Source organism: Kribbella sp. NPDC058693 (assembly GCF_042715335.1).
GTDB lineage: Bacteria > Actinomycetota > Actinomycetes > Propionibacteriales > Kribbellaceae > Kribbella > Kribbella jiaozuonensis.
Genome location: NZ_JBHXSQ010000006.1, coordinates 147,156 through 203,970, shown reverse-complemented (window position 1 = coordinate 203,970; position 56,815 = coordinate 147,156). Strand labels below are relative to the sequence as shown.

Below are 56,815 nucleotides of genomic sequence, written 5' to 3'. Positions count from 1 at the left end.
CACCAGCTCGCTCGAACCGACGGCGACGAGCGATCTGCACCGATCGATGCCAAGTCCTTTAGGACCGAGCGTTGAGTGCCGTCGGTTTGCATTGCAGCTTCCGCGATCCGACTGCGGGTATCGGAGATTGGCAACAGCTCCGGGATACAGAGAAGTCGTCGGCAATCGAACCTGTCTACAACCTTGCCGCCGGCGCCTTCCACCGCCACCCTCGAAGTAGGGGATGCTGCCGGACGTGGAACTTGCGTGGCGAGGGGGCTCGACAACGCGACCGAAGTTAAGATTGCGGGACAGTCGATCCAGATTGCGCGGGAAAGACTGGACGTACTGGACAAACTGATCGGGCAGATGGAGCGGGCACAGGCCTCACTCAGCGTGCGGAATTTCGCGAAGGCAACCTCTTCCGCGCAATGCGCGTTGGACTGCGAGTTCATGCTTATGTGCTGTCGATCCCTCAGAGGGTAAGCACCGTCCTTGCGTCTCGTCTCGAGGTGTACGCCGATCGGGAGCGCACTCAGCCGCGGCATGACATTCATGCGGTTCTGATCAGAACACAGCGAAAGCCGACCGAGGACCCCGAGGACAGGGTTTGGCCCAGTAACCGGCAGTACGAACCCGACACGCGTGTCACTTGGATTTTCGACGATACGCAGTGGTGGGAGAAATGCTGGTGGTACAACCCTGAGACTGACGAGTCCGTCCCGGTGTGGAAGACCGGACGCTACTCCTTCATCGGTGAGCCGCTGACCGCATCCGCGGCAATCACGTCAGGCGCCTGATGTATCACCGTACGCGGGGTCGTCGGTCGTCGAAGCCGCCCAATGACTCCATCGGCACCGCTATGGGTCGATTCTTGTCTCGCTGCCCCAGCGGAGTGCCAACGCGTCTTCTGGTCGGAGCGCTCAAGAGTGCAACCAGGAGGGCTCGATGCACACGTAGCCTTGCTATCACGGCGATACGGTGTCGCCGGCCTAGATCCCCGGGCATCAGCGGGATGAGGTTGCGCCTACTCGGTGTTCGATCCGCTCTGGTTTCCCTCCGCCGAATGCAAGAGCCGAAGGCCGTGGTCGCGATCTCAACAGCCTCCAAGGCGGTATCCACCTCGACGGGCTGGCCGTGATTGCGTTGTTTGCGACGCTGCCCTGCGGTCACCTTGGCCGATTCGAGTTCAGGTACAGCGTGCCGGAGCCTGATCTCAAGATGACCTCGCATCAACGCAAGCCCGTTCCAGACTTCGCCGGCTAGAACCTGTTGGCGTACTGGGCTGAGTTCATCGGTCGATAGTGCCCCTGCGTCATCGATGCGGAGAAGACAGTACCTCGCTCCCGGAGCTGAATACCCGCTTACCGATGAGCAGCTCGATGAGTTGCCCGCGCCGCGGTGTGGGCTGTACTGCGGCAGAGGGCGACGACTCCGGCCCGGCTGGTGGACACCATTCATCGAGGCTGTCAGTCGTCTCCCGACGGTTGACACCCAGGGAGGGTGGACAGGGGCGCTGACAACCCCGCGGCCAACGACTTGTCCTGTAACCCGCGCTTTATGGCCGATCGTGGTCTGAGCTGTATGTAACGAGTTCAGGAGGTGTGGCGATATGTGGATGAAGGGCTCGCGCGTTGCGGCGCTGCGCAGTTGCCGACTGGCGCGGGCTCCGATGTGCGGTTGGGGCTGCTGTACTCCTCGAGGGGCGGCAACATGGTGTGGGCTTCATGTGTGCTGTGGCTGGCTGGAGTTGGCCCGGCCTCGCCATCACCGTCGCCAGGGCCGTTGCCATCGAGCTCGGGCTTCGATGCAAGTTCCTTCTTTACCGGCGCGGCTGTTGCCGCAGTGCTTGCCAGCGTGATTACGGCCTTCACGACGACGAGGCTGGCGAAGAGGAAGCGAACGAACGAGCTGGAGGATCAGCGGACGACCGCGAGAGAAGGCGCGGTGCGTCGGCTGTTCGATAGCGCGCAGGAGCTGCAAGCAGCGGCAGCCACTCTCAACGAGGCAGCAGTTCTGGGCTATCCGGGCAAGAAGTCGACCGAGATCGCTGCTATTACTACCGCTACGAGAACTGCGTGGGAGAGTCTCAGGAGCTCCTCGCGTGATGCATGGACGATCCTCGGTGCCAAGGAGGAGGAACGCGTCGAACTCGTGGGGGAGGTCAATGGAGCTGTTGCAGAGCTGTTCGAGGCGACGAAGGTAGGGCACGTCGACAGGCAGCGGGCCGGCCAGAGCATTGAGACTCTCGACAAGACGCTGACAGGCTTGCGGACGGCGGCGCAGCGGATCCAGCTCGAAAAGGGAGGGTCGGAATGAGGAAGCTCCTCCGGTTGTGCGGGGCAGTCGCGATAACGGCCGCGTGCTTCCTGCCTGGGGTAGCCCAAGCGCACGCCGGCACCATGCCATTGTCGGAGCCTGTTGGTGTCTCCTATCGCACGTTGCGAGTGATGCCGAAGGCTGTTCCGCTTGCAGCGGTTGATGATTCGGTGGTGTACGGCGCATATGGCATCTCGCTGCTTGCTGCTGCCGGCGCTGGGACCGCGGTAGTGGTCAGCTCGAGATCAGCTCGCAAACGTCAGCAGGAAGCGGACGAGTTGCGACAGATCACCGAACAACGTCGCGCGGATGAGCTTCAGAGACTTGATCAAGCAAGGAAGCAGTTGGCCACCTGCATGGGCGCCGTTCAAACCCTCGTGAGTGCTCGCCGACAGAATGCTGAAGCAGATGTCATGGCCAAGGTCGGCGAAGCTCATCAGGCCATCGCGGAACTACGAGTCGGCAACGTACTCGACTCGCTGCCGAGTTGGAGGCGGCATCTGTCCGAACTGGAACGTGCCATGGACGAGGTGGTGAAGGCGCCGGTCACCAGATCACGGCAAGCACTCGTCGATTTCAATCTGGCAGCGTCCGTCCTGATCGATCAACTGGACACCTGGCAAGCCGGCCGAACCGCCGCCTGATGTCGCAGGACACACGGCGCGTTGTGGTCGACGACAAACAGATGTGGACAGGTCGCTACACACTGAAGGCCAGGACGCACGACGGATCGACGACCTGGATGGTCGGTAGTCACCGAATCGAATGCAAACCAGCGAGCCCTTAGCCACTTTCACATCTTCGAGACGTATAGATCAGGGAGATTCGAGGCGCCGGCGATCAGCTCACCAGTTGATGGGTCGTAGTTCTGGGCCGACGATGTGGCCTTGGTGGGGGGTGGGGTGGGTCTCGTCGTGGCGGAAGTGGCCGGCGTACCAGATGACTGCGTCGGTGGAGTTGATTGATTCGGCGGTCAGGTACTGGTCGAGTCGGCATTGGGTGTCGGCTGGTGTTCCGCCGACGACGCTGACGCCGTCGTCGAGTTCGGTGAATCGGTAGCGCAGGAACCAGAGGTCGGCGACGCCGTAGGAGTCGGCGGTGCCGTCTGTTGTTCCTGGGTTGATGGCGTAGCCGCGACCGCTCACGGAGTCGAGTACACGCCAGCGGCGGGCGAACAGGGAGCGGGTGCGCTTGGTTTCCCGGACGAGCCGCCACCACAGTGGAAGGTGGGGGAATATCAGGCCGCGTTGCTCTATGACGTCGTTGCCGGCGCCTTCGATGTCGAAGTCCAGGCGCCAGTAGACGTGGTGCTGGTGTGGCATGCAGGTGCGTGGATTGCGGGTGCCGGCGAATCCGAAGCGCGGTGCGATGGTGCCGTCGTCGCGCAGCCGCCAGTCCGACATGTAGCGGTACCAGCCGGCCTGGACCTCGCTGACGATCCGCAGTTCGCCGTCCTCGTACCAGAAGGCGACGCCTTGGAAGTTTCCGGCGTCCGTACCGGACTCGAGGATCGTTGCCGGTGGCGACGTACATACTCGCCAGCCCGGTCCGACCGGGTCGACGCCGTTGGCGATGAACGGTGTTTCCTGGTTCTGCCAATCGCGGTACGTGACGCCGTCGTCGTAGAGCACGTTGAGAATCGGCACATGCGCCTGCCAGAGCACCAGCCGGCCGCGGTAGGTGACGTACTTGAGTTCGACGCCGGATCCTTTGCCGAAATGGGATGGCTCGGACGCGCGCGGCCGGACGACCACGAGGTTCCACAGCTCCAGTCCGCCACGCAGTACCCGGACGCGAACCCAGTCGCGGCCGCCGCCGTCGGGCATGCTGTTCACACCGACCGGCAGGTGTTCCTCGCAATCCCCGTCCAGCGGATGTGAGAGCTCGGGGTCCCACTCCACGACTCGATCGCTGACACCGACGGCGGCGAACCGATGCCGCCGATCGGACCGCGGGTCGAACACGCCGAGTGCGACCCTGCGTACGACGGATCCGTCCTCCTGTTCGACGTCGGCCAGCGGCGGCATCGGCTGGTAGACGACGACGTCGTCCCGGTCCCGCAGTACGGCGAACTCCGGATCCTCACGCAGCGCCTCGAGCGCGGTGCCGAGTTCCTGGCCGCTCGGATTCGGCCGGAACGAACTCGTCGTCACCTCGACGTCATCGCCATCGAGTCGGCCCCGCACCTCGACCGACCGGTTCTCCCGCGGGTCGAAGATCGTTGCGACGAAGGGCGAGCTCTCGTCCCGCTTTCGTCCCGGCAAGGTCGGGCCGAGAACCCTCAGCGCGGCCGGGTCGACGTCGCCCAGCTCCGCCCGGACGCGGTCATGCCGCACCAGCGTTTCCCGCCAGTGCAGCACCCGCTCGGTCAATTCGTCTTGATACTCCTCGACGATGATCTCAAGTTCCTCAGCCATGACGTCCCCCCTTGAATCTTTCAATACCTCGGAGGAAAGCGGCCGCGCGTCTGATACCTCACCGGAGTGGCTTCGGGTGAGTGATCAGTTGGAGTGATCAGTTCGTTGGAGGTCCTTGCTGTCGATCGTAGCTTCGTCTCGCTGGTTTCTGATCCGAACTGCGAATCGAGGGACGATGGCCGAAGGACTCGGTGATATCCGGCTGCGGGACTTTGCTCCGGTGTCGATGATGAGTGCCGCGGTGACGTCGGTGACGGCTCCGGCGGCGCCGATCGTGGATGTTCACAACCATCTCGGGCGACGTAACACCGGAGTCTGGCGGGTGCCTGATCCGGATGCGCTGATCGCGACGATGGACGAGTCGGGTGTGGCGACCATCGTGAATCTCGACGGTGAGTGGGCCGGCGAGCTCGAGGCGAACCTCGACCGCTACGACCGTCGCTATCCCGGGCGCTTCGTGACATTCGCCCGAGTCGACTGGACCGACACCTCGACGCCGGGCTGGGGCGACCGGATGGCTGCCTCGCTGAGGGATTCGGTACGTCGTGGCGCGGCGGGGCTCAAGCTGTGGAAGGACATCGGGCTGCGGGTCCGCGACGAGCGGTCGGAGTTGATCTTCCTCGATGATCCGCGCCTGGAGCCGTTGTGGGAGGCGCTGGCCGAGTCCGGCGTTCCGGCGCTCATCCATACCGCCGACCCGGTGGCCTTCTTCCAGCCGCTCGACCGTCACAACGAGAGGCTGGAGGAGCTGCTGCGGCATCCTGACTGGCACTTTCACGGACCCGAGTTCCCGCCGCTGCAGCGATTGCTCGACGCGTTCGAGTCCGTCGTCGCCGGCCATCCGCAGGTTCGCTTCATCGGCGCCCACGTCGGTTGCCTCGCCGAGAACCTCGATTGGGTCGAGGAGATGCTCGACCGCTGCCCGAACTATCGCGTCGACCTGGCCGCGCGGATCGCCGAGCTCGGCCGCCAGCCGAGACGCACCCGGGCGCTGATCGAACGTCATCCGGACCGGGTCCTACTCGGTACGGACTGCGCGCCGCCGGATGTCGAGGACTACCGGATGTACTTGCGTTTCCTGGCCAGCAGCGACGAGGCCTTCGCCTACTCGTCGAGCGAGATACCGCCGACCGGGCGCTGGACGATTTCGGGACTCGGACTACCGGACGATCTGGCGGCGCTCGTCGAAGGGGACAACGCACGCGCTTTCATCCCGGCGCTCGCGACCGCTTCGCCAGGGAGCTAGCGATGGCGGAGTTTGACCTGATCATCATCGGCGGTGGCATCGTCGGGGCGAGCGCCGCATTGGCCGGCGTCCGCCAGGGTGCGCGGGTAGCGCTCGTCGACGCCGGCCTGGCCGGCCGGGCGACGGATGCCGGCGCGGGAATCGTCTCGCCCGTCGCGCTCGACCGTGGTGAACAACGTCCGGACTGGACGTCGATGATCACCGAGTGCGTCGGCTACTACCACAGTCTCCTGGCCGAGCTGGATGCTGTTGACCCGGCCGGAGCGGGCTCGGCGACCTTCGAGCAGGTCGGCGAGCTGGTCGTGGCCGGCGACGATCCGGACGAGCAGGCCGCGCTCGACGCGGTGGCCGAGCGGCTGTCCAGCCCGGAGGGACGCCGCGCGCACGGCGTCACCAAGCCGGTCGAGACCGTCGACGGCGCAGATCTCCGTGCCTACTGGCCGGAGTTGCGCGGTGATCTGCGCGGAATATTCATTGCCGAGGTCGGCCGCGTCGTCGGTTCCCGCCTCCACGACCGGTTGATGACCGCGGCGCGCCGGCGGGCTCGGACCCGATCCGACGGTGCCCACCTCGAGGTGATCCCCGGCGCCGGAAGCCTGGATCCGCAGCACCCGTCCCCTCGGGTCCGCGTCGGGCATCGGGTGCTCGACGGGGGAGCGGTTCTCTTCGCCACCGGCGCCTGGGCAGCATCGGACCTGGCTGCCTACGGCGTCGAGATTGACGTCCGTCCGATCCGTGGGCAGCTCGTGCATCTGCGTCTCGACGGCCAGCAGACGGGCATGCGGCCGGTGGTGAACACTCCCGGCGCCGGCTACCTGCTCGGCTTCGACGACCGCATCGTCGCAGGGGCGACGCACGAGGACGTCGGATTCGACGCTCGAGTCACGGCCGGCGGCCAGCACGCCGTACTGAGTGCGGCTCTCGCCTTAGCGCCCGGCCTGTCTGCTGCCACCATCCTCGAGACCAGGGTGGGACTGCGACCCGCGACCAGCGACGGGTTGCCACTGGTCGGTGCGGTTGCGCCGTCGGTCCACGTCGCCACCGGCCTGGGGGCGTGGGGCCTGACGCTCGGCCCACTGCTCGGCGAACTTTCGGCGCGGCACGCATTGGGGGAAGCACTGCCCGCGCGACTCGACTTCCTTGACCCTGCCCGCCCCGCAACGAAGGAGTCCCCATGAAGACGGTACGACGAATCCGCCGACGGCTGCTGAGTCTGTTGCTCGTGGCACCTTTCATCGCCGTCGCTGCCTGCTCGGGATCTTCCGGGGCGGGTGGCGACGACAAACAGGTCACGCTCACCTACGCGATCTGGGACCAGGCCCAGGCGGCCGCGATGAAGCAGATCATCACCGAGTTCCACGCCAAGCACCCGAACATCGACGTCCAGGTCCAGGTCACTCCCTGGGAGAGCTACTGGACGAAGTTGCAGACCAGCGTCACCGCGAACACCGGACCCGATGTCTTCTGGATGACCATGGTGTACGCCAAGTACTACGCCACCGGCGGCGGGACGGCTCCACTCGACGACCAGATCAAGAAGTCGAAGCTGGACATGAGCGCGTACGTGCCCGCCGTCACCAAGGCCTACACCGTCAACGGCAAGGTGTACGGCGTACCGAAGGACGTCAACGGGTTCGGGCTCTGCTACAACAAGAAGCTCTTCGACGCCGCCAAGGTGAAGTACCCGGACGAGTCGTGGACCTGGAGCGACGTGGTCGCCGCGGCCCAGAAGCTGACGAACCCGAAGCAGGGTGTGTACGGCTTCGTCGCGCCCGAGGCCGACGAGCTGAGCTGGTACCTGACCGTGCCGCAGGTCGGCGGTCAGGTCATCTCGCCCGACGGCAAGAGTTCCGGGTACGACCAATCGGCGACGATCCAGGGCATCCAGTTCTGGACCGACATGATCACCAAGTACCACGTCTCGCCGACGCTGCAGCAGACCACCGACACCGACCCGCTGGCGATGCTCACCTCGGGGAAGGTCGCGATGCGGTACTGCGGATCCTGGGAACCCGAGGAGATCGCCGCCGTCCCGTACGGCAAGGCCAACATCGGCATCGCGCCGTTGCCGGCCGGACCCGGGGGAAACCGGAACTATTACAGCAACGGGCTCGCGAACAGCATGTCTGCCAAGACGAAGCATCCGGATCAGGCGTGGGAGTTCCTGCAGTTCCTCGGATCTGATCGGGCCGCCGAGATCCAGGCCAAGACGGGCACCGTGATCCCGGCGTACCAGGGGCACGCCGACGCGTACGCCAAGGCGATGCCGGAGTTCGACCTGCAGGTCTTCGTCGACCATCTGAAGTACGCGCAGCCGTTCCCGGCGTCCACCGATACCGCCGCCTGGCGGGACGCCGCGACCAAGCAGTTCGCCGACGCGTGGACCGGTAAGTCCTCGGTCGCCGACGTGTCCCGGCACGTCGCGGAGACGATGAACGGCGCGTTGGCGAAGGAACAACGGTGAGCGGCCCGAGTACTGCGACGGCGCCGGCCGAAGCACGCCCGATCAGTGCCCGTACGACGACTGGCGGCCGGCCGCGACCGCCGACCCGGGACAGTGGCTGGTGGGCGTTGCTGTTCCTGCTGCCGGCCGCTGCCGGGCTCGTGATCTTCGAGATCTGGCCGACGTTCCAGACGATCTACTTCTCCTTCACGAGTTGGGGAGCCTTCGGCGGGCATGTGTGGTCCGGGCTGGAGAATTACCGGACGCTGATCGCCGACTCCGACATCGTCCACGCGATCGTCAACACGGCGATCATCAGCGTGATCTCGTTGCTCGCGGTGCCGCTGTCGGCGATCGTGGCCGCGTTACTCAGCCTGCCGGGGATGCGCGGAGTGACCGTCTACCGCACGCTGTATTTCCTGCCCGTGGTCACCCTGCCGGCAGCGGTCGCGCTGACCTGGAAGTACCTCTTCAACGGCGACTACGGCCTGATCAACTGGCTGTTGTCGAAGATCGGCGTCAACGGTCCGCACTGGCTCTCCGATCCCGCCACGGCGATCTTTGCCATCAGCATCGTCGGCGTCTGGGGGTCGATCGGCTACAACATGGTGATCTTCCTGTCCGGCATCCGCGGCATCCCTACCGACTACTACGAGGCGGCGGAGCTGGACGGCGCCGGGCGGCTGGCGCAGTTCTTCCACATCACGGTTCCGCTGCTGACGCCGTCGATCTTCTTCGTCACCGTGATCACGGTGATCAACTCGTTGCAGGCCTTCGATCTGATCTATCTGATGGTCGGTCAGCAGAGTCCGGCGATCGAGCGGACCGAGACGCTGGTCTACCTGTTCTATCAACGGGGGTTCGCCGAGCACGACGGCGGCTACGCGGCCGCGATCGGCGTACTGCTCCTGCTCGCGACCTTGATCCTGACCGCGGCGCAGTTCCGGTTGCAGCGGAGGTGGGTGCACTATGGCTGAGTCGATCCAGGCGTCGGTACGGCACCGGCGGCGTTTCCGGCCGAAGCATCCGATCGCGCACCTGGTTCTGTGTGTGGGCGCGGTCTTCATGGTCGGGCCGTTTCTCTGGCAGCTGTCGACGTCGCTGCAGAGCTTCGGTGAATCGGTGAGCGTGCCACCGACGTTCCTGCCGCACTCGCCGCAGTGGTCGAACGTGACGACCGTGTTCGGTGCCTTGCCGTTCGGCCGGGAGCTGCTGAACACGACCGTGATGACCATCGCCCGGACCGTCGGTCAGGTGCTGTTCAGTGCGTTGGCGGGCTTTGCCTTCGCGCGGATGCAGTTCCGGGGCCGTGGAGTCCTGTTCGCGGTCTTTCTCTCGGTGACGATGGTGCCCTACCAGGTGTTCCTGCTGCCGCAGTACCAGATCATGCAGAAGCTGGGGCTGCTGAACACTCTGGCGGCGTTGTTCCTGCCCGGCATGTTCAGTGCCTTCGGCACCTTTCTGATGCGCCAGTTCTTCCGGCAGCTGCCGATCGAGATCGAGGAGGCCGCCCGCATCGACGGTGCGAACGTCCTGCAGATCTTCTGGCGGATCATGCTGCCGATGGCCGCGCCGGGGATGATCGCGCTCGGCGTGCTGGTGATCATCTGGTCGTGGAACGACCTGCTCTGGCCACTGGTCGTGAACTCGGATCCACGGCAGATGCCGGTCTCTGCCGGCCTGGCCAGCCTGCAAGGTCAGTACACGACGAACTTCCCGGTACTGATGGCCGGCTCGTTGCTGGCGAGCCTGCCGGTGATCATCGTGTTCGTCGTCTTCCAGCGGCACTTGATGAGCGGTATTGCGTTCTCCGGCGTGAAGGGGTGACATGCACCGTCACGCCCAACTCGGCCAGCGCGGCGAGTTCGTGCGGATCCGCCGAAGCGTCGGTGACCAGAACATCGATCGCCGACGCGTCGGCGACCTTGGCCACGGTCGTCCGGCCGATCTTCGAGCTGTCGGCGACCACCATCAGGCGGTGCGCATGGGTCACCATGGCGTGATTGGTCCGGGCCTCGGTGTGGTCGTGGGTGGTGACGCCGTGGGTCGCGCTGACACCGTCTGCGCCGAGGATGGCCAGGTTGACGCTGATCCCGTTGAACGTGGTCTCGGCCAGACTGCCGACCAGCTCGAGTGAGCTCGCGCGGATCACGCCACCGGTCATGATCACCTGCAGATTCGGTCGTGCGGCGACTGCGACAGCGGTGGTGAGTGCGTTGGTCACGATGGTCAGCCGTCGGCGCCTGCCGAGTTCCCTGGCGACCTCGGCGGCCGTCGAGCCACCACCGATCGCCACCGCCAGCGGCCTGTTCACCGGTACCAGGGCAGCGGCGGTGATCGCGATCGCGCGCTTGGCCTGTGGCTCTTTCGTGTCCCGGAGCCGGACCGGCAGCTCTCGTCCGGTGTTGGCCCGGGCGCCGCCGCGGGTACGGACGACAAGGCTCTGATCCTCCAGGTGGGTCATGTCCCGGCGCAGCGTTGCCGGCGAGACCCGCAGTTCATTGCACAGGGCATCGACCGACATCGGTCCGCGCGTGGTCAGCAGGTCGAGGATCTCGACCAGCCGCTGGGCCCGGCGGGGGGACGGCACCGATGGCTGACAGGAGCGCATCGACGAGAGAGCCGCCGTACTCATCCTGGTCGCCTCCTTCGTCGCACCGACGGGCTCGCTGGAGCAGGCGATCGCGAGTGCGCAGTTGCGCACAGTGGCGCGCGAATCTGATTCGAAGGTAGTCATCATGAAAACTACTGGTCAAGGGATACGAATACATGCGCAAGATCTTGAGCGAGTGCGCAAAACCTGCGCACCTTATACAGTGCCGATCGTGAGGAAGTCGGAGCGGTTGAGCGCGATCCTCGACCAGGTCGGACTGGAGGGCAGCGTCGACGTCGCCGCCCTGGCCGTCGCACTCGGCGTCTCGGGTGCGACCATCCGCCGTGACCTGCAGACGCTGAGCCGCAACCAGCTGCTGGTCCGCACCCACGGCGGGGCCCTGTCCAACCAAGCCGGCGACGAGAAGCCGACCAGGGTCAAGGCGATCCTCCGACAGGCTGAGAAGCGCACCATCGGTCGCGCCGCCGCAGCCTTTGTCGAGGAGGGCGCAGTGGTAGGTATGACCGGCGGGACCACCGCGCTGGAGCTGTCCCGCGCCCTGGCCCAGCGCCGCGGGATCACAGTGGTCACCAACGCGATCAACATCGCAGCTGAACTGGTCGGCCACGCGGGTGTCCGCCTGGTGCTCATCGGCGGCCTCGCGCGGTCGTCGTACGAGCTGGTGGGGCCCGCCGCGGAAGCGATGCTGGCCAACTATCACCTGGACATCGCATTCATCGGCGTGGACGGCCTGACGCCGGAGGAGGGCTGCACGACGTACGACGAGATGGAGGCGCAGACCGACCTGGCATTCCTGCGCCGGGCACGTCGCAGCGTCGTCATCGCAGACAGCTCGAAGATCGGCCGGGTCACCTTCGCACGGATCAGTCGGCTCTCCGACATCACCGACATCGTCACCGACCGGAACGCCCACCCGGACCAACTCGAGTCTCTCGAGCGCGCCGGCGTGCGGGTAACCATCGTCTGAGCAAGGCCCACCAGCAGCCCCAGCGAATGCGCAACTTTTGCGCACTTGCTCATCAAGTTGCGCATGTATTCGTATCCCTTGACCACAACTGGTCGTTCCATCTACTTTCAGATCAACTTCGCGCGCCACAGTGCGCAGGTCTGCGCAGTGTCTTCGCGTGATCGGCCCGCGGTCCCTTCGGCCGTGCGACACCGCCCTTTCACATTCACAAAGGAGTCGTATCGATGGGCTTCAACTCGTCACAGACGCGTCGCCGGCGGCGTCGGATCGCCGGCCTCCTCACGACCGGGGCCGTGGCGGTGTCACTCGCCGCCTGCTCAGGTGGGGGATCCGCTGACACAGCCGGCGGCAAGGTCACCATCACCTTCATGAACGACCAGGTCGTCGAAGGTATGCCGCTGGGACAGGCGATCCAGAAGTTCGAGCAGGAGAACCCCGACATCAAGGTCGACGTGCTCCCGGTTCCCTCGGAATCCGACTACGAGGCCAAGATGCGTACCTCGTTGGCCAGTAGCAAGCCGCCGGACATCTTCCGGATCAACGACGACTACGTGCAGCAGTTCACGGACAACGGCGCGCTCTTCGACCTCGCGCCGGCCGTGAAGGCCGCCGGGCTCAAGGACTCCGACTACGCCCCTCAGGTGTTCAACTTCGGGAAGCAGTCCGACGGCCGGATGACTTCGTGGCAGCTCGGCTACCAGTCCACGATCGTCTTCTACAACATCGATGCCTTCAAGAAGGCCGGCCTGCCGCTTCCGCCGGGTACGTGGAGCAGCGACAAGTGGACGACCGCGGACTTCCTGGCAGACGCGCAGAAGTTGACCGACGGCACCAAGATGTACGGCGCGACGGTGAGCGCGGCAACGAACTACGAGCAGACGTTCACCCACAACAACGGCAGCCAGACAGGCGTCTACAGCGCCGACGGCAAGAAGTTCACGCTGGCCGATCCGATCGGGGTCCAGACCGTCCAGTGGGTCGCGGACCTGACGTGTAAGTATCACGTCCAGCCGGCGTGGGCCGATCTGCTGCAGGACAACGCAGACATCCAGCTGTTCGCGCAGGGCAAGACCGCGATGTTGTTCGAACAGTCCGGGTCGGTGCCCTATCTGCGGCAGACCATCAAGGGCTTCGACTGGGACATCGCGCCACCACCCGCCGGGACAGCGGACCAGGCCAACGAGGCCAGCGTGGTGAGCTACGGCGTACCGGCCAAGGCGAAGCACCACGACGAGGCCTTCAAACTGCTCAACTATCTCGCCGGTCCGGAGGCAGGCCAGATCTTGGGCAAGGGCGGCTCGTTCACCCCGGTGAACAACGCAGCGGCCGAGGCGATCTCCAAGGCGAGTACCGGTGCGCCGAAGCACGCCGAACTGCTGGCCGAGGCGGCCCACCATCTCACCGCTGGGAACAAGACCAGCAACACGCTCGGCGCCCGTGCCATCTACCGTCCGGCGCTCGACCAGGTCTACAACTGCAAGAGCAGCGCTCAGGACGTGCTGTCGGGAGCCAGGCCACAGGTCGAGCAGGCTCTCGGTCAGGGCTGAGGCCGGACCGATGGCGATTCACACCGCAGTGCGGCGTGCCGATGTTCCGCCGGAGGTACGGCGGAACCGGCGCCGCCGTACCCTCGAAGGCTGGCTGTTCGCACTGCCGCTCGTGTTCGGCATCGTGGCCTTCCAGGCCGCGCCGATCGTCGTGTCGATGTACACCTCGTTCACGAGCTGGGACGGGTTCAACTCGCCCCGGCTCGTCGGCGGCCGCAACTACGTCGATCTGATCGCGAACGACCCGATCTTCCTTCAGGTGGTCCGCAACACCATCGTCTTCACGGTCCTGGGTGTGCCGGTGACGGTCGTTCTGGCGCTCGTTCTCGCGCTGCTGGGGAACCTGAAGGTCCCGGGTACGGCGTTCCTGCGGATGGCGTTCTTCACCCCGTACGTGATGAACGTCGTGGCGATCGGGTTCGTCTGGTACTACATCTTTGGCCCGACCAACGGGTTGATCAATCAGTTCCTGCGGACCTTGCACATCACCGGTCCGGCCTGGCTCGCCGACTCCGCCTGGGTGATCCCGGCGGTGGTGGTGGTCAGCGCCTGGCAGGGCGTCGGATATCCGATGATGATCCTGCTCGCCGGCCTGCAGGGAATCCCGGAGGAGATGTACGAGGCCGCGCGGATCGACGGAGCCTCCGCCTGGTCACGGCTGTGGCGGATCACCCTGCCGTTGCTGACACCGCAGATCTTCTTCGTCACCATCTCTCAGTTCATCGCATCGTTCCAGGTGTTCGGGTTGATCTACGTCCTGACCAAAGGCGGCCCCGGCTATTCGAGCAGCGTCTACATCTTCTATCTGTGGCAGGTCGCCTTCCAGCAGGGCAAGTTCGGCTACGCAGCGGCCATGGCCTGGCTGATCGTCGCGCTCATCGCCGTACTGACGTGGATCCAGTGGAAGCTGCAGAAGAAGTGGGTGTTCTATGACTGACCTGGCCGTCGACGACAGACCAGTTCTGGCGGATGGAGGAGACCGCAAGCGTCCCCCGCAGGCCAAGCGCAGGTTCCGCGGGCGGCGGATCATCTTGATGATCTTCCTGATATTGCTCGCGTTGTCGTTCCTCACTCCGGCGTTGTGGATGCTCAACACGTCCCTGCGCCCGGAAGAGCACGTGATGGACTTCCCGCCGGGATTCGCGCTGTCCCATCCGCAGTGGGGCAACTACACGACCGTGCTCCGCAACATGCCGGTCTACTTCCTCAACAGTGTGAAGCTGGCTGTCCTGAATGTTGTCGGCGGCCTGATCGTCTCGTCCCTGGCCGGCTACGCGTTTGCCCGGCTGACCTGGAAGGGCCGCGACGCCCTGTTCGGGATCGTCCTGGTGACAGCGATCGTGCCGAACATCATCTATCTGCTGCCGCAATACATCCTGTTCCAGAAGATCGGCTGGATCGACACGTTGTTCCCGCTGTGGGTGCCGAGGGTGCTGACCCCGGTCTTCGGGACCTTCCTGATGCGCCAGGCGTTCAAGACGCTGCCGGCCGGCCTGGAGGAGGCCGCGCAGGTAGACGGTGCGTCGACCTTCCGGACCTTTCTGACGATCATGGTGCCGCAGACCAAGCCGGCGTTGGCCGCGGTCGCGATGTTCACGTTCCTCGACTCGTGGAACGACCTCTTCGGGCCACTGATCTTCCTCACCTCGCCGGAGAAGCAGACCCTGCCGATCGGACTGGCCCAGTTCCAGAACGAGTTCTACACCCAGGTCGGACCGCTGATGGCGGGCGCGACGGTGACCGTCGTACCGGTCTTCATCATCTTCCTTCTGGCCCAGCGGTACTTCATCCAAGGAGTTACCGGCAGCGGCTTCAAGGGCTGACCGACCATTCACTCGCTACACGACAAGGAGCACGCATCCAGATGTCAGACAAGTTCGTGGCCATCCAGATCGGTGCCGCGTCATTCATCGACGAAGGAACCGACAAGGTGCTGGACATCCTCGCCGAACGGGGCGGGGTGAACCAGCTCTTCCTGGCCACACCGACCTGGACCAGAGGCACCGGGGGACGTCAGTTGCCCGGGCACCCGATTCCTGATCACGGCGTGCAGGAGTACGACCTCGACTGGGTCGGTGGAAACTACGCCACGGTGCACCCCGAGTTCTACGGAAACACCGTCCTCGGATCGATCGGCCGGGCGCCGGAGCATCCGGGGTACGACATGCTCGAGGACGTGATCCCGAAGGCGAAGGCGCTGGGTATGGGCTCGTACGCCTGGATCGAGGAGTCGAACTACGCCCAGGCGCTGCGCGACTACCCGAACTTCCCGAAGCTGCTCGAGGTCGATCTGTGGGGCAGGCCGACCCTGCACACCTGTTTCAACAACCCCGACTACCGGAACTGGCATCTGAGCATCGTCGAGGACTACGCGAAGTCCTACGACCTCGACGGCATCGCCTGGTGCTCCGAGCGGCCCGGTCCGCTCAACCTTGCTATCCAGAAGCCGGTCGAAGCCGGCGAGCTCGGCTGCTTCTGCACTCATTGCCAGCAGATCGGCCGGAATCTGGGGATCAACGTCGAGCGGGCCCGGGAAGGCATGGGGGCGGTGCTGGCCTGGAACCAGAAAACGTCATCGGGGGAGAAGGATCCTGACGGTGCGTTCACCTCGTTCTGGCGGATCCTGCTGCGCTACCCCGAGGTGCTGGCCTGGCAGAACCTCTGGACGCAGAGCCAGCGCCAGATGTACGCCGACATCTACGGTGTCGCCAAGGCCTGCAAACAGGACCTCCAGGTGGGCTGGCACGTCTATCACAACATTTCCTTCAGCCCGTTCTACCGAGCTGATCAGGACTATGCAGAGCTCGCCAAGGTCTCCGATTTCCTCAAGATCGTGATCTACAACAACTGCGCCGGACCGAGATTCTTCACCTGGGTCACCTCGATCTGCCGCACGTTGTTCGCCGACGCCACCCCGGCCGAGGTCTACCCGCTGATGCTGAAACTTCTGAACCTGGACGAAGGCGAGTTCGACGACCTGTCCCAGATCGGCTTCAGCGCCGACTACGTCAAGCGGGAAACGGCCCGCGCGAAGGCCGGCGTCGAGGGGACCGGGACGAAGATCTACTCGGGTATCGACATCGACATCCCGGTCGGTATGAAGGAGGAGTACGACCTGACGTCCGGCGACAACCTGACCCGGTGTACTCGCGACAGCGTCCGCGACGCCACCGCGGCCGCCTTCAGCGGCGGCGCCGACGGGGTCGTGCTGAGCCGCAAGTACTCGGAAATGCGCCTGGACAACCTGTCCGGAGCCGGCGACGCGGTCCGGAACGCCTGATCAAGGAGAGCGGTAGAACGCCGGCGTCGGCGTTCTACCGCTCCGAGTTCGACGTTAAGGGGAATCCGTGAGTGAGAATTCCATCGACCTGAACGGCGAAGCCGCCGAGACGATGGCCCTGCTCGACAGCTTCGTAGCCTCGGAGGTGGCTGGGTGACCGGAGTACCGACCACCGCGGACGGCGTGAGCTCGTTGGCCACCTACCAGGAGGTTCTGCAGCAGCCGGCCGTATGGCGTCAGGCGGCCGCGAGCCTGGCTGCCAGGTCGAGCGAGCTCGCCGCGTTCCTCGAGCCGCTGCTGGCGCAGCCCGACCTGAGGATCGTACTGACGGGTGCCGGTACGTCGGCGTTCGTCGGCGAGGTTCTCGCGCCACCGCTGTCGCGAAGGCTTCGGCGGCGGATCGATGCGATCGCCACCACCGACATCGTCTCGAACCCTCGGGAGATGTTCGCAGATGATGTGCCCACGCTGCTGATCTCGTTCGCCAGGTCCGGCGACAGCCCGGAAAGTGTCGCGGCCACCCAGCTGGCAACGAGCTGCCTGCGATCGGTCCATCACCTGGTCATCACCTGCAACGCGACCGGCAGGCTGGCGCGCGAGCACCAAGAGTCCGTCTCGTCGCTCGTCCTGTTGATGCCGGCGGCAACCAACGATCGCGGCTTCGCGATGACGTCCAGCTTCACCTCGATGCTGTTGACCGCCTGGCTCGCCCTGGCCCCCGACCAGGATCCTGGTCTCACCGACCGGCTCGCCGATGCGGCCGAACAAGTCCTTGCCCGCGCGGACGACCTGTCCGCATACACCGATCGCCGCTACGACCGAGTCGTCTACCTGGGCAGTGGTGCGCTGGGTGGCCTGGCAAGGGAGTCGGCACTGAAACTCCTGGAGCTCACCGCGGGGAAGATGATCAGCTTCTTCGACACCCCACTCGGCTTTCGCCACGGGCCGAAGTCCGTCCTGGACGAGCGGAGTCTGGCGGTCGTCTACCTGTCCAACGACCTGTACACCCGCCGCTACGACCAGGACATCGCGATGGAACTCCGCGCGGCACTAGGACCCGAGAACGTGCTGATCGTCGACGGGCGATCCGACGACGATCCCGACGTTGCGCCCGAGGCCTGGCGGATCGCCGGCGTGGCCGAGGTGAACGACGCACCGCTCGCGCTGCCGTTCGTCGTGATCGCCCAACTGCTCGCCTTGCAGTTCTCCGTGGCGCTTGGCCGTACGCCGGACAACCCGTTCCCCGCCGGCGAGGTCAACCGCGTCGTACAGGGTGTAACCATCCATCCCCTGCAGCCCTGAGAACACACGCAGATCAGGCGCCGAGCTCGCCTCGTTCGGGAGAGCACGGCGGCGCCGCGAGCGTCATGAGCGGGTGAGGCGTAGTACTCGCGCCGAGAGCTCCTGGGTGTCGGCGGTGATGGTGAGGGTGTTGTCGTCGGTCCAGCTGTAGGTCCAGCCGGTGTTCTCCGTGGGGAAGTGGGGCTCGATCGTCGAGCGGGGGAGGGGGAGCGTGACGGTGGACGGGCCGGGAGTGCGGTGCCAGAGGGTCAGGTAGGAGACGTCCGGGCCGTTGAGGGACAGGGCGATCCAGTCGTCGGTCCAGGTCGGGAGGCCGAGCGGCCAGGTGGGCACGAGCGTGTCGAGGTCTTCGAGGATCGTGCGATGGGCGGCCAGGGCGCCGCGGACCAGGTCGAGTTCGGTCGGCGTCATCTGGTTGAGGTGGCCGGACAGGTAGAGGCGGCCGGGGATGCCGTTGACGAGGGCGAAGGTGAACGCTTCGCGGGTGGTGCCGGTGATCGGGTACGCCCAGTGGCCGGCCTGTTCCGGCAGTACGGCGGCCGGCGCGGCTGCGGTGATAGGTGCGTAGAGCAACGGATCTTCCTGGTCCGAGGTCGACTGCAGGTGCAGCCGGGACAGCATCGCGTAGTCCATCCGCATGGCGCCCGACGCGCAGTTCTCGATCAGCAGGTCGGGGTGGCGGGTCTGGAGATCGTCGAGCCAATCGAGTAGTGCTCGTTGGTGTTCGAGCAGTCCGTGGCCGAGCGACGTACCGCCCTTGTCGGTGCCCGGTCCGGTCATCGTGTTGTTGTCGAACTTGAAGAAGCCGATGCCGAAGTCGCTCACGAGCCGGTCGACAGTCGCGTCGAGATGTTGGCGGGCTGCCGTGCTGCGCAGGTCGAGCAGGTAGCGGCCGGACTCGGCGACGCGGCGGCCGCGACGGGTGATGAAGGCGTCGTCGGGGAGTTCGTCGGCGATCGGGGAGCGGACGCCGATCACCTCGGGTTCGAGCCAGAGGCCGGGTGTCATGCCGTGGGAGTGGATCCGGTCGATCACCTCGGCGAGCCCGTTCGGGAAGCGGGTGGTCGACGGTTGCCAGGCGCCGACGGTGTTCCACCAGTCGCCTTCGGCGTACCAGCCGGCGTCGATGCAGAAGTAGTCGGCTCCGACGCTCGCGGCGGCATCGATCAGCGGGAGGAGCTTCTCGGTCGTCGGATCGCCAAGCAGGGTATTCATGTAGTCGTTGAAGATGACGGGCATCCGATCGTCGGCTGTACGCCGGCGACGGATCGACCGGCGTTGCCGGGTCAGGGCGGCGAACACGCTGTCGCGATCAGTCCCGGCGACAAGCGAGACCGGCACGGTCGTGAACGGCCGGTCGGGAGTTAGCTCGACACTCCATTGGTGCTCCTGGTCGGTCGGCCCGCTCAGCAGCAGGTAGCCGCCGTGCCGACTTTCGCCGAGTTCGTAGTGCCAGGGTCCGTTGTGCTCGATCTGCCAACCGAGCGCGTACGACTCGCCCAGGAGGACGCCGATGGGCAGCTGTTCGCCGGTCGACCACGAGCCGCTGTTGGTCACGGCGTACCGGCTTCTTGCGACATGGCGATGCGCGTCGCTGACGATGTCGGCCAGGGCCTCCGAGCGCAATGCGTGGGTCGACCAACGATTCTCCGCCATCCAGCTGTTGGCAGCGGTGAGCAGCTCCGCATCGATGGACGGAAGGCCGACGACCAGGGAAGAGAGGAAGGTCAGCTCGAGTGTGCCCGGGCCTGTCATCGAGGCCTCGGACCAGGCGCGTACGCCGGCTCCCGCCTCGAACACGCTGACGATCCGCAGACCGGTGCTCGGCTCCTCCTGGACGATGCGCAACGTCGCGTCGTCCTCTTCGTGCCGGACGTAGCGCAACTGTTGCCCGAGGCTGGTGTCGACGTGCCGATAGGTGCTCGGCGAGAGGCCGTGTCCCACAGCGGCAACCTCGACCAACGGCTGGCTGGGAAGCAGGTCCGGCTCGGAGCCGACGCCGATCAGGCGCACCGGACCGTCGTCGAGGGTAAAGGTCAGACTCAGGTCAGGGCTGCTCCAGTGCAGGAGATTCATCCAGAGGTCTCGTTTCGTCGTCGGTTCGGCGGCGGGTTTCGAGCAGGTAGTCCTCGACCGTGAACAGATGGGTGGCCATCCGGATCCGGGCGCGGTCGGGGTCGTGCGCGGTCAGGGCGGCGAGGATCGAGAGGTGTTCGCTGTGGGCGGTGTCGTCGGCGCCCGGCTGCGTGATCGATCGGCGCAGCCGGTCGCGCATGGTTCGTCCGCCCAGCGCGTTGATCAGCGCCGCCAGCACGGGGTTGTCGGCCGCGTCCGCGATGATGCGGTGGAAGGCGATGTCGTTCTCGATCACGGTCTCGTGATTGGGTTCGTCGAGCTGCAGCTCGGCCTCGTTGTGGCGCAGCAGTTCGGCCGCGGCTTCGAGCTCTTCCGGCGCGATCTGTCGCGCTGCAAGGGCAGCGGCCTCGGTCTCGAGAACCCGTCGTACGGCGTGCAGGTGGTGCGTTCCGCTGCCGTCCTGCAGGTCGACGACGAATCCGATCGGTGCCAGCAGCATCGAAGGGTCGAGCTTGGTGACGTAGGTGCCGTCGCCCTGCCGGGTCTCGAGAACGCCCATCATCGACAGCGCTCGGACGCCCTCGCGCAACGGGTTTCTGGAGACGCCGAGGGCCGTGGCGAGGTCCTTCTCGACCGGGAGCCGGTCACCGGACCGGAGCCGGCCGTCGATGATCATCTGCCGGATGCCCTCGATGACCACATCGGTCTGGGAGGTCCCGGGCGTACGCGCTTTCTCGACCACCTTGCTGGGGGTCATGGCAGCGGGTCTGGTTCGGTGACGGTCGACCAGTAGGCGCCGTCCGGAAAGCGATAGGTCTGAAGTGACTCCCTGTGCATCTCGGCACTGTAACCGGGCGCGTCCGGAAGCACGTACGCACCGGCCCGGACCACGCAGGGGTCGACGAAATGCTCGTGCAGGTGGTCGACGTACTCGGTGACCCGACGGTCGAGGCTGCCCGAGACCGCGACGTAGTCGAAGATCGCGAGGTGCTGGACCAGCTCGCACAGGCCGACACCGCCCGCATGCGGGCAGACCGGTACGTCGAACGACGCTGCGAGCAGGTAGACCGCGAGTACTTCGTTGACGCTGCCGAGGCGGGCCGCGTCGAGCTGGCAGTAGTCGATGGCGCCCGCCTGGAACATCTGCTTGAACAGCACCCGGTTCATGCCGTGCTCGCCGGTGGCGACGCCGATCGGCGCGACCGCCTTGCGGATCGCGGCATGGCCGAGGATGTCGTCGGGGCTGGTCGGCTCCTCGATCCAGAGCGGGTCGAACTCGGCCAGCGCCTTGACCCATTCGATCGCCTGCGGGACTTCCCAGACCTGGTTGGCGTCGATCATCAGGTTGCCGTCCGGGCCGAGTACGTCACGGGCGATGCCGCAGCGCCGGATGTCGTCGTCAAGGTCGGCGCCGACCTTGAGCTTGACATGTTTGTAGCCGGAGGCAACGGCCTCCTCACAGAGCCTGCGCAGCTTGGCATCGGAGTACCCGAGCCAGCCGGCCGAGGTCGTGTAGCACGGGTAACCGGAGGCCTCGAGCTCTTCGATCCGTTGCTTGCGGCCCCCTTCTTGCCGGGCCAGCAGGTCGACCGCCTGATCGGCTGTCAGTACGTCGCTCAGGTAGCGCAGGTCGGCGGCCTCGACGAGCTCCTCGGGTGACATCTCGGCCAGCAGGCGCCACAGCGGTACGCCGGCCCTCCGCGCGGCGAGATCCCAGACCGCGTTCATCACTGCGGCCAGGGCGAGGTGAATGACGCCCTTGTCCGGGCCGAGCCAGCGCAACTGGCTGTCCGACTGCAGTTCGCGGTAGCTGCCGCCGAGGTCGCCGCAGAGTTCGTCGACGTCGCGGCCGAGCAGTGGCTGGGCGCGTTGCCGGGCTGCCTCGACGCAGAGGTCGTTGCCTCGACCGATGGTGAACGTGAAGCCGTGTCCGGACAGTCCGGGAGCGTCGGTGTGCAGCACGACGTACGCCGCTGAGTAGTCGCCGTCCTTGTTCATCGCGTCCGAACCGTCGCGGGTCAGCGAGGTCGGGAAGCGGACGTCGACAACCTCCACCGAGGTGATCCGTGGCATGGCGGCCCTCACATCCGTTCCACAGAGATGGGATCTTTCTGGCTATTCGATGGCGTTCAGTATGGACCAATCGCAGCGGCGGCGCTACGATCCCGGAAATTCATAGGACTAATACCTCGTCATCTCGACGGAGGACTGCAGTATGGGCAACCTGGTGAGCTCGGACCGGTCCGGTGCGCAGCGCTTGTACTACGACCGCCCGGCCGATACCTGGCTGGAGGCTTTGCCGCTCGGCAACGGCCGTATCGGCGCGATGTGTTTCGGCGGGGTCGGCCGCGATCGGATCGGCCTGAACGACGAGACGCTGTGGTCGGGTGGACCGGAGACCGCGCGACTGCTCTCGACGCCGTTGGGTGCGACCGGCGCCGAAGCAGTCCAGGCCGTGCGTGATGCGCTCGCGGCGGGCGACATCCGCCGGGCGCACGAGCTGGCCGGTGGATTCCACTCCGGCTACGGCCAGGCGTACCTGCCGTTGGGCGACCTCCTGCTGGAGATTCGGGTCAATGGCAGCACGCCGGCCGACGTCGCGCAGTACCGGCGGGAGCTCGATCTCGATGCCGCGACGGCGACGGCGGAGTACGAGGTTGGCGGAGTCGTTGTGCGACAAGAGGCCTTCGTCAGCGCACCGGATGATGTCCTGGTTGTGCGAGTGACCGCATCCGAGCCGGTGCTGGGACTGACCTGCAGTTTGACGTCGCAGTTGCCCTCGCAGCCTCACGCTGTCGAGGACGGACTCGGATTGTTGCTGCAGGCACCGGCCGATGTCGCTCCTCCGCATCGCAGCGACGTTGCGGAGGGAGTCCGGTACTCCGACGGCGCTGATCGCGGCATGGCAGCGGCCATTGCGCTGCGAGCCGCGAGCGACGGCGAGATCCGTGCCGACGAAGCCCAGTTGACGATCGAGGACGCAACCGAGGTCACGCTGATCCTGTCCAGCGGCACCGGGTACGACGGTCCGTCGACCACGCCGACACGATCCGCCGTGGAGTGCTGGACCGCCGCGGATCAGACAGTTCTCGCGGCGCGCGCCCGTGCGTACGACGAGATCCTGGACGATCATCGCGAGGATCACCGGCGGCTCTTCCGTCGTTCGTCGCTCGAGTTGGCCGGGTCGGACCAGTCCGACCTGCCGTCCGACGTACGGGTCGCGAGCGGGGTCGACGATCCCGCGCTGGCCGCGCTGCTTTTCAACTACGGCCGCTACCTGATGATCGCGGGTTCGCGCTCGGGCGGCCTGCCGACCAATCTGCAGGGGATCTGGAACGACATCCTCCGGCCGCCGTGGAGCAGCAACTACACGGTGAACATCAACACCGAGATGAACTACTGGCCGGCCGAGACGACCAACCTGTCCGAATGCCACGAACCGTTGCTCCGGTATATCGGTCAACTCGCCCAAGCCGGGCGTACGACGGCCAAGGAACGGTACGGCTGCGCCGGCTGGACCGCGCATCACAACGCCGACGCCTGGTGCTGGTCGTTCCCGGTCGAGGGTGATCCGCGGTGGTCGAACTGGCCGATGGCCGGCGCCTGGCTGTCCCGGCATTTGTGGGATCACTACGAGTTCACCGGCGATCTGGAGTTCCTCGGCGACTCATGGCCCGTACTGCGCGGGGCGGCGGAGTTCTGCCTCGACTGGTTGGTGGAGCTGCCGGACGGCACGCTCGGTACGGCGCCGTCGACCTCACCGGAGAATGACTACATCGCGGAGGACGGACAGCCGGCCTCGGTGACCGTCTCGTCGACCATGGACCTCGCGCTCATCTCGGATCTCTTCCAGCGCGTCGAACAGGCGGCCGACCTCCTCGACGTCGTCGATCCCCTTGTCGGCGAGCTGTCCACCGCGCGCAAGCGACTGCCCGAGCCGGCGATCGGCGCACGAGGACAGCTGCAGGAGTGGGCGGCCGACCTACCCGAAGAAGATCCCCACCACCGGCACATGTCGCACCTCGTCGGCCTCCATCCAGGCGATGCGATCACGCCTGACGGTACGCCGGACCTCGCGGCCGCCGCAGCGCGAACCCTGGACCTGCGCGGCGACGAGGCCACCGGCTGGTCGCTGGCGTGGAAGATCAATCTGCGGGCTCGACTTCGCGATGCGGCCGCGGCGCACCGCCTGGTCCGTGCGTTCCTGAAACCCGCGGACGACACGGCGAAGGGGCGACCCGGCAGCGGCGCGGGTGTGTACCCGAACCTGTTCTGCGCGCATCCGCCGTTCCAGATCGACGGCAACTTCGGCGCGACGGCCGGGATCGCGGAGATGTTGCTGCAGAGCCACACCGGCGAGCTCGAGCTACTGCCTGCTCTGCCGGCCGAATGGCCGAGCGGACGGGTCACCGGCCTGCGGGCTCGCGGCGGGGTCACTGTCGACATCGCCTGGACGCCGGGTGGCGTGGAGGCAGTTCTTACTGCTGATCGCGACCAAGAGCGCGTCGTACGCCACGGCGACGACCGGGTGCCGGTCAGGTTGACCGCCGGTATCGGCCACCGCCTGAGCTCGAGCTGATCTCCGGCCAGGACGAGGAGGGTTCATGGCAAGCCTGACAACTATCCAGCCGCCGGCCGGTCAGACACCGGTGCGGCCAAGTCGTCGCGGGCGACGAGATCGGCCCGGGATCAAGGGGCTGCGCCGAAGTCTGCGCCGGCATTGGACCCTCTACCTGTTGATGGTCGTGCCGCTGGTCTGGTTCGTGGTGTTCAAGTACATCCCGATGTCGAACGCGGTGCTGGCGTTCAAGAGCTACAACGTGATCAAGGGCATCTGGGGAAGCCCGTGGGTCGGTTGGCAGAACTTCGACCTGTTCTTCCACAACCCGGTGTTCTGGACCCTGGTGAAGAACACCTTCGTGCTGTCGCTCTACACCGTCGCGGCCAGCTTCCCGATCGCGATCATCCTCGCGCTCGCGCTGAACGAGGTCCGCAACGGCATCTTCAAGCGGAGCGTCCAGCTGGTCACGTACGCGCCGTACTTCATCTCGACCGTGGTGGTCGTGTCGATGACGATCCTGGTGCTCTCGCCGCGACTCGGCATCGTCAACGAGGGGCTCGGGTTCTTCGGCGTACCGTCCATCGACTTCCTCGGCAACCCGGACTACTTCCGGCACATCTACGTCTGGTCCGACGTCTGGCAGACCACCGGGTACTCCGCGGTCATCTACCTCGCGGCACTCGCCGGGATCGACCCGGCGCTGCACGAGGCGGCCAAGGTGGACGGCGCCGGCCGGCTGCGGCGGATCCTGCACGTGGACCTGCCGGGCATCATGCCGACCGCGGTGATCATCCTGGTCCTTGCTGTCGGCAACATCATGGCGATCGGGTTCGAGAAGGCGTTCCTGCTGCAGAACCCGCTCAATCTCAGCCAGTCCGAGATCATCGCCACCTACGTCTACAAGACCGGCCTGCTGAACGCCGACTTCAGCGGCGCGACCGCGGTCGGCCTGTTCAACTCGGTCATCAACCTGGCGCTGCTGCTGATGGTCAACACCATCGCCAAGCGGATCACCGGAAATGGACTGTGGTCATGACTACCCGAACCGAAATGCCGCCGGTAGACGCACTGCCCACCAAGCCGACCAAGCGGACCGAACGCCGGGCCGCGAAGGCGCGCCGGATCCGTGAGTCCCGGACCGACCGGATCTTCTTGTTCTGCGTCTACCTGCTGCTCGCGGTCTTCCTCGCCGTGGTGCTGACGCCGCTGCTGTACATCGTGGCCAGCTCGTTCAGCAGTCCCGAGGCGGTGTCGTCCGGACGGGTGCTGTTCTGGCCGGTCGAGTTCTCGTTGCGGGGCTACCACGCGGTCTTCGAGAACCCGCAGATCGTCCAGGGCTACGTGAACTCGTTGTTCTACACGGTCGTCGGCACGATCGTCAGCGTCACGATGACGGTCGCGATCGCCTACCCGATGTCGCGTCGTACCCTGGTCGGCCGCAACGTCGTGATGACCGCGATCCTGTTCACGATGCTGTTCACCGGCGGCCTGATCCCGACGTACCTGGTGGTGCAGTCGGTCGGGTTGCTGGATACCCGGTGGGCGCTGATCATCCCGCAGGCGATCGGGGTCTGGCAGGTCATCATCGCCCGTACCTACTTCCGCACCGCGATCCCGGAGGAGCTCGTCGAGGCCGCCGAGCTGGACGGCTGCGGCGACCTGCGGTTCCTGTGGTCGGTGGTGATCCCGCTGGCCAAACCGATGATCGCGGTGGTCGCTTTGATGTACGCGATCATGCAGTGGAACTCGTACTTCGACGCGCTGATCTACCTGAAGAACCCGGATCTGTTCCCGTTGCAGCTGGTACTGCGGAACATCCTGATCCTCAACACCACCGGTGGCGGCGCGGTCGACGCATCCGTCGTCATCCAGCGCCAGCAACTGGCCGACCTGCTCAAGTACTCGCTGATCGTGGTCGCGAGCGTTCCGGTCCTGCTGATCTATCCGTTCGTCGCCCGCTATTTCACCAAGGGAATCCTGATCGGCGCTGTGAAGGGCTGATCTCCTGCTTCACCTCGACCCTGTGAGGGACCTATGTCTGTAAAACTCAGTAGGCGGAGGCGCGCCGCGGTCGCCGGCATCAGTCTCCTGGCGCTCGCCCTTGCGGCCTGTTCAGGAGGCGGCGGCTCGGACGACACGCAGGGCAAGCCGTTGCCCACGATCACCGGGAATCCCGCGCTCACGCTGGACGTCTTCGCGCCGCAGTCGGCCGACTGGAACCTGGCCACGAACGACTTCACCAAGGTGGTGAAGGACAAGTTCAACCTGACCATCAAGTGGCAGAACACCACGTTCGACGGCGGACCGGCCAAGGAGAAGCGGCAGATCTCGCTGGCCAGCGGTGACTACCCCGACCTGTACCTGCTGATCCCGTGGGTCGACCAGTTCACCCAGACCGATCTGCTCAAGCTGTCGAACCAGGGTGTCGTCGTACCCCTGAACCAGCTGATCGACCAGTACGCGCCGAACGTCAAGAAGGCGCTGGACTCCACCCCGGAGTGGAAGGCGATGGCCACCGCACCGGACGGGAAGATCTACGGGATACCGCAGTGGGTCGACTGCTTCCACTGCACGTACCAGGACAAGCTGTGGATGAACTCCGCCTGGCTGAAGAAGCTCGGTCTGCAGCAGCCGAAGACGACCGAGGACATGCGCAAGGTCCTCGAGGCGTTCAAGACCCAGGACCCGAACGGCAACGGCAAGGCCGACGAGATCCCGCTCAGCGCCGACGTCCGCGACGTACTCATCCCGTACTTCATGAACGCCTTCATCTACGACCCGCAGGGCACCAGCGGCAACAACAACTCGACCCTGGTGCTCAACGACGGCAAGGTCGACGTCCAGGCCAACAAGGACGGCTGGCGAGCAGGCCTCAAGTACCTGAACTCGCTGTACAAGGATGGCCTGATCGACAAGGGCGCGTTCACCCAGAACCCTGACGCGCTGCAGCAGCAGGGCAACCACGCCGGCACCGTCGTGCTCGGATCCGCGACGGTCCTGCACCCGGGCATCTTCGTCACCACCGGCTCTCCCGATGGCCGCGACAAGCAGTACGACGCGGTGCCGCCGCTGACCGGGCCGGACGGTGCGAACTTCACCGGCTACAACTTCCCGAGCGCACCCGGTGCGACCTTCGTGCTGACCTCGAAGGCCACCCAGGAGGAGCAGATCCAGGCGATCAAGCTGCTCGACTACATCTTCACCGACGAGGGCCAGATCAACGGCCAGTTCGGCACCGAGGGCAAGACCTGGGTGAAGCCGGGGGCCGGCGATGTTGCGCTGGACAAGTCCCTGAAGCCGGTGTTCAAGCAGATCCCGCAGAAGGTCGGATCGAAGCCGCCGAACTCCGGCTGGGGCGCGCTGGCGCAGTACAACAACACCGCCCACTTCCGGAACTCCGAGGCGATCGGCACCGACATCTACTCGCAGGCCGGGTACGAGCGCCGGCTGTTCGACGCGACCAAGCTGTACGCGGGCCACGAGGACAAGGCCAAGATCTACCCGTACTGGAAGGTGTGGATCGACCCGGCCCAGGCGAACGAGGTCGCGACGCTGCAGACGAACATCGACAACTACGTGCAGCAGAACGCGCTGCAGTTCGTCACCGGCTCGAAGAACATCGACACCGACTGGGACGCCTACATCAAGGGCCTCGACGGTCTCGGCCTGAAGCGGTACCTCGAGATCCAGCAGACCGCCTACGACAAGATGCCCAACAAGTAGTCCCCGGCAAACCCGACGAGGAGCGACCAGTGCCGTTCGACGCAACTTTCGAGTCCCTGAGCACGTTCGAATGCCCGGACTGGTTCCGGGATGCGAAGCTCGGCATCTGGTCGCACTGGGGTCCTCAGTCGGTGCCGCGGTACGGCGACTGGTACGCGCGCAACATGTACCGGGAGGGCACCGCTCAGTACCTGTACCACCTGCGGACCTACGGGCACCCGTCGGAGTTCGGGTACGAGGACGTCGTACCGCTGTGGAAGGCGCAGAAGTTCGATCCGGAGGACCTGATGGATCGGTTCGTCGCGGCCGGCGCGCGGTACTTCGTCGCGCAGGCCGTGCACCACGACAACTTCTTCAACTACGAGTCGGCCATCCACCGCTGGAACTCGGTGAAGGTCGGCCCGGGCAAGGACATTCTTGCGCTGTGGAAGGCGGCGGCGGACGAGCACGGGTTGCCGTTCGGCATAACCGAACACCTCGGCGCAGCGCTCACATGGATGTCGGTCAACAAGGGCGGCGATCGTTTCGGACCGTACGACGGGAACGACCCGGCCAGCCGTGACCTGTACCTCGACAACAGCCGCTACCTGCAGGACGTCGACGTACCGGATCCTTGGTACAGCGACGATCCCGCGTGGCACCGGCATTGGCTCGAGGCCGTGACCGAGATGATCGACCGGTACCAGCCCGACCTGCTGTACTCCGACGGGCCGCTGCCGTTCGGCGAGGCGACGTACGAGCCTGGGCTGCGGGCGGTGTCGCATCTGTACAACACCAGCGCGCGGCTCCATGGCACGAACCGGGCGGTCTATCAGCAGAAGGATCGCCGGCCCGAGGTGAGCGCGGTCGGGATGATGGACATCGAACGGAGCCAGACGCCTGGCATCCAGCCGCGGCCGTGGCAGACCGACACGTCGGTCGGCGACTGGTTCTACAACGTTCGCGACGTCTACAAGACGGCCGGCCACGTGATCGAGCTGCTCGTCGACATCGTGTCGAAGAACGGCAACCTCCTGCTCAACGTGCCACAACAGCCGGACGGCAGCCTCGACCTCGAATGCACGCAGCTGCTCGAAGACCTCGGCGCCTGGACGAAGGTCTGCGGCGAGGGCATCTACGGCACCCGGCCCTTCGACGTGTTCGGCGAAGGACCATCAAGCGTGATCATCGACGGTTTCACCGAGGACCGGGTGCGCTGGACAAGCTCCGACTACCGCTTCACCCGCCGCGACAACACCATCTACGCCTTCCAACTCGCCTGGCCGGCCGACCACCGCGCCATCATCCGCGGCCTCACCGCCGAATCAGTCACCGCCGTACGCCTCCTCGGCCACGGCCCCGTCCCCTTCACCCAAGCCCAAGGCATCCTGGTCGCCGAACTCCCCGAAACACCCCCACTCGAAGTCGCCAACTGCCTCGCCATCCAGGTCGGCTGATGTACGCCGGTTACCTGTATGTGCACTTCAAGCGCGAATCGATCGACGGCGAACAGATCTACTTCGCGCTGAGCGACGGCAACGATCCGCTCCACTTCCGCGACCTCAACGGAGGCAAGCCGGTGCTGTACTCCGGTTTGGGCGAAGGCGGCGTGCGCGACCCGCACATCGTCCGGTCCGCGGACCGGTTCTACCTGATCGCGACCGACCTGCGTCTGTACGTGAGCCTGGATTGGGACCGGCACCAGCGCCGGGGAAGCCGCTCGATCATGGTCTGGGAGTCTCCGGATCTGGTGAACTGGGGTGACGGTCGGCTCGTCGAGGTTGCACCGCCCGAGGCCGGCAACACCTGGGCTCCGGAGGCGATCTGGGACCCCGAGCAGGGTGCGTACCTCGTGCATTGGTCCTCGACGCTCTACGACAACGCGGAGCACGAGGGCGAGAGCTACAACCGGATCATGTACGCCACCACCCGCGACTTCCGCGAGTTCTCCGAGCCGCAGGTGTGGATCGACCGCGGCTGGCAGACCATCGACGCCACGGTGATCGAGCACGACGGCGTCTACTACCGCTTCCTGAAGGACGAACGCGGCCGCAGCGGCGACGTACCGCTCGGCAAGTCCGTCTTCTCTGAGACCTCCACCTCGCTGACGGCAGCCGAATGGACACCACTCGCCGAAGGCATCGGCCTGGGCGCGATCGTCCAGGGAGAGGGTCCGCTGGTGTACAAGTCGAACACCGAGGACAAGTGGTACCTCTGGATCGACGAGTTCACGGCGGTACGCCGGTATGTCCCGTTCGAGACGACCGATCTCGCCGGCGGGGCGTGGACACCCTCCACCGACCATCGCCTGCCGGACGACCCCTGCCACGGTGTCGTGCTTCCGGTCACCGCCGAAGAGTACGAGCGACTCAGCACCGCCTGGCCGTGACGCTTGCCGGGTGTACCCGCGTCGTGGCGTGGGCACCCGGAGGCATGCGATTGACGGAGACGGCTGATATTTGGTGGAAGAACGCGGTGGTCTACTGCCTTGATGTCGAGACGTTCTTCGACACGAACGGGGATGGGTGCGGGGATCTGCGCGGGGTGGGTCAGCGGATCGATCATCTGGCCGATCTTGGGGTGACCTGCCTGTGGCTGATGCCGTTCTATCCGAGTCCGGATCGCGACGACGGGTACGACATCACCGACTTCTACGGCGTCGATCCGCGGCTGGGGACGCATGGTGATCTGGTTGAGCTGATCACGCTCGCGGGCGATCGGGGGATCCGGGTGATCGCGGACCTGGTCGTCAACCACACCTCGAACGCGCACCCGTGGTTCCAGAGCGCCCGCGCTTCGCGGCAGTCGCCGTACCGGGGTTGGTATGTCTGGCGGGACGAGCCGCCGGCGGATCAGCACGAGGGCATCGTGTTCCCGGACCAGGAGACGAGCCTGTGGCAGTACGACGACGAGGCAGAGCAGTACTACCTGCACCGTTTCTACAAGTATCAGCCGGATCTCGACATCGCCAACGCCGAGGTGCGCGAGGAGATCCAGCGGGTGATGGGTTTCTGGCTGCAGCTCGGCTTGTCCGGTTTCCGGGTGGACGCCGTACCGTTCCTGCTCGACACGACCGGGGCCGAGGACGCCGGCAACCTGCCGGATCCGCACGATTACCTGCGTGATCTGCGGGCGTTCCTGGATCGTCGGCACGGGCAGGCGATGCTGCTCGGCGAGGTGAACCTGCCGTATCCCGACGTACGCCGATTCTTCGGTGACGAGGACGGCGACGAGCTCACGATGTGCTTCGACTTCATCGGGATGCAGCGGATGTACCTCTCGCTGGCGCGCAACGATCCGGCCGAGCTGGTGAAATCGTTGCGGCAACGTCCTGCGACCACCGAGGAGAGTCAGTGGGGGACGTTCGTGCGCAACCACGACGAGCTGACCCTGGACAAGTTGTCCGACGACGAGCGTCAAGAGGTGTTCGACGCGTTCGGTCCGGAGAAGGAGATGCAGCTCTACGGGCGTGGTCTGCGCCGCCGCCTGCCGCCGATGCTGGGCAACGACCAGGCGCGGCTCAAGATGGTCTACAGCCTGCTGTTCTCGCTGCCCGGTACGCCGGTGCTGTTCTACGGCGAGGAGATCGGAATGGGCGAGAACCTCGCGATCGAAGGCCGGGGCGCCGTCCGTTCTCCGATGCAGTGGACGACCGGTCCGAACGGCGGCTTCTCCACGGCCGATCCCGAACACCTCACGGCACCGGTCACCGAGGGCGAGTTCGGTCCCGAGCACGTCAATGTGGCCGCGCAACGCCGTGACCCGGACTCGTTGCTCAACTGGATCAAGCTGCTCGTACGGCGGTATCGCGAGTGCCCGGAGTTGTCGTGGGGCGAGTGCACGATCCTCGAGCACAACGCACCGGCCGTCATGGCGCACCGCTCGGAGTACGAGGACGGCGCGATCGTCACCGCGCACAACTTCGGCGCGGAGGCCACCGAGGTGACGCTCGGTGTCGCCGGTTCGGGCGTCGGACTGCGTGCGGTCGATCTGCTCCGCGACGGCTCCACCGAACTCGCCGAGAACGGCTCGTTGACGCTGCAACTGGAACCGTACGCATCCCGCTGGCTACGCATCGTCGGCCCTGGAGACCGCTACCTGATCTGAAGCAGCTCGCTCGAGACGGTCCAGGGCAGCGGTCCAGAACGTGTCGTAGTCGGCCACCCGGCCGGCATGGATGCCGGCCTGGGTAAGGATCAGGTGGGATCCGTCCTGTGCCGGAACCACGTCCACCAGGACCGTGGTCGGGTGGTGCGGCGGGTCGTTGAAGGCAGCCTGGAAATAGTGCGGCGGCTCACAGGTGGTCACGATGCCGGTCTGCTGGGTCCGCGGACCGGTCGCGACCAGGAACCCGCCGTACTGCGTGTCGCTCAGCACCGTCGAGCCGAGCCAACCGCTGAGAAGGTCGGGGGTGGTGATCAGGTTCCACAGGCGGTCCGCCGCACAATTCAGCGTTCTGACGTACCTGAGCTGTGGCGCCCGCGTTGCCGGTCCTACGTGCGTTGTCTGCGCCATGCTTCACCAGTGCCCATCCGCGCCAATGGCACTCGTGGGCCTTGGGCAACTTGCCGGAACGATTGCACCTGGGTACCGGTCCGCAGTGAGGCGAGCAGGGGAGTTGATCGCGGACAGGTACCGAACTGAGGCGGTCATCGGTCGTGGCGGGATGGGCGAGGTGTATCGCGCACACGATCTCCTGCTGGGCCGCCAGGTCGCCGTGAAGGTGATGTTGCCGGTCCCGGGGACGCTCGCCGCGTCGGAGCGCTTCCTGCGTGAGGCGCGGGCGATCGCGCAGCTGTCCGATCCGCATGTGGTCGCCGCCTACGACTTCGGTGAGTACGAGGACCGCTTCTACCTGGCGATGGAACTGGTCGACGGGCATACCGTGGGTGAGGAACTCAGGTGTTCAGGACCGTTCTGCCCTGACCGCGCCGGGTCGATCATCCGGCAGGCTGCGGCCGGTCTCGCGGCCGCTCATCGCGAGGGGATCGTGCATCGCGATATCAAGCCGGACAACCTGTTGCTCACCGGCGACGGCACGGTGAAGGTTGCGGACTTCGGCATCGTCCGGTTCCTCCATGACACGCCGACAACCCTGACCGCAGCCGGGCAACTGGTCGGCACGAGCCACTTCCTGTCGCCGGAACGCGCGCTGGGCAAGCCCGCCGAGCCTCCGTCCGACATCTATGCGCTCGGGTGCGTGTTCTACCAACTCGTGACCGGGCATCCGCCGTTCCTGGGCGAGAACCCGGCGTCGGTCATGTTCCAGCACGTCCAGCGGGAGCCGGCGCCGCCGAGCGAGATCCGGCGTGACCTTCCCGGCGACGTCGATGAGCTGGTGCTCTGGATGCTCGCCAAGGACCCTTCCCACCGGCCGACCGCTGCCGAGCTCGCGGACGGCGCGGTGCCGCCGTCCGTCACAACGCCGAAACTGATGACGCCTCCAGTACGTCGAAGGCCCGCGAAACCCGCTCTGATCGGCGCGATCGTGGCGGTCGTTCTCGCGGCCGGGGTCGGCACCGTCCTCGCCACCAGATCTCCCGAGCTCCCGCCGACCAATAACCTTGCCCCCAGCAACAACCCGACGAGTACGACTCCCTCGGTCCCAACGAAGCCGAAGTCGTCACCGGCCCCGACAGCGGTCCGCACCACGACGATCCGGCCCAACCCTCCCGCTCCGCCGCACACGGCGACACCACGAGCGCAGGTGAAACCCGTCCAACCGAACACGCACGGAAAGCCACCCAAGACCAAGCAGAACACGAAGAAACCCAAGCCCTGACTACCTGACGTCCTCTTTCAGGAGCACGTTGGCGGCTTTGTCCAGGTAGGCGATCGTCAGGGCGTGGGTGTCGAAGATCCACTTCTCGATGCCGCTGTCGGCGAGCGCCTTCGACATCTTCTCGTAGTTGGATTCCTTGAGGGCCTCGGTCAGCAGCGTCCGATCGCTGACCTCGGCGATCGGGAACGTCTGGTGAGCCGGAGGAGTCGAGACGACGTAACCATCTGCGCCGAGGTGCTCGGTGTGGCCGTCCGTGACGAACGAGACAGACTGAACGACTCCGATGGCCTTCAACGCATTCAGGTAGGCAGGCAGCGTGGTCGCCTTACCGAGCGTGTCATGGATTTCGTTGATCTGATCGATCGTGAACACGGCTCACCTCTCATCGTCGATCGGTCGTGGTGAAGCCGGCGAGGAGGGTGGTGACTCCAAGCCGGAAGCGGCGGTTGGTGGATTGTTTCGAGGTGCCGAGGCGGTGGGCGCTCTCGGCGGCGGCCAGGCCCTCGACGAAGGTGAAGAAGACGAGGGCGATGTCGGTGGGATCGCCGTCCAATGCGCCCGCGGTGACGGCGTCGCGGACGTGCTGTACGAAGATCTTGCGGACCTTCGCGCCGGCCCGTGCCTCGTCATTCGTCGGGTCGAAGTCGGCGAAGGGGCGGGAGAACATCACCTCGGCCAGCATCGGGCGCGTGAGGATGAACTGGCGGAAGGCCTCGGCGAGCCGTCGGAGCGCCTCCAGCGGGTCGGCCTGCCGGGGAAGAGCGGTCAACTCGTCCGCCAGCTGCCGGAAGCCCTCGAAGAAGATCTCGCGGACGATCCCGGCCTTGTCGCCGAAGACCTCGTAGATCGCGGGCACCGACGCATTCGCCCGGAGCGCGACATTCCTGGTGGTCAGACCGGCGGTGCCCGCTTCGTCGAGGACGGCGAGAGCGCTCGCCAGACCGCGCTCGTGCAGCGCTTCGGTCCGTTGTTTCACCCGGGGCACGCGCCGACCGTAGCACGCCGTACGACGTTCCGGAACGGCTATTCGTAACGCTGATACAAAACGATGTATAAAGGACTGGTGACCGAGTCTGTGATCCAGTTGCTGCGCGATCGCCGGAAGCAGGGGAGTGCACCGGGGCATCGCCGGGATGACGCGCGCCTCGTGCTGCTGATCGAGGGCGGAAGCTCACGCGGTGCGTACTCCAGCGGGATGACGGTCGCGATCGAGCAGCTCGGGCTGTTGCCGTTGTTCGACGCCGTCTACGGCAGCTCCGCCGGTGCGCTGAACGCGGCCTGGCTGCTGTGCGGTCGCGCCGACAGCACCAAGCACGCCTGGTGGGACCGGACGATCATGGGCACGACCATCAACCCGAGACGCATCCTGCGCCGCCGGCCGGTGGTCGACACCAGCTATCTGGTGCAGAAGGTCTACACCGAGATCATGCCGATGGGATTCCAGGAGGTCCTCGACAACCCCGTCGGCATCCATCCGATCGCGACCGATGCCATCACCGGCCAGCCGGTCGACCTGCATCCGCACATCCACGATCAGGCGAGTCTGCAGACGGCATTGCGTGCATCGGCCGCGATGCCGCTGCTCGCCGGACCGCCGGTGGTGATCGACGGAACGCCGTACGTCGATGCCGGGGTCAGCGAGGGCACACCCGTGCGTACGGCGCTGGCCCAGGGCGCCACGCATATCGTTGCCTTCCGCACCCGTCGGCTCGACGAGACCCAGTCGCCGCCGTCGCGCGCGGAGCGGGCGGTGATGACGCGCTGGTTCACCCGCCACGCGCCGGGCGCGCTCGAGCCGTGGTTGCATCGCGTCGAGATCCGGGCGGAGGAGGAGCGGTTACTGACGTCGCATCCGGCGACGATTCAGGTGCGTCCGCCGGTCGGGAGCGTGAGCATCGGACGCACGGAACGCCGGCCCGATCCGCTCAGGGCCGCAGTCGAGACCGGGCGGCGTACGGCGCTCGATGCCTTGTCGGGATCGCTTGAGGTGTCGGTGTGAGGACCGCCGGCGGGGTGACCTATGAGGAAAGCGGCACGGGACCCGTGGTCGTGTTCGTCCACGGCCTGCTGGTCAACGCGAGTCTCTGGCGGAAGGTCGTGCCAGAGGTCGCCGCAGCCGGCTTCCGCTGCATCGCACCGAACTGGCCGCTCGGTGCGCACCAGTTGCCGATGGCACCTGATTCCGACCTGACGCCGTCCGGCGTCGCGAAGCTGATCGCGAGTTTCCTGGACGAGCTTGACCTCACCGACGTGACCATCGTCGCCAACGACACCGGCGGCGCGCTCACCCAGATCCTGATGGCCAACCATCCCGAGCGGATCGGCCGCGTGGTGCTCACGCCGTGCGACGCGTTCGAGGAGTTCTTCCCGGCGCCGTTCGACCAACTGCCGAGGCTGGCCCGCCTGCCTGGGTCTATGTGGCTTGCAAGTCGATTCCTCCAATACGGAGTCGTGCGAAGGCTGCCCAACACCTTCGGCCGGCTGGCCAAACGAGGGATTCCGGACGCGATCCTCGACTCCTATCTACAGCCGATCCGTGACAGCGCCGAGATCCGCCGAGACGCCAAGCGTTTCATCGCCGGCGTCCACAGGAACTACACACTCGCGGCGGCCGAGGCCCTGACCAGCTTCGACAAGCCGGTCCTGCTCGTCCAGGCCGCCGACGATCGCATCTTCGCACCCCAACTCTTCGAACGCCTGGCGAAAACGTTGCCCGACGCAACGCTGGTCACAGTCGCCGATTCCTACTCGTTCATCCCGGAGGACCAGCCCGAGGAGCTGACCCGGTTGATCGTCGATTTCACCAGGTCCCGCGGTGGTCCGGGACCAGGAAGGTGATGGGGATCATCAGCAGCAGGATCGCGGCGAAGACGACGAAGCTGTGGGCCTGAGAGGCGCCGGCGTTGCTGGCGTGGTTGAGGATCGTGGTGGTGATCGAGACCGCGACGATTCCGCCGGACTGACGGAACATGCCGCGGAGGCCCGCGATCGCGGAGATCTGGTCCGGCGCGAGCTGCAGGCTGGCGTTGTTGGACGCGGGGATCGACAGCCCCATCCCGATACCGGTGATACCCGCCGCCATGGCCAGCCAGGCGTACGGCGTGAGGCCGTGCGGAGCGAGTGACATCAGCGTCATCCCACCCGCGACCAGCACGAACCCGCCGATCATCGGCGCCCGATATCCGGTACGGCGGAGCGCGAACACCGCGAGCCCCGCGACGCAGATCATCCCGACCGCGCGTGCCGTGAGCAGCGTTCCGGCCTGGAGCGGCTGGATGCCGTACCGCGATTCGGCGTACAGGGGGACGAGGGCGCCGAAGCCGAGCATGGCTGCGCCGAAGAGGAAGTTGATGGTGTTCATCGCGCCGAAGCCGCGGCCGCGCAGCAGGCTGACCGGGATGAACGGCGCCGCGTGCCGGTTCGCGTGTCGGACGAACAGGAAGCCGAGCGCCAGCGCGATCACCATCGACACGATGAAGAGCGGATCGGTGGGCTCCGCGCCCGCGCTGCCGAGCGAGCTGATTCCGTACATGCCGAAGAGCATCGTCACTGCGAGCAGGAAGGCGCCGGTCCCGTCGATCCGGGAGGCGGCCTTCGGCGGGCTGCTCGGGATGAACTTGAGGCCCAGCACGATCAGCAGGAGACCGATCGGGATGTTCACGACGAAGATCTCGCGCCAGGACCAGTACGTGACGATGATGCCGCCGATGATCGGGCCGATGATGCCGCCGATCGGGAAGATCGAGGTGAACATCCCGATCGCCCGGTCCCGGTCGCGGCCGAACTGTTCGGCCACGATGCCGGTCGCGGTCGGCATGAACGCGCCGCCGCCGATCGCCTGGAACGCGCGGAACACCACCAGCAGGTAGATGTTGTCCGCGAGACTGCAGCACAGCGAGGCGACCGTGAACAGCGCCGCCGCGCCGAGGAAGATCTTCTTCCGCCCGAACTGGTCGCCGAGCCGGCCGGCCAGCGGCATCACGATGATCTGGCCGAGCGCGTAGACGGTGATCGTCCAGCCGCTCCAGGTCAGCTCGGCATTCAGGTCGCTGCGGATTGCATTCAGCGCCGTCGCCACTATGGTCTGATCGATCGATGCCATCAGCAGGGCGATCGCGACGATGCCGAAGACCAGCCGCCGGTGAGCCAGTGGCTCGTCCGGTGCCGGCTCGGTGATCACTGAGGGTGAACTCGACGGTTCCATCGATGAACAGACTACATTGCTTGCTGGCAGGCAATAAAGGGGTGACATGACCGACACCGAGACGTTGAGCAAGCTTCGTGGCGTGATCTCCAAGCTCGCGCGGGAGCTCAACGCCACGGCGACCGACGAGGGCCTGACGCCGACCCAGGCGTCCGTGCTCGGCCTGATCACGTTCCGCGGCCCGCTCGGGCTGACCGAACTGGCTCAGCTCGAAGGGCTCAATCCGACCATGTTGTCCCGGGTGGTGGGTCGGCTGACCGAGCTCGGGCTGATCCAGCGCGACCCGAACCCGGACGACCTGCGCGCTGTCCGGGTCGAGGCCACCGACGCCGGCCGCCAGTTGCACGAGCGTGTCAAGCTGCTCCGCACCGAGGCGCTCGGCGCGTGCCTGGACCAGCTCCCGGAAGCATCCGCGCAGACGATCATCGACGCGCTCCCGGCCCTCGACGAGCTGGCCCAGACCCTCCGTACGAACCGCTGACGGCTCAGCGCACGTCGAGTTGCTTGAGCTGGTCCTCGGTCAGGGTCATCGCGGTCGCATCCAGAGCCGCTTCCAGTTGGTGGAGCTTGCTGCCGCCGAGCATCGGGCGGATGCCTTGGGCAACCAGCCAGGCGAGGACGACCTGGCCGCGGGTCGCGCCGGTCTGCTGGGCGACCTGGTCGAGGGCGGCGAGGCGACGGGTGCTGCCGAGATGGTCGTACGCCTCGGGGATCTGCTTGTCCGGGTTGTCGTACGCGCCGGCCAGCAGCGGGGTGTAGGCCCAGATCTCCATCCGGTGTTCACGTGCGTGGTCGAGCTGCTCGTTGCTGAGTTGCCCGAATGGGTGCGCGGTGTCCTCCGGCAGGGTGCCGGGGCGGACCTGGAGGTAGGTGGCGCTGAGCTGCAGTGCGTCGATCGGCGCTAAGCCCTTGGACCTGGCGTGGGTACGGGCGCGCTCGATGCGCCAGGCCGGGTGGTTGGATGCGCCGATTCGTCGTACTTGACCGGTTTCATTGAGTTCGGCAACGGCGTCGACGGTTTCCTCGATCGGCGTACTGCGGTCCTCCTGGTGGAGCCACAGCAGGTCGACCTGGTCGATGCCGAGCCGCTCGAGGCTGCCGGCGAACGCGTCGTGGATCGCTCGCCGGCTCAGACCCGCGCGCTGATCCGGCCATGATCCGGCCCACAGCGGTTCCGCGCCGACCTTGGTGGCGATGCGGATCCGGTCGCGTACGCCGGGGCGCGCGGCCAGCCACCGGCCGAGGACGCGCTCACTGGCGCCGCCGCGGCCGTCTTCAGTTGCCCAGAACGCATAACAGTCGGCGGTGTCGATCCAGACACCACCGCGCTCGACGAAGCGGTCCAGCAGCGCGAACGACGTGTCCTCGTCAATCGCCGTACCGAACATCATCGCGCCGAGCACCAACGGGGAGGTAGGAGAAGTCATGCCGAACACAATCCAACCTGGAGCGCACACCAGGTCAACCCCACCCACCGGGTTGTTCAGAACCCTCAAGAAGAAAAGCAAGAGAAATAAGAAGTACAGGGAAAAATGATAGAGAGGGAGTCGGCTGCCTGGCTGGGCTGGGCGTCCACCGAGCCTGGGGTTGTACCGGCAGGTCGTGTTGGTGCTGCTTTTGCTGTTGCGGCACAACGTTCCCCAGATGATGCTGGCCGACCTGTTCGGGATCAGCCAGCCGACGGGTTGGTCGTCTCGGGTTTGTGCATAGTAGGTCGCCTCGGCTTCGGCGGGTGGGCGTCGGTCGAGGCGGTGCATGAGCTGGCTGGTGTTGTACCAGTCGACCCAGTCGGCGGTGATGGCCTCGCCGCTGGTGAGGCCGATCAGGGGTTGCCGCCGAAACGGTGAGTTGTCGCGGATGCATTTGGTCTTGTGGAGCCCGATGGTGGTGTCGGCCAGCGCGTTGTCGTAGGCGTCACCGACCGACCCGATAGACGGGCTGAGACCGTGCAGGTGCAGGGTTTCACTGAGGTGCACCGAACTGTATTGAGACCTGGCATCTGAGTGATGAATCGCCTTGTTTTGCGGGGGATTGCCCTCCGTCGCGCGGAGTGCTGCGGCTTGGGCGATGGCGCGTTCGACGAATGCGGTGTGTGCTTGGATGTCGAGCACTTCCAGCCGACGATCCGTCCAGCGAAGGCATCGATGACGAAGTCCGTGTAGGCGAACCGGTTCGGCGTCGGCACCCGGAACTGCCGCTCGACCAGGTCCGGAGCCCGGCGCGGACGGGTCTGGCGTCGTGGTACGGATCTTCTTTGTCCTGCTCACGCCACGCCACCCGTTCGTCCTTCCTCAGCCGCTTGACGGTGCAGCGCGCCACCAAGATCCCGTCGCGATCGGGCAGCCATGCGCGCTCAGCGCACGGCAGATCGGAGCGACCCCGAATCGAGCCTTCTGCTCGGCGATGAACCCGCAGATCAGCGCTGTCGCGGGTCGCTCTCGGGCACGAAGAAGCTGGTCGCCGCCTTCAGGATCTCGATCGTGCGTTCCAGCTCGGCGTTCTTCCGCTTCAGCTCCCGGTTCTCCCGGACCATCTGCGAGGACCCCCCCGGCCTCACCGGCGTCGACCGCGGCCTGGCGAACCCAGCGGCGCAGCGTCTCCGGCGTCATCCCCAGCCGGCCCGCGACAGTGGTGATCGCCTCCCACTCACTGGCGTAATCGCCCCGATGCTCGGCCACCAATCGGACCGCCTTGGCCCTGGTCTGTTCGTCGTACTTCCTCGGCATGAATGCCACCTTCCCGACGAAGGAGGTGCGCATCAAAACCCGCGTGGTTCACCGCTCGGTTATGCCGCTGCCTGAGCAGGTCCTTAGCTGTCGGGTGTGTGGTTGGGGAGGCGGTGGGTTCCGGTGGGGTCGACGTGGAACGTGAACCCGTGGGGTGTCGTCCATTCCAGGGTTTTGAGGTCGACGCGGCGGACGGTCCAGCCGCGGGCGTGGGTTTTGACCCGGTGCGCGTAGCGGCTGAGCGGCGCGAGATTGCGGGTGCTGGTCTGGCCGGCAGCACCGGTGGGGTGGTGTGGGTCGTAGGGCTTGATGTGGTCGAGGTCGATGGTGCGGTGGGTTTCGCGGGTGCCGTAGGGGAACAGTTCGACGGGGTGGGTGAGTCGGACGCGTTCGCGGATCCGGTTGGGGATCTCGTAGGCGTCGGCGCTGACGGCGTCGTTGAGGTCGATGACGGGCTTGACGACGTACGGCCCGTGTCCGACGAGCTCGGTGAGCTGGTCGGCGAGCATGGGACCGATTCCCTCGGCGCGCAGCACACCGTTGCCGGTGGCAAGTGTGTGGTCGGTGAGGTGCACGAAGACCTCGGTCCGCGCAGGACGCAGCTGTCCCGTCGAGCCTGTGGGATGTGTGTGCGCCGCTCGCTTGATCTCGGCCAGCCGAGCGTCGAGCGCCCGTTGGGCGGCGGCGTCCATCGGAGTTCCTGGATCAGGTTCTGTCCGCGGACCGGGAACGTAGCTCGTGGGCCGACTGTCGAACGGGTCGGTCGCCGGATCCGGCTCGCATAGCTCGAAGTCTTCCGCGGGCGGAGCGTCGCGTGGCTCGAGCGGATCAGGCAGGTGGGCTGGGTTAGGTAGAGCGGGCGCGCCCGACTGCATGGACCTCCTACGGTCGGGTCCGCAGTGCGGGCTGGTCAGATTGCGGTGGATGGCGGGTCGGGCGGCGCTCGTCGGGTCTGTCTCAGTTGCAGGCGTGCCGTCGTATCGGCGGCTTGCTGGGCGAGTCGCTGTACCGCGCCGGTTCGTGTGCGGGGACGAGGCAGGAGCGGAGTCGGCGGAGTCGGCGGAGTCGGTATCCGCCGAGGTTGTGGGAGTTGGGTGGTTGGGAGTTGAGTGGTTGCGGGCTTGGGTGAGGAGTTCTTGGGTGTAGCGGGGGTCGGCGATGATGCCGATGGCGTCGGCGCGGCGGTGCTGGAGGTGGCGGGTGTCGCCGAAGGTTCTGAGGGCGTCGGCGATCGCGGCGATGGTCGCGTCGTGCCGGATGACTGCGGCGGCGGGAGCCTTCGCGAACAGGGTCTTGTTGCCGTGGTCGTCGCTGCGGCCGACGAACACGCCGCGCTCATCTGCTGCCTCGGCGGCCTCGTCGCGGGCCAGGTCCGGATCGGCGTGGAGTTTGGCGGCGCGGACGATCTTGTCCAGCCGGTACGGCGTGATCGAGTCGATCAGCGGCGCGACGCGTTGGTCGACGTACCGGGCGGCTTCCTCGGAGAGTTTCATGCACGCCGACGCGAGCTGGCGCGCCTTCCACGGGGTGGCGTCACCGGCTTGTACGCGTGCCCAGGTGAACGGGAACCGGTGCCGCAACGCCAACGCCTCACCGATGAACCGCGCAGCCACCATCGGCGAGATCCCCAGCACGACGCCGAACTCGGCGATCGCAAACTCCGCGATCTCCGGGCAGCCTTCACCACCCAGCACCACGGCCCGCTCCCGCCCATCGGGGGACCGGCGACCAGGCCGGACGCCACACGTGGACGGGTGGAACCGGTCGGCGTAGATCTGGGCGTGCTCCAGCAACCGCGCGTCGGCCCGGTTGGCCATCACGCGATGCTCGACGGCCGACTCCAGCAGCTCGGCCGTCGAGAACTCACCTAGATCATTCTCGAACATGCGTTCGATTATATATGCCAGATGCGAGAATCTCCAATCGATCATGCTCGAAAGCCCTTGTTTACAAGACGAACGCGTGCGCAGCGTACCCTCGCAGTCAGGTTCTCCGGCCGACGACGACTGCCACCGGACTGCCGCCGGACCGCCGGACCCAGCCGGGCACCCAACCCCCACTCGATCTTTCGTCTTTCCTTGTCTCTGAGGGTTATTCAGAAGTCACCAGCCGAGTCGTCTGCACGGGATGGTTGCGGTGGTGCCGAGGTGGCCGGCGTCGCCCAGCCAGGTGTGGTTGTCCAAGACGCCCTCCCAGCCGCACTCGGTGATCGCGCGGCGGTCGTGGCTGCGATCTGGATGTTCAGGCCTGGCGGCGTCGTTTCCCGGAGTAGTTGCTGGTGCCGTTCGCACGGTTCCCGATGGGTCGGCCAGCATCATCTGGGGAACGTTGTGCCGCAACGGCAGCAGCACCAACACGACCTGCCGGTACAACCCCAGGCTCGGTGGACGCCCACCCCGCCTTGGCCGTCCTTCGACCATCTGGAACACCCGCCCGACCAGTTCGCTAATCCAATCCTTCTATCGCGGTGGGTCGATGCACCTTCTGACACGCCGAGCATGACCGGGCCGCCCAGCCCGGCCAGGCAGCCAACTCCCTCTCTATCATTTCTTCCCTGTACTTCTTATTTCTCTTGCTTTTCTTCTTGAGGGTTCTGAACAACCCTCTTGAGGTCTACTTCTCGAGCTGGTCGCGGTACCAGGCGGCTTTTTCTTCTAGGCGGGTGCGTTGGGACTGGAGTTCGGCGATTCGGGACTCGACTACCTTGGTGTGTTCTTCGATCAGGGCTAGGCGTTCGGGCATGGTTTTGTCTGAGCGGGCGAGTTCGCCGTAGCGGCGGAGTCGTTCGATCGGCATGCCGGTGTCGCGTAGGCAGCGTAGGAAGTCGAGCATCGCGAGATCGTCGTCGGAGTACTGCCGTCGGCCGCCCGAGTTGCGTGCCACCGGCGGGAGGATGCCCTCGCGCTCGTAGTAGCGCAACGTGTCGATGCTGAACCCGGACCGCTCAGCCGCCTCCGCCGGACCGTACCTAGTCATGCACCGAGCCTAGACGCGCAGGTGGTCAGGATCGAGGGAGACTGCGGGTGTCGATGAGCTGGCGGGCGACGTCGTGGAGCTTGGTGTTGGTCTGCTGGGAGTAGCGCCTGAGGACCTGGAAGGCGCGGTCGTCGTCCAGCCCGTACCGCTCCATCAGGATGCCCATCGCCTGGCCGACGAGTTTGCGGGCGTCGACCGCGAGGTTGAGGTTCTGCTCGCGGCGGGCGGTCGCGACGGCGACCGACGCGTGCCGGGCCAGGATGTGCGCGACCGCCTCCGCGTCCGGTCCGAAGGCGTCGGGCTCGACGCTGTAGAGACCCAGCACGCCGACGGTGCCCGCGGCCGTCCGCAACGGCACGTCGAGAACGCTCCGCACTCCCAGCTTGAGGACCTTCTTGGCCCAATCCGGCCAGCGCACCTCCGACGTGGTGTCCGGCACCACGACAGTTCTCTGGCTGCGCATGCACTCGACCAGCGGACCGATCTCGCCGTCCATCTGGAAGCGGTAGATCTCGGCCACGGTGGGATCGGTCGCGGCCGGCACCTCGGGGTTTCCACCCTTGGCGTAGAGCGCGACTCCGGCGTACTGACAGTCGACGGCCTGCAGCGCGAACTCCACTACGGCCTGAACCGTCTCATCCACACCGCCCGCGTCATGCATCTCCAGAGCCAGTCGGGCGAACGTCGCGGCGACTTGGTCGGGGTCCCGCAGCGCGGACTGAGGTTCGAACTCATCCACCTCTCCATGATGCACCTCAGCCTCAACCGGAACGAGGCGACGCGGGCGGTTTGTTGCGCCGTGAGTCGACCGCGCCGGAATGGGCACAGGTAGATCTCAGCCCGGGATCGCTCTCGGATGGAGGTCGGGGATGTACGAAGAGGCCTGGCGGACGGCCGACACGTTGCACGAGGCGCCGCCCCCGACCCGGTTGCCGGTGTTGCCGGGCGTCGACCTGTCCGCGCGCTACCTCCTGGCGGAAATCGGAGCAGGCGCGGGTGGCGACTGGTTCGACACCGTGGTCCTCGACGACGACCGGGTCGCGCTGATGGTCGGGGACGTCGTCGGCCACGGAGCCCGGGCATCGTGGGTGACGGATCGGCTGCGGGCCGCCTTGGCGATGGCGCTGCAGGACGGCGCGGATCCGGCCACCGCGATCGGCCGGCTGGAGAAGTTCGCGAGCCGGGTGCCGGGCGCGGAGGCCGCCACGGCGTGCGCCGCCGTACTCGATCCCGCCACCGGGGACCTGACCTACTGCACCGCCGGGCATCCGCCGCCGGTGATCGCGTCGATGGCAGGCAAGGCGCGGTACGTCGAACCTTCCGGCGGCACCCCGCTCGGCGCGCCTGGCGGGTACGAGGTCTGCACCGAGCACCTCGACCTCGACGACGTACTCCTGCTGTACACCGACGGGATCATCGAGCGCCCACAGTGCACCGCGGATCAGGCGACTGCCGACCTGCTGCGAGCTGCCGCAGCGGGAAGTGGCGCATCACGCCAGCCCGCCGAGCGGGTCACCGAGCACGTTCTGCAACTGCTGAACGGCCACTCTGACGACATCACGGTGCTCGCCGCGCACCGCCGTACTCCGGTGCCCGCATTCACGCGGACCGGACCTGCTGTCAAGGCGACTGTGGGACGGTACCGCGACGAGTTCGCGGCCTGGCTGCGGGCGCTGAATCCCGAGCTGGTGTTGGTGATCGGGGTCCACAACGCGGTCCTCGAATTGATGTCGAACGTCGTCGAGCACGCCTACTACGACAGCGCACCAGGTCCGATGACCCTGGCCGCGGAACTGACGCGGAGCGGAGAGCTGGAGATCTCGGTCCGGGATGAGGGCCGCTGGAAGAACAGCGAACCGGCGTCCGGACGTGGACGCGGCCTGGCGCTGGCCGGTTCGACGGTTGACGCGCTGTCGGTCGATCGCACCGATTCCGGTACGACGGTGACGGCGCGAACCGCGCTGACGAAGGCGCCGAGCCAGGTCGTGGGGGAGGTGATGCCTTCGACGGAGCCGGCCGAGTTCTCGGCGGAGGTCACCAACGGGACGTTGCTTGTCGGCGGGCCGATCGACATCACCACCGCCCGCGGGTTCGACCGCATCCTGCGCGAGGTGGCGCGCCATGCCACCATCCCGCTGGCCGTCGATCTGTCCCGCGTCACGCAGCTGGCCAGCGCCGGCATCCAGGTTCTCGCCGCCGCCCTCCGCCGCAGCGGCCGCAATCTCGAACTGGTTGCCTTACGCGGTACTCCGGCTGAGCACGTCCTCGCGCTGACCAGGCTCCCGCACCGCACAGCCTGACTGATCGCGCGTGGGCCTGGGTACAGGTGCCTCGTCGTACGACTATCGGACCTCGGATGGTGACGTGTGCTGCGGTGGATTGCAGTCGGCGTGCTGGCGGCGGTGGTTCTGGCCGGTTGCGGTGACCCTGATCAGACGCTCCGCGACAACGCCGCACAGACAGCGCGTACCGCCGCCTCGGAGGTGAATACGACCCGCCTGGTCGTCGAACAACTGCAGGCACACCGGCTCTGGGCGCAGCCGGCCCGCCGGATGATCGATGACGCCGAGAAGAGTCTCGGGAAGACGGCCGACTCGTTCTCGACGCAGCAGCCGTCGACCGAGCAGTCGGCCAGGCTGTACGAACAGGTCAACTCGACGCTGGACGATGCGGTATCCGCGGTGACGGCGGTCCGGATCGCGCTCGGGAACAACGACCTGGCCGCGGCCGAACGGCAACTCCCGGCGCTTCGACTCTCCAGCAAGGACCTCGAGCGGGTCGGGGAACTGGCGAAATGAAGAAGCTCCTCGGGGTCACGCTGGGGATCCTGACCGCGATCGGCGGGTTCGTCGACATCGGCGACCTGGTCACCAACGCCCTGGTGGGCGCGCGGTTCGGGATGCACCTGGCCTGGATCGTCATCGTCGGCGTGATCGGGATCATCGTGTACGCCGAGATGTCCGGCCGGGTCGTGGCGATGTCCGGGCGACCGGTGTTCGACCTGATCCGCGAGCGGCTCGGTCCGCGGACGGGACTGCTCGCACTGGTGGCCTCGTTCCTGGTGACGCTGCTGACGTTGATCGCGGAGATCGGTGGTGTCGCGCTCGCGTTCGAGCTGGCGAGCGGGGTCAGCTACCTGCTGTGGATGCCGCTGGCGGCGTTCGCCGTGTGGCTGGTGATCTGGCGGGTCAAGTTCTCCCGGCTGGAGCAGGTCTTCGGGTTGCTCGGACTGCTGCTGATCGTGTTCGCGATCGCGCTGTTCAGGCTCGGTCCGGACTGGGGCCAGTTGTTGCACCAGGCAACCCGGCCGCATCCCATCGGTCACGAGGGCTGGGCGACATACGCGTACTACGGGATCGCGTTGTTCGGCGCCGCGATGACGCCGTACGAGGTGTTCTTCTTCTCCTCCGGAGGGGTTGAAGAGAAATGGACGCGCCGCGACCTGGGGACCGAGCGGACCAACGTGTTCATCGGGTTCCCGCTCGGCGGGCTGCTGTCGCTGTCGATCATGGGGTGTGCCGCGGTGCTCTTCCTGCCGGCCGGTATCCAGGTCGGCACGCTGGGGCAGGTGGCGCTGCCGGTGGTCGTTGCCTTGGGCAAGATCGGGTTGGCGGTCGTGCTGCTCGGGATGTTCGCGGCGACGTTCGGCGCGGCGCTCGAGACCGCGTTGTCGTGCGGGTACACGATCGCGCAGTACCGCGGCTGGCAGTGGGGCAAGCTCGTCCGGCCGCGGGAGGCGTCGCGGTTCCACGTGGTGATCATCGTGTGCCTGGTGCTGGCGGTGCTGACCCTGCTGACCGCGGTCGACCCGGTGAAGGTGACGGAGTACTCCGTGGTGTTCGCCGCGATGGCGTTGCCGCTGACGTACCTGCCGATCCTGATCGTCGCGAACGATCCCGATTACGTCGGCCGGGAGACGAACGGCCGGGTTCGCAACGCCGTCGGGCTGTTCTACCTGGCGCTGCTGACGATCGCGTCGGTCGCCGCGATACCGCTGATGATCATCACGAAGGCAGGAGCGTGACGATGGCTGGACGGGTACTACATGCGCAGCTGCATCTGCTCGACCAGCAGCTGATCGACCAGGCCGACGGTCATCTGGCCGGAAAGGTCGACGACGTCGAGCTCGATCTCGATGCCGACCCGCCGGTGGTGGCGGCGTTGATCTCCGGCCGGGCCGAGATCCCGGCAGGGCGGATCGCCGAGATCGAGACCGCCGTGACGATCTCGGCCGCCGGCCTCGACCTGGACTACTACGACGACTGGATCGAGCACCACGTGATCGACAAGATCCCCGGAGCCGGCGATGCGACTGAATGAGCTGCTCGGACGACGAGTGTTCGATGCCGACGGCAACGAACTCGGCGGTGTCGCCGATGTGCGCCTGGTCCAGGACGGCCCGTTGCTGATGTCGATGCAGCGCGCGCTCCGGGTCGACGGCCTGATCGTGGTGGAGAACCGCGCCACGCGCCTGTTCGGGTACGAACGCCACATCGGCCCCGAGCTACTGCGCCGGCTGGTCCATGCACGACTGGGCAGCGTCTGGTACCTGCCCTGGAACGAGGTCGACGAAATCACCGACAACACCGTCACCACGACGAGCCGGCGCGACGACCTCCGTCCGCTGGAAGAAATGGCCCGGTACTGATGCGGCTGCGAAAGAGTCAGGTCGACAAGTCGGGATTCCGTCGCCGGCGACGCGGAACTGGATTCAGCTACCTCGACCTCAACGGCAAGACGATCAAGGACGTCGATGTGGTGGAGCGGATCCGGACGCTGGCAATCCCGCCCGCGTGGGAGGACGTGTGGATCTGCCCGTACCCGAACGGGCACATCCAGGCGACGGGTACCGACGAGGCGGGACGGCGGCAGTATCTGTACCACGACGACTGGCGGTCGGCACAGGACCTGGTCAAGCACGACCGGGTGCGCGAGTTGGCGCGCAAGTTGCCGGCGTTCCGCGAGGCGGTGGACGAGGATCTGTGCACTCGTGGCCTCGACCGGCGGCGGGTGCTGGCGGTCGCGCTGCGGATGCTCGACTACGGCGTCTTCCGCACCGGGAACACGCAGTACGCCGACGAGAACGGCAGCCGTGGTGCGGCGACTTTGCTGCGTGACGACGTCCGCGTGAGCAAGGGGAAGGTGGTGTTCGACTTCGTCGCGAAAGGTGGGCAGGAGCGGACGATCGTGCTAGACGATGATCGACTGATGCAGGCTATTCGGTCGCTGAAACGCGGTCGGCACAAGAATCCGCGGCTGCTGGTGTACCGCGACGACGAGGGCTATCACGAGATCGACGCCGGCATGGTCAACGACAGGTTCCACGAGCTGGTCGGCGACGACTACACGGTGAAGGACCTGCGGACCTGGACGGCCACGGTGCATGCCGCGGTGGATCTGGCCGACGCCGACCCGCCGACCACGAAGGCCGCGCTCAAGACGGCGGTGAAGGAGATGCTCGCGGAGGTCTCCGAGCATCTCGGCAACACGCCGGCGGTCGCCCGCAGTTCGTACGTCGACCCTCGCATCATCGATCAGTTCGCCCATGGCCGGACCATCGCCGAGGTGATCAACCGGGTCGGCGACGATCTCGACGACGACAAGACCCGCGCGACCGTCGAACGCTCCGTCAACCGGATCCTGGACGAAGACAAGCGGTAGCGGTCATTCGGTGCACAGGCAGTTGATGCCGTGCTCGATCCAGTCCTGGCCGGACCATTCGGGGTGGCGCTCGATCAGTAGCGCCTTGACCTCGGTGCGGAGGTCGGACTCGTTCATCGCGGAGTCCCGTCGACGCCATGTCTCGTCGCGGAGTTCGCGGAGGTAGTCGCCGACGGCGGTGAGGATCTCCGGGCCGCCGAGGTCGCCGTGACCCGGTACGACGATCTTCGGCGCGGTCGTGGTCAGTCGATCCATCACGGACAACCAGCCGACACCGGAGACATCGACGTCGTACGGCGGGAACCACGGGAAGATCGCGAACTGGCCGGTCTCGGCCAGATCGCCGGTGAACAGCAGGCCTGCGTCCGGCACCTGGATGACCTGATCGCCCTTTGTGTGCCCGCGGCCGGTGGCGCGCAGCTCGACGATCCGCCCGCCGAGATCGAGGTCGTGCGCATCGCCGTACACCTCGTCGGGCATGGGGAGCTCGACGCCCTCGAGCCGCTCGGCGACCGCCCCGCCGAACCCGCGGAACATCTCCAGATAACCAGCGCCCTTCGCCTCCAGGTCGTCCGCCTGCGTGCGGTTGACGAGGTACGTCGCGTGCCCTGCGAAGACCTGTGCGCCGAACGCGTGCTCGGGGTGGAAGTGGGTCGTGGTCAGGTACACCCGCCGTCCGCGCGCGACCTCGGTCGCCAGCGCCAGGACCTCCTCGGCGTTCGCGGTGCCGATGCCGGTGTCGACGATCAGGACGGCATCGGTGCCGCCGATGATGCCGATGTTGGGCACGAGGTCGACCCGCTTGTTCGGGATCACCAGCAGGTCGGGAGCGATCTCCTCGGCGTCGGCAACGCGGACGGCGGGATCGGGCAGCAGTACGTCGGTCATGCTCCCATCGCACCGCCTGCGCCGCTGCGACGTCCAAGACCGATCCGGTCGCGGCGATACCGTGCGGGTATCGTCGCTGGTCATGGAGCTGCGCACCCTGCGGTACTTCGTCGCCGTTGCCGAGGAACTCCACTTCGGCCGGGCGGCGGTGCGGCTCCAGATGAGTCAGCCGCCACTGAGCCGCGCGATCAAGCAGTTGGAGCGGGAGCTCGGCGCCGCGCTGTTCGACCGCTCCGCGGCGGGGGTCGCGCTCACGTCGGCAGGCGTCGTACTGCTGGCGCGGGCTCTGCTGGAGCAGGCTGATCAGCTACCGGCGCGGGTCCGCGGTGCGGTCAGCTTCACGATCGGGATGCTCGGGGACAGCACCGATCCGGGTGCGAGCCGGTTGGCGGTGGCGTATCGGCAGCAGCATCCGGGGGTGGAGGTCCGGATTCGCGAGGCCGATCTCACCGATCCCACCTGCGGTCTTCGAGCGGGTCTGGTCGACGTGGCGCTGACGCGCGCGCCGTTCGACGAGACGGGATTGACCGTGCACGAGTTGCGGGCGGATCCGGTCGGCGCCGTACTGCGGGCCGATGATCCGTTGGCTCAGCGCGATCAGTTGAAGCTCGCGGACCTGGCGGATCGGCGGTGGTTCCAGTTCCCGGCCGACACCGATCCGATCTGGCAGTCGTACTGGAACGGCGGTCAGCATCGCGAGGGTTCGGTCGTGCGCTCGGTCCAAGAATGTCTGCAGGCCGTGCTCTGGAACGGCACGGTCGGGTTGAGTCCGCTCGGTCACAACCCGCCGGGCGAGCTCACCGTCGTGCCGATCGTCGATCTGCCGCCGAGCCGGGTCGTGGTGAGCTGGAAGACAGGGGAGAGCAACCCGCTCGTGCGGTCCTTCGTTCAGCTCGCGTCCACCGCGTACCAGGGACAATGGCCCGATGAGCGTTCTTGACAAGTTCTCGTTGGCCGGGCGGACGGCGTTGGTGACTGGTGGATATCGCGGGCTCGGGCTCGCGTTCGCCACCGGGTTGGCCGAGGCCGGCGCGCATGTGGTGATCGGGGCGCGCGATGCCGCGGCGTCCAAGGAGGCGGCCGCGCGGCTGGCCGAGGCGACCGGCCGGACGGTGATCGGCGTCGGGCTCGATGTCAACGACCGTGCGTCCGGCCAGGCCGCGGTCGACGCTGCGCTGGAGGCGACCGGGCGGCTGGACATCCTGGTGAACAACGCCGGGACGTGTGTGCATCGGCCGTCGCTCGACATCCCGGACGAGGAATGGGACGAGGTGTTCTCGACGAACGTCGACGGCCTGTGGAAGCTCAGCCAGACGACCGCGCGGCACTTCACCACGGTCGGCGGCGGCACCATCGTCAACATCGGCTCGATCTCGGCACAGATCGTGAACCGTCCGCAATGGCAACCGGCGTACAACGCGTCGAAGGCCGCGGTCCATCAGCTGACCAAGTCGCTGGCGGCCGAGTGGGCGCCGCTGAACATCCGCGTGAACGCGGTCGCGCCCGGCTACGTGAAGACCGAGATGGCCCCGGTCGACGAGCCACAGTTCAAGGCACGCTGGATCGACGACGCACCGATGCAGCGCTACGCCGTACCGGACGAGATCGCCCCAACCGTAGTCTTCCTCGCCTCGGACGCCTCCAGCTTCATGACCGGCTCAGTAGTCGTAATCGACGGCGGCTACACCCTTCACTAGCTACTGCTTTCCAGCAGGGACAGGGACGCGGCGGCGGCCGAGGTGGCGTCGCCGGCCTCGATCGCCGCGGCGAGGGCCTCGTGCCAGGTGTCCTCGCCGCGCGCGAAGACCTGCAGGCACTTGTCGTCGCGGACGCTCTCGGCGAGTGCCTGTGCGAAGCTCGTGTAGAGCTCGATCAACAGCGGGTTGTGCGACGCACGGGCGACACACAGGTGGAACTCGACATCAGCACTGACGAACGTAGCCTCGTCGCCTGCCTCACCAGCGGCGGCGCGAGCACCAAGTGCCTTGTTCAGCGCCCGGATGTCGGTCTTCGTACGGCGAGATGCCGCGAGGCCGGCCGCGACGATATCGAGCCCACGCCGTACTTCGAGCACATCGCTCTGCTCGGCCACGCCGAGCCGACGCCGGATCGCGACATCGGTGACATCGCGCGCGGTCACATACGTGCCGTCGCCCTGCCTGGTCGCCAGCAGACCCGCCTGCACCAGACCACGCACCGCCTCCCGCACGGAAGCCCGACTGACGCCCAACTGCTCAACCAGCTCGGTCTCCGAAGGAATGCGCTCACCGACCGCCCACCGCCCGTCGGTGATCTCGTCCCGCAACTGCGTCCCGACGGTCTCCACCAGTGAGACCCTCTCGACCTTCTTCATCGCAGCCTCTTCCTTAAACATCAGATGACTGGTAATCCTATCACCAAGCAACCCCGAGATCCCGGCTCGGTCCCGACAAAAACTTCCGTTCAAGGAGGTCGGTCCGATGCACAACGCAGAATCACCGAACCAGCTCGCCTCCCAGCCGTCCCGACCGGCGGTCGACGACCGTCCGCCGGCGGACGCGGTGTCGGTGGTCGGGCGGGTTCTGGACGCCATTCCGTTCAACCGTGCCCACCGCCTGATCCTGCTGATGGTGCTGCTCGGCGCGTTCTTCGACGTGATGGAGGAGAACTCGCTCGGCGCGGTCGGCCCGGCGCTGAAGTCGGTCTGGAACATCTCCACCCCGGAACTCGCGTTCCTGCAGACGGTGACGATCGGCGCGATGATCATCGGCAAGGTGGTCACCGGTGTGCTCGGCGACTACAAGGGCCGCCGGTTCGCGCTCGGGTTCAACCTCGCGATCTACTGTCTCGGCGCACTGATCTGCGCACTCGCTCCGGGGTACGCGGTGCTCGCGGTCGGCCGGTTCATCGTCGGGCTCGGGCTCGGCGGTGAGATCGCCGCCGGTATGACGATGCTCAGCGAACTGGTCTCGACGAAGTACCGCGGTGCTGTGGTCGCGTCGCTCAACGTCGGCGCCGGCGGGTTCGGCAACGTGGTGTCGTTCGGTTTCGCGGCGGTCGTGCTCGGTCCGCTCGGCAATTTCTTCGGTGGCGCGGACACGAGTTGGCGGTGGATGTTCGGGTTGTTGTTCCTGCCTGCACTGCTCGTGCTCGTGTACCGGCGGTTCCTGCCGGAAACACCGCGGTACCTGGCCTCGCGCGGCCGGATCGACGAGGCGAACGGCGTACTCACGCGGCTCGCAGCCGGTCGGCTGAAGGACGAGGGCGGCCCGGTCACGCCGTACATCGAGACCGTGGTCGGAACGGCGCCGCGGGTCGAGAAGGTGCGGTTGGCGGAGGTGTTCCACGGCGTTCTGCTCCGTCGTACGTCGGCGCTCGCGGTGATCTCGTGGATGACCTTTGGTGCGCAGGTGACGGTGCTGGTCCTGATGCCGACGATCCTGGTCGAGCAGGGATACACGATCACGAAGAGCCTCGCGTTCACGATGGTGATGAACATCGGCAGCCTGCTCGGCGCGGCGGCGGCGACGTACGCGGCGCTGCATCTGCCGCGACGGTTCGTGATCACCGTCGGCGCCGTGGCGGCTTGCCTGGCCGCGCTGGCCTTCGGGTTCCTGGCGAAGTCGCCGGCGTTGGTTCTGTTGCTCGGCGCAACCTTCCAGTTCTTCGTGTTGTTGCTGAACAGCACGATCTTCGCGTGGGCCCCGGAGCTCTACCCGACCCGGGTCCGCGCGTTCGGCACCGCGATGGTGGCGGTCCAGGGCAATGTCGCCGGGGCGTTCGTCCCGATCGGCGCCGGGCTGCTGTTCGACCGCGCCGGTGTCGTCGCGGTGTTCGTCCTGATCGCCGCCATGTACTCGGTGATGGCCATCGCGAGCCGGTTCGCGCCGGAGACCCATGGCCGCTCACTTGAGGACATCAACACCTCAACCTCCCAAGGAGTCTGACCTATGGACCGCTTACACGTCAGCGCCACCTCGCACTGGCCGAACTACCTCCCCGAGTACGTCGCCCGCGAGTTCGGGTACTACGAAGCCGAAGGCCTCGACTTCTCCCGGAGCGCCCCGGACGACTGGACCCAGGTCCTCACCGACCTTGAGACCGGTACGGCGAACGTCGTACTCGGCGGGCTCTGGGTGCCGGCGATGTATCACGGCCGCGGCCGCGGGTACCGCGCCTTCGCACAGCTGAACGCACGCAACCCGAAGGCGCTGGTGACCCGGGAGAAGGTCGCGGACTTCGACTGGAAGAACCTCGAGGGCAAGATCGTGGTCGCACCGGGCGCCGGTGGCACGGCGCCGTACGTGCACACCGCGGGCCTGATGCGGAAGGCCGGTGTCGATATGTCGAAGGTGCGCTGGGTGCGCGACCTGTCCGGCTCGATGCTCACCGAGCTGTTCCTCGGCGGCATGGGTGACGCGCTCGTCACCGACCTGGTGAATGCCGCCTACCTCGAGCATCGGCAGCAGGCGTTCGTTGCCGTCCGCCACGATCGTGCCGGCGGGCTGATGCCGAACAGCGTGTACTACACGACCGACGAAGTACTCGCCCGCGAGGATCGGCTGATCGAGCGGTTCTGCCGGGCGCTGCAGCAGTCGCTCGACTGGTTGAAGGCGCACGACGCCGCGGAACTGACCGACCTGCTGGCGCGCGAGTGGCCGGGGCTGGACACCAAGGTGCTGATCGGCGTCGTCGACGACCTGCGGTCCAGCGGGATCTGGGACGACCTGCGGATCAGTGAGGACGGGTACGGCGAATGGATGCGCATCCTCGCCGAGGACGGTCTGATCGACGCCGCCCCGGCGTACGACGATCTCGTCGACTCGCGACCTGCGTCGGCGGTGACGTCATGAGACCGATCCTCGCGCTCAGCCGGGCCGAGATCGCGAAGACGCTGGAGATGCCCGAGGTGATCGAGGCGGTCGAGCAGGCGCACGCGGCGCTGACCACCGGCGGTGCGGTGCAGGCCGAACGGTCGACGGTCGAGGTGCCCGGGTGTACGACGCTGCTGGTGCCGATGACTGCTGCGATCGCGGCTCAGCGCGTGGCCGGGATCAAGCTGCTCACCGACACGCCCGCCAACGCGGAGCGATCGATGCCGGTGCAGCAGTCGACGGTGTTGCTGGTCGATCCGGAGACCGGTTCGTGTGTGGCGATTCTGGACGGGCCGGCGTTGACGTTGTTCCGGACGGCGGCCGCGTCGGCGGTGGCGACACGTCATTTGGCTCGTTCGGCGTCGCGGACGCTGGGACTGGTCGGGGCCGGGGCGCAGGCTCGGGCTCATCTGGATGCGTTGGCCTGTGTGATGACGGTCGAGCGGGTCGTGGTGTGGAGCCGGACTCACGAGCGCGTGGAGGCGTTTGCTGCCTATGCCCGGGAACGGGTGGGTGAGGTGATCGTTGCCTCAGGCTCTGAAGAGGTGGTGCGCGCGGCGGACGTGCTTTGTACGTTGACGCCGTCGCGCGAGCCGGTGGTGCGGGGGGAATGGTTCGCCCCGGGGCTACACGTGAATGCGGTGGGTGCTCCGCCGCGCCCGGACTATCGCGAGATCGACACCGCGGGCATCGTCCGCAGCCACGTGATCGTCGATAGCTACGACGTCGTACGCCGGGAGTCGGGCGACGTCCTGGTACCGCTGGCCGAGGGCGCGATCACAGCCGACCATTTCAAGACCGAGCTGGGCGACGTCGTGGCCGGCGTTCGACCAGGACGCAGTACGGACGACGAGATCACCCTGTTCGACTCGGTCGGCCTCGGTCTGCAGGACGTCGCAGCAGCACGACTGGCGGTCGACGCGGCCCGCCGTACGGGACTCGGCGTGGAACTAAGACTCACCTGACTCCCACCCCCGAAAACGTGTGACCCGCCCCTCGCCGGGATCGAGCCGGCGGGTCACACCTCGGGACCACCTATCTGACAGAGGAGTTGCTGTATGCCCACACCGAGTCCGGGCTATTCGATCACCGCACGCCTGGAGGCCCCCGCCTCCCCGCATACGACCGCTGGTCTGACCAGTGCGATCGGTGCGGCCGGCGGCGCGCTCACCGCCCTCGACGTGGTCGAGTCGCGCGCCGACCGGGTTGTCGTGGACGTCACCTGCGACGCGGTCGACGCGAACCACGCGGCGGCTCTCGAGAAAGCGCTCG

51 protein-coding genes and 2 pseudogenes are annotated in these 56,815 nt (G+C 66.4%); 37 read left to right on the top strand and 16 right to left on the bottom strand.

What is annotated here, in order from left to right; all coding sequences use genetic code 11:
• Positions 1-1,593: 1,593 nt before the first annotated feature.
• Positions 1,594-2,298 (top strand): hypothetical protein, encoded by a 705-nt coding sequence (locus tag ACFWUU_RS38115; protein WP_380183215.1) that lies wholly within the window; start codon positions 1,594-1,596, stop codon positions 2,296-2,298.
• A gap of 131 nt (positions 2,299-2,429) precedes the next feature.
• Positions 2,430-2,942: a hypothetical protein gene (locus ACFWUU_RS38110; protein ID WP_380183213.1), complete on the top strand. Its 513-nt coding sequence runs from the start codon at positions 2,430-2,432 to the stop codon at positions 2,940-2,942.
• Positions 2,943-3,143: 201 nt separating this feature from the next.
• Here ACFWUU_RS38110 and ACFWUU_RS38105 read toward each other — a convergent pair whose 3' ends face one another.
• A complete protein-coding gene (locus ACFWUU_RS38105; RefSeq protein ID WP_380183211.1) occupies positions 3,144-4,715 on the bottom strand; it encodes a hypothetical protein in 1,572 nt (523 codons plus the stop codon).
• Positions 4,716-4,890: 175 nt separating this feature from the next.
• Here ACFWUU_RS38105 and ACFWUU_RS38100 point away from each other — a divergent pair, with 175 nt between their 5' ends.
• The 5 genes from ACFWUU_RS38100 to ACFWUU_RS38080 are packed head-to-tail and all read left to right on the top strand — an operon-like array spanning position 4,891 to position 10,231.
• Entirely contained in the window at positions 4,891-5,961 is a 1,071-nt protein-coding gene (locus tag ACFWUU_RS38100; RefSeq protein ID WP_380183209.1) for an amidohydrolase family protein, read from the top strand.
• 2 nt (positions 5,962-5,963) lie between these two features.
• Positions 5,964-7,139, top strand: a complete 1,176-nt coding sequence (locus ACFWUU_RS38095; RefSeq protein WP_380183207.1) for an NAD(P)/FAD-dependent oxidoreductase — start codon at positions 5,964-5,966, stop codon at positions 7,137-7,139.
• A complete protein-coding gene (locus ACFWUU_RS38090; protein WP_380183205.1) occupies positions 7,136-8,425 on the top strand; it encodes an ABC transporter substrate-binding protein in 1,290 nt (429 codons plus the stop codon). The genes ACFWUU_RS38095 and ACFWUU_RS38090 overlap by 4 nt, the downstream gene beginning before the upstream one ends.
• The gene (locus tag ACFWUU_RS38085) at positions 8,422-9,381 is read left to right on the top strand and encodes a carbohydrate ABC transporter permease (RefSeq protein ID WP_380183203.1); all 960 of its coding nucleotides are present in this window, start codon (positions 8,422-8,424) and stop codon (positions 9,379-9,381) included. Before ACFWUU_RS38090 ends, ACFWUU_RS38085 begins: the two co-directional genes overlap by 4 nt.
• On the top strand, positions 9,374-10,231 hold the full coding sequence (locus ACFWUU_RS38080) for a carbohydrate ABC transporter permease (protein ID WP_380183201.1): 858 nt from the start codon (positions 9,374-9,376) through the stop codon (positions 10,229-10,231). The genes ACFWUU_RS38085 and ACFWUU_RS38080 overlap by 8 nt, the downstream gene beginning before the upstream one ends.
• On the opposite strand, the gene ACFWUU_RS38075 is transcribed toward ACFWUU_RS38080, so the two are convergent.
• Positions 10,164-11,039, bottom strand: a complete 876-nt coding sequence (locus tag ACFWUU_RS38075) for a DeoR/GlpR family DNA-binding transcription regulator (protein ID WP_380183199.1) — start codon at positions 11,037-11,039, stop codon at positions 10,164-10,166. The two genes, ACFWUU_RS38080 and ACFWUU_RS38075, sit on opposite strands and share 68 nt — an antisense overlap.
• A 190-nt stretch (positions 11,040-11,229) precedes the next feature.
• Between ACFWUU_RS38075 and ACFWUU_RS38070 the strand changes: the two genes are divergently transcribed.
• The 6 genes from ACFWUU_RS38070 to ACFWUU_RS38045 all read left to right on the top strand — a co-directional run bounded on the left by ACFWUU_RS38070 (position 11,230) and on the right by ACFWUU_RS38045 (position 18,114).
• The gene (locus ACFWUU_RS38070) at positions 11,230-11,985 is read left to right on the top strand and encodes a DeoR/GlpR family DNA-binding transcription regulator (RefSeq protein ID WP_380183197.1); all 756 of its coding nucleotides are present in this window, start codon (positions 11,230-11,232) and stop codon (positions 11,983-11,985) included.
• A gap of 224 nt (positions 11,986-12,209) precedes the next feature.
• A complete protein-coding gene (locus ACFWUU_RS38065) occupies positions 12,210-13,532 on the top strand; it encodes an ABC transporter substrate-binding protein (protein WP_380183195.1) in 1,323 nt (440 codons plus the stop codon).
• A gap of 10 nt (positions 13,533-13,542) precedes the next feature.
• The gene (locus ACFWUU_RS38060; RefSeq protein ID WP_137257653.1) at positions 13,543-14,469 is read left to right on the top strand and encodes a carbohydrate ABC transporter permease; all 927 of its coding nucleotides are present in this window, start codon (positions 13,543-13,545) and stop codon (positions 14,467-14,469) included.
• Entirely contained in the window at positions 14,462-15,355 is an 894-nt protein-coding gene (locus ACFWUU_RS38055) for a carbohydrate ABC transporter permease (protein WP_380183193.1), read from the top strand. The genes ACFWUU_RS38060 and ACFWUU_RS38055 overlap by 8 nt, the downstream gene beginning before the upstream one ends.
• 41 nt (positions 15,356-15,396) lie before the next feature.
• Positions 15,397-16,812 carry a hypothetical protein gene (locus ACFWUU_RS38050; protein WP_380183191.1) on the top strand — a complete coding sequence of 472 codons (1,416 nt, stop codon included), beginning with the start codon at positions 15,397-15,399 and terminating at the stop codon, positions 16,810-16,812.
• Positions 16,813-16,965: 153 nt separating this feature from the next.
• The gene (locus tag ACFWUU_RS38045; protein ID WP_380183188.1) at positions 16,966-18,114 is read left to right on the top strand and encodes an SIS domain-containing protein; all 1,149 of its coding nucleotides are present in this window, start codon (positions 16,966-16,968) and stop codon (positions 18,112-18,114) included.
• 63 nt (positions 18,115-18,177) lie between these two features.
• Here the strand turns inward: ACFWUU_RS38045 and ACFWUU_RS38040 are convergent, their stop codons facing one another.
• The 3 genes from ACFWUU_RS38040 to ACFWUU_RS38030 are packed head-to-tail and all read right to left on the bottom strand — an operon-like array spanning position 18,178 to position 22,263.
• Positions 18,178-20,190: a glycoside hydrolase family 36 protein gene (locus ACFWUU_RS38040; RefSeq protein WP_380183186.1), complete on the bottom strand. Its 2,013-nt coding sequence runs from the start codon at positions 20,188-20,190 to the stop codon at positions 18,178-18,180.
• Entirely contained in the window at positions 20,162-20,947 is a 786-nt protein-coding gene (locus tag ACFWUU_RS38035) for a FadR/GntR family transcriptional regulator (protein WP_137257649.1), read from the bottom strand. Before ACFWUU_RS38035 ends, ACFWUU_RS38040 begins: the two co-directional genes overlap by 29 nt.
• A complete protein-coding gene (locus ACFWUU_RS38030) occupies positions 20,944-22,263 on the bottom strand; it encodes an L-fuconate dehydratase (protein WP_380183184.1) in 1,320 nt (439 codons plus the stop codon). The genes ACFWUU_RS38035 and ACFWUU_RS38030 overlap by 4 nt, the downstream gene beginning before the upstream one ends.
• A gap of 142 nt (positions 22,264-22,405) precedes the next feature.
• Here ACFWUU_RS38030 and ACFWUU_RS38025 point away from each other — a divergent pair, with 142 nt between their 5' ends.
• Genes ACFWUU_RS38025 through ACFWUU_RS37995 form a run of 7 tightly spaced genes read left to right on the top strand, consistent with a single transcriptional unit; the run spans position 22,406 to position 32,560 of the window.
• Entirely contained in the window at positions 22,406-24,769 is a 2,364-nt protein-coding gene (locus ACFWUU_RS38025) for a glycoside hydrolase N-terminal domain-containing protein (protein WP_380183182.1), read from the top strand.
• Positions 24,770-24,794: 25 nt separating this feature from the next.
• The gene (locus tag ACFWUU_RS38020; protein ID WP_137257646.1) at positions 24,795-25,787 is read left to right on the top strand and encodes a sugar ABC transporter permease; all 993 of its coding nucleotides are present in this window, start codon (positions 24,795-24,797) and stop codon (positions 25,785-25,787) included.
• A complete protein-coding gene (locus tag ACFWUU_RS38015) occupies positions 25,784-26,752 on the top strand; it encodes a carbohydrate ABC transporter permease (RefSeq protein WP_380183180.1) in 969 nt (322 codons plus the stop codon). The genes ACFWUU_RS38020 and ACFWUU_RS38015 overlap by 4 nt, the downstream gene beginning before the upstream one ends.
• A gap of 33 nt (positions 26,753-26,785) precedes the next feature.
• Entirely contained in the window at positions 26,786-28,474 is a 1,689-nt protein-coding gene (locus ACFWUU_RS38010) for an ABC transporter substrate-binding protein (protein WP_380183179.1), read from the top strand.
• Positions 28,475-28,503: 29 nt separating this feature from the next.
• The gene (locus tag ACFWUU_RS38005; RefSeq protein ID WP_380183177.1) at positions 28,504-29,910 is read left to right on the top strand and encodes an alpha-L-fucosidase; all 1,407 of its coding nucleotides are present in this window, start codon (positions 28,504-28,506) and stop codon (positions 29,908-29,910) included.
• The gene (locus tag ACFWUU_RS38000) at positions 29,910-30,842 is read left to right on the top strand and encodes a glycoside hydrolase family 43 protein (RefSeq protein WP_380183176.1); all 933 of its coding nucleotides are present in this window, start codon (positions 29,910-29,912) and stop codon (positions 30,840-30,842) included. Before ACFWUU_RS38005 ends, ACFWUU_RS38000 begins: the two co-directional genes overlap by 1 nt.
• Positions 30,843-30,886: 44 nt before the next feature.
• Complete coding sequence (locus tag ACFWUU_RS37995; RefSeq protein ID WP_380183174.1) at positions 30,887-32,560, top strand: alpha-amylase family protein; 1,674 nt, start codon at positions 30,887-30,889, stop codon at positions 32,558-32,560.
• On the opposite strand, the gene ACFWUU_RS37990 is transcribed toward ACFWUU_RS37995, so the two are convergent.
• The gene (locus tag ACFWUU_RS37990) at positions 32,522-32,968 is read right to left on the bottom strand and encodes an SRPBCC domain-containing protein (protein WP_380183172.1); all 447 of its coding nucleotides are present in this window, start codon (positions 32,966-32,968) and stop codon (positions 32,522-32,524) included. The two genes, ACFWUU_RS37995 and ACFWUU_RS37990, sit on opposite strands and share 39 nt — an antisense overlap.
• An 85-nt stretch (positions 32,969-33,053) precedes the next feature.
• On the opposite strand from ACFWUU_RS37990, the gene ACFWUU_RS37985 reads away from it, so the two are divergent.
• A complete protein-coding gene (locus ACFWUU_RS37985; RefSeq protein ID WP_380183170.1) occupies positions 33,054-34,235 on the top strand; it encodes a protein kinase in 1,182 nt (393 codons plus the stop codon).
• Here ACFWUU_RS37985 and ACFWUU_RS37980 read toward each other — a convergent pair whose 3' ends face one another.
• Positions 34,236-34,607 (bottom strand): DUF1398 family protein, encoded by a 372-nt coding sequence (locus tag ACFWUU_RS37980; protein ID WP_380183168.1) that lies wholly within the window; start codon positions 34,605-34,607, stop codon positions 34,236-34,238.
• 10 nt (positions 34,608-34,617) lie between these two features.
• Complete coding sequence (locus ACFWUU_RS37975; protein ID WP_380183166.1) at positions 34,618-35,220, bottom strand: TetR/AcrR family transcriptional regulator; 603 nt, start codon at positions 35,218-35,220, stop codon at positions 34,618-34,620.
• A 78-nt stretch (positions 35,221-35,298) separates the two neighbouring features.
• Here ACFWUU_RS37975 and ACFWUU_RS37970 point away from each other — a divergent pair, with 78 nt between their 5' ends.
• The gene (locus ACFWUU_RS37970; RefSeq protein ID WP_380183164.1) at positions 35,299-36,234 is read left to right on the top strand and encodes a patatin family protein; all 936 of its coding nucleotides are present in this window, start codon (positions 35,299-35,301) and stop codon (positions 36,232-36,234) included.
• Positions 36,235-36,248: 14 nt separating this feature from the next.
• On the top strand, positions 36,249-37,073 hold the full coding sequence (locus tag ACFWUU_RS37965; protein WP_380183162.1) for an alpha/beta fold hydrolase: 825 nt from the start codon (positions 36,249-36,251) through the stop codon (positions 37,071-37,073).
• Here the strand turns inward: ACFWUU_RS37965 and ACFWUU_RS37960 are convergent.
• Positions 37,036-38,439, bottom strand: a complete 1,404-nt coding sequence (locus tag ACFWUU_RS37960; RefSeq protein WP_380183160.1) for an MFS transporter — start codon at positions 38,437-38,439, stop codon at positions 37,036-37,038. The genes ACFWUU_RS37965 and ACFWUU_RS37960 overlap by 38 nt on opposite strands.
• Before the next feature lie 46 nt (positions 38,440-38,485).
• Here ACFWUU_RS37960 and ACFWUU_RS37955 point away from each other — a divergent pair, with 46 nt between their 5' ends.
• Entirely contained in the window at positions 38,486-38,920 is a 435-nt protein-coding gene (locus ACFWUU_RS37955) for a MarR family winged helix-turn-helix transcriptional regulator (protein WP_137257635.1), read from the top strand.
• 4 nt (positions 38,921-38,924) lie between these two features.
• Here the strand turns inward: ACFWUU_RS37955 and ACFWUU_RS37950 are convergent, their stop codons facing one another.
• Positions 38,925-39,866, bottom strand: a complete 942-nt coding sequence (locus tag ACFWUU_RS37950; protein WP_380183543.1) for an aldo/keto reductase — start codon at positions 39,864-39,866, stop codon at positions 38,925-38,927.
• Between the two features lie 175 nt (positions 39,867-40,041).
• On the opposite strand from ACFWUU_RS37950, the gene ACFWUU_RS37945 reads away from it, so the two are divergent.
• Entirely contained in the window at positions 40,042-40,149 is a 108-nt protein-coding gene (locus ACFWUU_RS37945) for a transposase family protein (RefSeq protein WP_380183541.1), read from the top strand.
• Here the strand turns inward: ACFWUU_RS37945 and ACFWUU_RS37940 are convergent.
• From ACFWUU_RS37940 to ACFWUU_RS37925, 4 genes and pseudogenes are all read right to left on the bottom strand, one after another.
• A pseudogene (locus ACFWUU_RS37940) lies at positions 40,116-41,165 on the bottom strand (DDE-type integrase/transposase/recombinase); the annotation flags it as partial. The gene ACFWUU_RS37945 and the pseudogene ACFWUU_RS37940 sit on opposite strands and share 34 nt — an antisense overlap.
• Before the next feature lie 83 nt (positions 41,166-41,248).
• Complete coding sequence (locus tag ACFWUU_RS37935) at positions 41,249-43,051, bottom strand: hypothetical protein (RefSeq protein ID WP_380183158.1); 1,803 nt, start codon at positions 43,049-43,051, stop codon at positions 41,249-41,251.
• A 727-nt stretch (positions 43,052-43,778) separates the two neighbouring features.
• Entirely contained in the window at positions 43,779-44,141 is a 363-nt protein-coding gene (locus ACFWUU_RS37930) for a MerR family transcriptional regulator (protein ID WP_380183156.1), read from the bottom strand.
• A 25-nt stretch (positions 44,142-44,166) separates the two neighbouring features.
• A complete protein-coding gene (locus tag ACFWUU_RS37925; RefSeq protein WP_380183154.1) occupies positions 44,167-44,880 on the bottom strand; it encodes a GAF and ANTAR domain-containing protein in 714 nt (237 codons plus the stop codon).
• A gap of 130 nt (positions 44,881-45,010) precedes the next feature.
• Between ACFWUU_RS37925 and ACFWUU_RS37920 the strand changes: the two genes are divergently transcribed.
• The 6 genes from ACFWUU_RS37920 to ACFWUU_RS37895 all read left to right on the top strand — a co-directional run bounded on the left by ACFWUU_RS37920 (position 45,011) and on the right by ACFWUU_RS37895 (position 49,802).
• The gene (locus ACFWUU_RS37920) at positions 45,011-46,441 is read left to right on the top strand and encodes a SpoIIE family protein phosphatase (protein ID WP_380183152.1); all 1,431 of its coding nucleotides are present in this window, start codon (positions 45,011-45,013) and stop codon (positions 46,439-46,441) included.
• A gap of 66 nt (positions 46,442-46,507) precedes the next feature.
• Positions 46,508-46,939 (top strand): hypothetical protein, encoded by a 432-nt coding sequence (locus tag ACFWUU_RS37915; protein ID WP_380183150.1) that lies wholly within the window; start codon positions 46,508-46,510, stop codon positions 46,937-46,939.
• Positions 46,936-48,165, top strand: coding sequence for an NRAMP family divalent metal transporter (locus ACFWUU_RS37910; RefSeq protein ID WP_380183148.1), 1,230 nt, complete (start codon positions 46,936-46,938; stop codon positions 48,163-48,165). The genes ACFWUU_RS37915 and ACFWUU_RS37910 overlap by 4 nt, the downstream gene beginning before the upstream one ends.
• A gap of 2 nt (positions 48,166-48,167) precedes the next feature.
• On the top strand, positions 48,168-48,461 hold the full coding sequence (locus ACFWUU_RS37905) for a hypothetical protein (protein WP_380183146.1): 294 nt from the start codon (positions 48,168-48,170) through the stop codon (positions 48,459-48,461).
• Complete coding sequence (locus ACFWUU_RS37900; RefSeq protein WP_380183144.1) at positions 48,448-48,789, top strand: hypothetical protein; 342 nt, start codon at positions 48,448-48,450, stop codon at positions 48,787-48,789. The genes ACFWUU_RS37905 and ACFWUU_RS37900 overlap by 14 nt, the downstream gene beginning before the upstream one ends.
• On the top strand, positions 48,789-49,802 hold the full coding sequence (locus ACFWUU_RS37895) for a DNA topoisomerase IB (RefSeq protein ID WP_380183142.1): 1,014 nt from the start codon (positions 48,789-48,791) through the stop codon (positions 49,800-49,802). Before ACFWUU_RS37900 ends, ACFWUU_RS37895 begins: the two co-directional genes overlap by 1 nt.
• Before the next feature lie 3 nt (positions 49,803-49,805).
• Here ACFWUU_RS37895 and ACFWUU_RS37890 read toward each other — a convergent pair whose 3' ends face one another.
• Positions 49,806-50,690, bottom strand: coding sequence for an MBL fold metallo-hydrolase (locus ACFWUU_RS37890; RefSeq protein WP_380183140.1), 885 nt, complete (start codon positions 50,688-50,690; stop codon positions 49,806-49,808).
• Positions 50,691-50,772: 82 nt separating this feature from the next.
• On the opposite strand from ACFWUU_RS37890, the gene ACFWUU_RS37885 reads away from it, so the two are divergent.
• Positions 50,773-51,630: a LysR family transcriptional regulator gene (locus ACFWUU_RS37885; RefSeq protein WP_380183138.1), complete on the top strand. Its 858-nt coding sequence runs from the start codon at positions 50,773-50,775 to the stop codon at positions 51,628-51,630.
• Positions 51,617-52,387 carry an SDR family NAD(P)-dependent oxidoreductase gene (locus ACFWUU_RS37880; RefSeq protein WP_380183136.1) on the top strand — a complete coding sequence of 257 codons (771 nt, stop codon included), beginning with the start codon at positions 51,617-51,619 and terminating at the stop codon, positions 52,385-52,387. Before ACFWUU_RS37885 ends, ACFWUU_RS37880 begins: the two co-directional genes overlap by 14 nt.
• On the opposite strand, the gene ACFWUU_RS37875 is transcribed toward ACFWUU_RS37880, so the two are convergent.
• Positions 52,384-53,043, bottom strand: a complete 660-nt coding sequence (locus ACFWUU_RS37875; protein ID WP_380183134.1) for a FadR/GntR family transcriptional regulator — start codon at positions 53,041-53,043, stop codon at positions 52,384-52,386. The genes ACFWUU_RS37880 and ACFWUU_RS37875 overlap by 4 nt on opposite strands.
• 106 nt (positions 53,044-53,149) lie before the next feature.
• Here ACFWUU_RS37875 and ACFWUU_RS37870 point away from each other — a divergent pair, with 106 nt between their 5' ends.
• The 4 genes and pseudogenes from ACFWUU_RS37870 to ACFWUU_RS37855 all read left to right on the top strand — a co-directional run.
• The gene (locus ACFWUU_RS37870; protein ID WP_380183132.1) at positions 53,150-54,616 is read left to right on the top strand and encodes an MFS transporter; all 1,467 of its coding nucleotides are present in this window, start codon (positions 53,150-53,152) and stop codon (positions 54,614-54,616) included.
• A gap of 3 nt (positions 54,617-54,619) precedes the next feature.
• Entirely contained in the window at positions 54,620-55,522 is a 903-nt protein-coding gene (locus ACFWUU_RS37865) for an ABC transporter substrate-binding protein (protein ID WP_380183130.1), read from the top strand.
• A complete protein-coding gene (locus ACFWUU_RS37860; protein ID WP_380183128.1) occupies positions 55,519-56,508 on the top strand; it encodes an ornithine cyclodeaminase family protein in 990 nt (329 codons plus the stop codon). Before ACFWUU_RS37865 ends, ACFWUU_RS37860 begins: the two co-directional genes overlap by 4 nt.
• Before the next feature lie 93 nt (positions 56,509-56,601).
• A pseudogene (locus tag ACFWUU_RS37855) lies at positions 56,602-56,815 on the top strand (NAD-dependent malic enzyme); the annotation flags it as partial.

What these genes read in the sequence shown, in the direction of transcription:
- ACFWUU_RS38040 (WP_380183186.1), bottom strand. Translation starts at nt 20,190, where the DNA reads ATGAATCTCCTGCACTGGAGCAGCCCTGACCTGAGTCTGACCTTTACC.
- ACFWUU_RS37955 (WP_137257635.1), top strand. Translation starts at nt 38,486, where the DNA reads ATGACCGACACCGAGACGTTGAGCAAGCTTCGTGGCGTGATCTCCAAG.
- ACFWUU_RS37960 (WP_380183160.1), bottom strand. Translation starts at nt 38,439, where the DNA reads ATGGAACCGTCGAGTTCACCCTCAGTGATCACCGAGCCGGCACCGGAC.
- ACFWUU_RS37870 (WP_380183132.1), top strand. Translation starts at nt 53,150, where the DNA reads ATGCACAACGCAGAATCACCGAACCAGCTCGCCTCCCAGCCGTCCCGA.
- ACFWUU_RS38105 (WP_380183211.1), bottom strand. Translation starts at nt 4,715, where the DNA reads ATGGCTGAGGAACTTGAGATCATCGTCGAGGAGTATCAAGACGAATTG.
- ACFWUU_RS38025 (WP_380183182.1), top strand. Translation starts at nt 22,406, where the DNA reads ATGGGCAACCTGGTGAGCTCGGACCGGTCCGGTGCGCAGCGCTTGTAC.
- ACFWUU_RS38080 (WP_380183201.1), top strand. Translation starts at nt 9,374, where the DNA reads ATGGCTGAGTCGATCCAGGCGTCGGTACGGCACCGGCGGCGTTTCCGG.
- ACFWUU_RS37865 (WP_380183130.1), top strand. Translation starts at nt 54,620, where the DNA reads ATGGACCGCTTACACGTCAGCGCCACCTCGCACTGGCCGAACTACCTC.
- ACFWUU_RS38050 (WP_380183191.1), top strand. Translation starts at nt 15,397, where the DNA reads ATGTCAGACAAGTTCGTGGCCATCCAGATCGGTGCCGCGTCATTCATC.
- ACFWUU_RS37900 (WP_380183144.1), top strand. Translation starts at nt 48,448, where the DNA reads ATGCGACTGAATGAGCTGCTCGGACGACGAGTGTTCGATGCCGACGGC.
- ACFWUU_RS37920 (WP_380183152.1), top strand. Translation starts at nt 45,011, where the DNA reads ATGTACGAAGAGGCCTGGCGGACGGCCGACACGTTGCACGAGGCGCCG.
- ACFWUU_RS37875 (WP_380183134.1), bottom strand. Translation starts at nt 53,043, where the DNA reads ATGAAGAAGGTCGAGAGGGTCTCACTGGTGGAGACCGTCGGGACGCAG.
- ACFWUU_RS38100 (WP_380183209.1), top strand. Translation starts at nt 4,891, where the DNA reads ATGGCCGAAGGACTCGGTGATATCCGGCTGCGGGACTTTGCTCCGGTG.
- ACFWUU_RS37880 (WP_380183136.1), top strand. Translation starts at nt 51,617, where the DNA reads ATGAGCGTTCTTGACAAGTTCTCGTTGGCCGGGCGGACGGCGTTGGTG.
- ACFWUU_RS38020 (WP_137257646.1), top strand. Translation starts at nt 24,795, where the DNA reads ATGGCAAGCCTGACAACTATCCAGCCGCCGGCCGGTCAGACACCGGTG.
- ACFWUU_RS37910 (WP_380183148.1), top strand. Translation starts at nt 46,936, where the DNA reads ATGAAGAAGCTCCTCGGGGTCACGCTGGGGATCCTGACCGCGATCGGC.
- ACFWUU_RS38000 (WP_380183176.1), top strand. Translation starts at nt 29,910, where the DNA reads ATGTACGCCGGTTACCTGTATGTGCACTTCAAGCGCGAATCGATCGAC.
- ACFWUU_RS38095 (WP_380183207.1), top strand. Translation starts at nt 5,964, where the DNA reads ATGGCGGAGTTTGACCTGATCATCATCGGCGGTGGCATCGTCGGGGCG.
- ACFWUU_RS37905 (WP_380183146.1), top strand. Translation starts at nt 48,168, where the DNA reads ATGGCTGGACGGGTACTACATGCGCAGCTGCATCTGCTCGACCAGCAG.
- ACFWUU_RS38110 (WP_380183213.1), top strand. Translation starts at nt 2,430, where the DNA reads ATGCCGAAGGCTGTTCCGCTTGCAGCGGTTGATGATTCGGTGGTGTAC.
- ACFWUU_RS38090 (WP_380183205.1), top strand. Translation starts at nt 7,136, where the DNA reads ATGAAGACGGTACGACGAATCCGCCGACGGCTGCTGAGTCTGTTGCTC.
- ACFWUU_RS37890 (WP_380183140.1), bottom strand. Translation starts at nt 50,690, where the DNA reads ATGACCGACGTACTGCTGCCCGATCCCGCCGTCCGCGTTGCCGACGCC.
- ACFWUU_RS38010 (WP_380183179.1), top strand. Translation starts at nt 26,786, where the DNA reads ATGTCTGTAAAACTCAGTAGGCGGAGGCGCGCCGCGGTCGCCGGCATC.
- ACFWUU_RS38060 (WP_137257653.1), top strand. Translation starts at nt 13,543, where the DNA reads ATGGCGATTCACACCGCAGTGCGGCGTGCCGATGTTCCGCCGGAGGTA.
- ACFWUU_RS38055 (WP_380183193.1), top strand. Translation starts at nt 14,462, where the DNA reads ATGACTGACCTGGCCGTCGACGACAGACCAGTTCTGGCGGATGGAGGA.
- ACFWUU_RS38065 (WP_380183195.1), top strand. Translation starts at nt 12,210, where the DNA reads ATGGGCTTCAACTCGTCACAGACGCGTCGCCGGCGGCGTCGGATCGCC.
- ACFWUU_RS37990 (WP_380183172.1), bottom strand. Translation starts at nt 32,968, where the DNA reads ATGGCGCAGACAACGCACGTAGGACCGGCAACGCGGGCGCCACAGCTC.
- ACFWUU_RS38030 (WP_380183184.1), bottom strand. Translation starts at nt 22,263, where the DNA reads ATGCCACGGATCACCTCGGTGGAGGTTGTCGACGTCCGCTTCCCGACC.
- ACFWUU_RS37935 (WP_380183158.1), bottom strand. Translation starts at nt 43,051, where the DNA reads ATGTTCGAGAATGATCTAGGTGAGTTCTCGACGGCCGAGCTGCTGGAG.
- ACFWUU_RS38035 (WP_137257649.1), bottom strand. Translation starts at nt 20,947, where the DNA reads ATGACCCCCAGCAAGGTGGTCGAGAAAGCGCGTACGCCCGGGACCTCC.
- ACFWUU_RS37860 (WP_380183128.1), top strand. Translation starts at nt 55,519, where the DNA reads ATGAGACCGATCCTCGCGCTCAGCCGGGCCGAGATCGCGAAGACGCTG.
- ACFWUU_RS37895 (WP_380183142.1), top strand. Translation starts at nt 48,789, where the DNA reads ATGCGGCTGCGAAAGAGTCAGGTCGACAAGTCGGGATTCCGTCGCCGG.
- ACFWUU_RS38075 (WP_380183199.1), bottom strand. Translation starts at nt 11,039, where the DNA reads ATGAGTACGGCGGCTCTCTCGTCGATGCGCTCCTGTCAGCCATCGGTG.
- ACFWUU_RS37950 (WP_380183543.1), bottom strand. Translation starts at nt 39,866, where the DNA reads ATGACTTCTCCTACCTCCCCGTTGGTGCTCGGCGCGATGATGTTCGGT.
- ACFWUU_RS37885 (WP_380183138.1), top strand. Translation starts at nt 50,773, where the DNA reads ATGGAGCTGCGCACCCTGCGGTACTTCGTCGCCGTTGCCGAGGAACTC.
- ACFWUU_RS37995 (WP_380183174.1), top strand. Translation starts at nt 30,887, where the DNA reads ATGCGATTGACGGAGACGGCTGATATTTGGTGGAAGAACGCGGTGGTC.
- ACFWUU_RS37930 (WP_380183156.1), bottom strand. Translation starts at nt 44,141, where the DNA reads ATGACTAGGTACGGTCCGGCGGAGGCGGCTGAGCGGTCCGGGTTCAGC.
- ACFWUU_RS38015 (WP_380183180.1), top strand. Translation starts at nt 25,784, where the DNA reads ATGACTACCCGAACCGAAATGCCGCCGGTAGACGCACTGCCCACCAAG.